At 65.6% G+C, this 57,419-nt stretch carries 53 protein-coding genes and 2 pseudogenes (1 of these 55 running past the window's edge); 28 read left to right on the forward strand and 27 right to left on the reverse strand.

The annotated features are described in order from the left end of the window. Positions 1-278: flavin reductase family protein (locus tag KDB67_RS01025; RefSeq protein ID WP_291011276.1), on the forward strand; the 278-nt coding region annotated here is incomplete at its 5' end. A gap of 92 nt (positions 279-370) precedes the next feature. Here KDB67_RS01025 and KDB67_RS01030 read toward each other — a convergent pair. Beyond that, positions 371-1,264, reverse strand: a complete 894-nt coding sequence (locus KDB67_RS01030; RefSeq protein WP_291011279.1) for an alpha/beta hydrolase — start codon at positions 1,262-1,264, stop codon at positions 371-373. Positions 1,265-1,468: 204 nt separating this feature from the next. Between KDB67_RS01030 and KDB67_RS01035 the strand changes: the two genes are divergently transcribed. Then, positions 1,469-2,320 (forward strand): sugar phosphate isomerase/epimerase family protein, encoded by an 852-nt coding sequence (locus tag KDB67_RS01035; protein WP_291011281.1) that lies wholly within the window; start codon positions 1,469-1,471, stop codon positions 2,318-2,320. 256 nt (positions 2,321-2,576) lie between these two features. Here KDB67_RS01035 and KDB67_RS01040 read toward each other — a convergent pair whose 3' ends face one another. Beyond that, positions 2,577-3,953: a chloride channel protein gene (locus KDB67_RS01040; RefSeq protein WP_291011283.1), complete on the reverse strand. Its 1,377-nt coding sequence runs from the start codon at positions 3,951-3,953 to the stop codon at positions 2,577-2,579. A gap of 92 nt (positions 3,954-4,045) precedes the next feature. On the opposite strand from KDB67_RS01040, the gene KDB67_RS01045 reads away from it, so the two are divergent. Further along, positions 4,046-4,618, forward strand: coding sequence for a hypothetical protein (locus KDB67_RS01045; RefSeq protein WP_291011285.1), 573 nt, complete (start codon positions 4,046-4,048; stop codon positions 4,616-4,618). Between the two features lie 6 nt (positions 4,619-4,624). Here the strand turns inward: KDB67_RS01045 and KDB67_RS01050 are convergent, their stop codons facing one another. The 3 genes and pseudogenes from KDB67_RS01050 to KDB67_RS01060 form a co-directional block, all read right to left on the reverse strand. Further along, on the reverse strand, positions 4,625-4,825 hold the full coding sequence (locus KDB67_RS01050; RefSeq protein ID WP_291011287.1) for a hypothetical protein: 201 nt from the start codon (positions 4,823-4,825) through the stop codon (positions 4,625-4,627). Positions 4,826-4,856: 31 nt separating this feature from the next. After that, the gene (locus tag KDB67_RS01055; RefSeq protein WP_291011289.1) at positions 4,857-6,326 is read right to left on the reverse strand and encodes an NAD(P)/FAD-dependent oxidoreductase; all 1,470 of its coding nucleotides are present in this window, start codon (positions 6,324-6,326) and stop codon (positions 4,857-4,859) included. A gap of 48 nt (positions 6,327-6,374) precedes the next feature. Further along, positions 6,375-6,602, reverse strand: a pseudogene (locus tag KDB67_RS01060) (fatty acid--CoA ligase); the annotation flags it as partial. Positions 6,603-6,633: 31 nt separating this feature from the next. Here KDB67_RS01060 and KDB67_RS01065 point away from each other — a divergent pair. Continuing rightward, a pseudogene (locus KDB67_RS01065) lies at positions 6,634-6,750 on the forward strand (hypothetical protein); the annotation flags it as partial. Positions 6,751-6,770: 20 nt separating this feature from the next. Here the strand turns inward: KDB67_RS01065 and KDB67_RS01070 are convergent. Beyond that, the gene (locus tag KDB67_RS01070) at positions 6,771-7,823 is read right to left on the reverse strand and encodes an LLM class flavin-dependent oxidoreductase (RefSeq protein ID WP_291011291.1); all 1,053 of its coding nucleotides are present in this window, start codon (positions 7,821-7,823) and stop codon (positions 6,771-6,773) included. Between the two features lie 155 nt (positions 7,824-7,978). On the opposite strand from KDB67_RS01070, the gene KDB67_RS01075 reads away from it, so the two are divergent. From KDB67_RS01075 to KDB67_RS01120, 10 genes are all read left to right on the forward strand, one after another. Then, entirely contained in the window at positions 7,979-9,574 is a 1,596-nt protein-coding gene (locus KDB67_RS01075; protein WP_291011293.1) for a long-chain-fatty-acid--CoA ligase, read from the forward strand. 46 nt (positions 9,575-9,620) lie between these two features. Beyond that, on the forward strand, positions 9,621-10,463 hold the full coding sequence (locus KDB67_RS01080) for an alpha/beta hydrolase (protein WP_291011295.1): 843 nt from the start codon (positions 9,621-9,623) through the stop codon (positions 10,461-10,463). Then, positions 10,460-11,191 carry an SDR family oxidoreductase gene (locus KDB67_RS01085; RefSeq protein ID WP_291011297.1) on the forward strand — a complete coding sequence of 244 codons (732 nt, stop codon included), beginning with the start codon at positions 10,460-10,462 and terminating at the stop codon, positions 11,189-11,191. Before KDB67_RS01080 ends, KDB67_RS01085 begins: the two co-directional genes overlap by 4 nt. 276 nt (positions 11,192-11,467) lie before the next feature. Further along, positions 11,468-12,559: an LLM class flavin-dependent oxidoreductase gene (locus tag KDB67_RS01090; RefSeq protein WP_291011299.1), complete on the forward strand. Its 1,092-nt coding sequence runs from the start codon at positions 11,468-11,470 to the stop codon at positions 12,557-12,559. Positions 12,560-12,670: 111 nt separating this feature from the next. Then, the gene (locus KDB67_RS01095; RefSeq protein WP_291011302.1) at positions 12,671-13,942 is read left to right on the forward strand and encodes a bifunctional 3,4-dihydroxy-2-butanone-4-phosphate synthase/GTP cyclohydrolase II; all 1,272 of its coding nucleotides are present in this window, start codon (positions 12,671-12,673) and stop codon (positions 13,940-13,942) included. An 86-nt stretch (positions 13,943-14,028) separates the two neighbouring features. After that, positions 14,029-15,867, forward strand: coding sequence for a GAF domain-containing protein (locus KDB67_RS01100; RefSeq protein ID WP_291011304.1), 1,839 nt, complete (start codon positions 14,029-14,031; stop codon positions 15,865-15,867). 81 nt (positions 15,868-15,948) lie between these two features. Then, positions 15,949-17,022, forward strand: coding sequence for a phosphotransferase family protein (locus tag KDB67_RS01105; protein ID WP_291011306.1), 1,074 nt, complete (start codon positions 15,949-15,951; stop codon positions 17,020-17,022). 55 nt (positions 17,023-17,077) lie between these two features. Beyond that, complete coding sequence (locus tag KDB67_RS01110) at positions 17,078-18,364, forward strand: acyl-CoA dehydrogenase family protein (protein WP_291011308.1); 1,287 nt, start codon at positions 17,078-17,080, stop codon at positions 18,362-18,364. Between the two features lie 32 nt (positions 18,365-18,396). After that, a complete protein-coding gene (locus tag KDB67_RS01115) occupies positions 18,397-19,149 on the forward strand; it encodes an SDR family NAD(P)-dependent oxidoreductase (protein ID WP_291011310.1) in 753 nt (250 codons plus the stop codon). Between the two features lie 136 nt (positions 19,150-19,285). Then, positions 19,286-20,803, forward strand: coding sequence for an NAD(P)/FAD-dependent oxidoreductase (locus KDB67_RS01120; RefSeq protein ID WP_291011312.1), 1,518 nt, complete (start codon positions 19,286-19,288; stop codon positions 20,801-20,803). Positions 20,804-20,896: 93 nt separating this feature from the next. Here the strand turns inward: KDB67_RS01120 and KDB67_RS01125 are convergent, their stop codons facing one another. Continuing rightward, a complete protein-coding gene (locus KDB67_RS01125; RefSeq protein WP_291011314.1) occupies positions 20,897-22,042 on the reverse strand; it encodes a phosphotransferase in 1,146 nt (381 codons plus the stop codon). A gap of 73 nt (positions 22,043-22,115) precedes the next feature. On the opposite strand from KDB67_RS01125, the gene KDB67_RS01130 reads away from it, so the two are divergent. Beyond that, positions 22,116-22,547: a MarR family winged helix-turn-helix transcriptional regulator gene (locus KDB67_RS01130; protein WP_291011316.1), complete on the forward strand. Its 432-nt coding sequence runs from the start codon at positions 22,116-22,118 to the stop codon at positions 22,545-22,547. Positions 22,548-22,578: 31 nt separating this feature from the next. Here KDB67_RS01130 and KDB67_RS01135 read toward each other — a convergent pair whose 3' ends face one another. Continuing rightward, complete coding sequence (locus tag KDB67_RS01135) at positions 22,579-23,901, reverse strand: NAD(P)/FAD-dependent oxidoreductase (protein ID WP_291011318.1); 1,323 nt, start codon at positions 23,899-23,901, stop codon at positions 22,579-22,581. 112 nt (positions 23,902-24,013) lie between these two features. Here KDB67_RS01135 and KDB67_RS01140 point away from each other — a divergent pair, with 112 nt between their 5' ends. Beyond that, positions 24,014-24,292: a YciI family protein gene (locus KDB67_RS01140; RefSeq protein WP_291011321.1), complete on the forward strand. Its 279-nt coding sequence runs from the start codon at positions 24,014-24,016 to the stop codon at positions 24,290-24,292. 55 nt (positions 24,293-24,347) lie between these two features. Here the strand turns inward: KDB67_RS01140 and KDB67_RS01145 are convergent, their stop codons facing one another. Next, positions 24,348-25,184 carry an alpha/beta hydrolase gene (locus KDB67_RS01145; protein ID WP_291011323.1) on the reverse strand — a complete coding sequence of 279 codons (837 nt, stop codon included), beginning with the start codon at positions 25,182-25,184 and terminating at the stop codon, positions 24,348-24,350. A gap of 102 nt (positions 25,185-25,286) precedes the next feature. Here KDB67_RS01145 and KDB67_RS01150 point away from each other — a divergent pair, with 102 nt between their 5' ends. After that, positions 25,287-25,919, forward strand: a complete 633-nt coding sequence (locus KDB67_RS01150) for a helix-turn-helix domain-containing protein (protein ID WP_291011325.1) — start codon at positions 25,287-25,289, stop codon at positions 25,917-25,919. 69 nt (positions 25,920-25,988) lie between these two features. Here KDB67_RS01150 and hypE read toward each other — a convergent pair whose 3' ends face one another. The 11 genes from hypE to KDB67_RS01205 all read right to left on the reverse strand — a co-directional run bounded on the left by hypE (position 25,989) and on the right by KDB67_RS01205 (position 38,731). Continuing rightward, a complete protein-coding gene (gene hypE / locus KDB67_RS01155; protein WP_291011327.1) occupies positions 25,989-27,074 on the reverse strand; it encodes a hydrogenase expression/formation protein HypE in 1,086 nt (361 codons plus the stop codon). After that, positions 27,071-28,174: a hydrogenase formation protein HypD gene (gene hypD / locus KDB67_RS01160; protein ID WP_291011329.1), complete on the reverse strand. Its 1,104-nt coding sequence runs from the start codon at positions 28,172-28,174 to the stop codon at positions 27,071-27,073. Before hypD ends, hypE begins: the two co-directional genes overlap by 4 nt. Continuing rightward, complete coding sequence (locus KDB67_RS01165; protein ID WP_291011331.1) at positions 28,171-28,500, reverse strand: HypC/HybG/HupF family hydrogenase formation chaperone; 330 nt, start codon at positions 28,498-28,500, stop codon at positions 28,171-28,173. Before KDB67_RS01165 ends, hypD begins: the two co-directional genes overlap by 4 nt. Before the next feature lie 28 nt (positions 28,501-28,528). Further along, complete coding sequence (gene hypF, locus KDB67_RS01170) at positions 28,529-30,892, reverse strand: carbamoyltransferase HypF (RefSeq protein WP_291011333.1); 2,364 nt, start codon at positions 30,890-30,892, stop codon at positions 28,529-28,531. After that, positions 30,889-32,085 carry an NHL repeat-containing protein gene (locus tag KDB67_RS01175; RefSeq protein ID WP_291011335.1) on the reverse strand — a complete coding sequence of 399 codons (1,197 nt, stop codon included), beginning with the start codon at positions 32,083-32,085 and terminating at the stop codon, positions 30,889-30,891. The genes hypF and KDB67_RS01175 overlap by 4 nt, the downstream gene beginning before the upstream one ends. 1 nt (position 32,086) lies before the next feature. Next, complete coding sequence (locus KDB67_RS01180; RefSeq protein ID WP_291011337.1) at positions 32,087-33,007, reverse strand: NifU family protein; 921 nt, start codon at positions 33,005-33,007, stop codon at positions 32,087-32,089. Continuing rightward, entirely contained in the window at positions 33,004-34,482 is a 1,479-nt protein-coding gene (locus tag KDB67_RS01185; protein WP_291011339.1) for a hypothetical protein, read from the reverse strand. Before KDB67_RS01185 ends, KDB67_RS01180 begins: the two co-directional genes overlap by 4 nt. Next, positions 34,479-35,378, reverse strand: a complete 900-nt coding sequence (locus KDB67_RS01190; protein WP_291011341.1) for a hydrogenase maturation protease — start codon at positions 35,376-35,378, stop codon at positions 34,479-34,481. Before KDB67_RS01190 ends, KDB67_RS01185 begins: the two co-directional genes overlap by 4 nt. A gap of 10 nt (positions 35,379-35,388) precedes the next feature. After that, positions 35,389-37,017, reverse strand: coding sequence for a nickel-dependent hydrogenase large subunit (locus tag KDB67_RS01195; RefSeq protein WP_291011344.1), 1,629 nt, complete (start codon positions 37,015-37,017; stop codon positions 35,389-35,391). Between the two features lie 79 nt (positions 37,018-37,096). Continuing rightward, entirely contained in the window at positions 37,097-38,068 is a 972-nt protein-coding gene (locus tag KDB67_RS01200) for a hydrogenase (protein ID WP_291011346.1), read from the reverse strand. Positions 38,069-38,101: 33 nt separating this feature from the next. Beyond that, entirely contained in the window at positions 38,102-38,731 is a 630-nt protein-coding gene (locus tag KDB67_RS01205; protein ID WP_291011348.1) for a DUF1641 domain-containing protein, read from the reverse strand. A gap of 177 nt (positions 38,732-38,908) precedes the next feature. On the opposite strand from KDB67_RS01205, the gene KDB67_RS01210 reads away from it, so the two are divergent. The 6 genes from KDB67_RS01210 (at position 38,909) to KDB67_RS01235 (ending at position 44,716) form a co-directional block, all read left to right on the forward strand. Further along, entirely contained in the window at positions 38,909-39,988 is a 1,080-nt protein-coding gene (locus tag KDB67_RS01210; RefSeq protein ID WP_291011350.1) for an AraC family transcriptional regulator, read from the forward strand. 6 nt (positions 39,989-39,994) lie between these two features. Then, on the forward strand, positions 39,995-40,408 hold the full coding sequence (locus KDB67_RS01215; RefSeq protein WP_291011352.1) for a hydrogenase maturation nickel metallochaperone HypA: 414 nt from the start codon (positions 39,995-39,997) through the stop codon (positions 40,406-40,408). Continuing rightward, a complete protein-coding gene (gene hypB / locus KDB67_RS01220) occupies positions 40,386-41,165 on the forward strand; it encodes a hydrogenase nickel incorporation protein HypB (protein ID WP_291011354.1) in 780 nt (259 codons plus the stop codon). Before KDB67_RS01215 ends, hypB begins: the two co-directional genes overlap by 23 nt. Then, positions 41,165-42,007, forward strand: a complete 843-nt coding sequence (locus tag KDB67_RS01225) for a hypothetical protein (protein WP_291011356.1) — start codon at positions 41,165-41,167, stop codon at positions 42,005-42,007. Before hypB ends, KDB67_RS01225 begins: the two co-directional genes overlap by 1 nt. A gap of 61 nt (positions 42,008-42,068) precedes the next feature. Continuing rightward, positions 42,069-43,808 (forward strand): acyl-CoA dehydrogenase family protein, encoded by a 1,740-nt coding sequence (locus KDB67_RS01230; RefSeq protein WP_291011359.1) that lies wholly within the window; start codon positions 42,069-42,071, stop codon positions 43,806-43,808. A gap of 209 nt (positions 43,809-44,017) precedes the next feature. Beyond that, positions 44,018-44,716, forward strand: coding sequence for an LpqN/LpqT family lipoprotein (locus KDB67_RS01235; RefSeq protein WP_291011362.1), 699 nt, complete (start codon positions 44,018-44,020; stop codon positions 44,714-44,716). A 92-nt stretch (positions 44,717-44,808) separates the two neighbouring features. Here the strand turns inward: KDB67_RS01235 and KDB67_RS01240 are convergent, their stop codons facing one another. Further along, positions 44,809-46,041, reverse strand: coding sequence for a helix-turn-helix domain-containing protein (locus tag KDB67_RS01240; protein WP_291011364.1), 1,233 nt, complete (start codon positions 46,039-46,041; stop codon positions 44,809-44,811). 156 nt (positions 46,042-46,197) lie between these two features. Between KDB67_RS01240 and KDB67_RS01245 the strand changes: the two genes are divergently transcribed. The 3 genes from KDB67_RS01245 to KDB67_RS01255 are packed head-to-tail and all read left to right on the forward strand — an operon-like array spanning position 46,198 to position 50,900. Next, positions 46,198-47,649, forward strand: coding sequence for an AMP-binding protein (locus KDB67_RS01245; protein WP_291011366.1), 1,452 nt, complete (start codon positions 46,198-46,200; stop codon positions 47,647-47,649). A gap of 52 nt (positions 47,650-47,701) precedes the next feature. Next, positions 47,702-49,474 (forward strand): DUF3556 domain-containing protein, encoded by a 1,773-nt coding sequence (locus tag KDB67_RS01250; protein ID WP_291011368.1) that lies wholly within the window; start codon positions 47,702-47,704, stop codon positions 49,472-49,474. Positions 49,475-49,484: 10 nt separating this feature from the next. Continuing rightward, complete coding sequence (locus KDB67_RS01255) at positions 49,485-50,900, forward strand: NAD(P)/FAD-dependent oxidoreductase (RefSeq protein WP_291011370.1); 1,416 nt, start codon at positions 49,485-49,487, stop codon at positions 50,898-50,900. A 51-nt stretch (positions 50,901-50,951) separates the two neighbouring features. On the opposite strand, the gene KDB67_RS01260 is transcribed toward KDB67_RS01255, so the two are convergent. Both KDB67_RS01260 and KDB67_RS01265 read right to left on the reverse strand, forming a co-directional pair. After that, entirely contained in the window at positions 50,952-51,470 is a 519-nt protein-coding gene (locus KDB67_RS01260) for a hypothetical protein (protein WP_291011372.1), read from the reverse strand. A 32-nt stretch (positions 51,471-51,502) separates the two neighbouring features. Continuing rightward, positions 51,503-52,924 (reverse strand): ADP-ribosylglycohydrolase family protein, encoded by a 1,422-nt coding sequence (locus tag KDB67_RS01265; protein ID WP_291011374.1) that lies wholly within the window; start codon positions 52,922-52,924, stop codon positions 51,503-51,505. Positions 52,925-52,998: 74 nt separating this feature from the next. On the opposite strand from KDB67_RS01265, the gene KDB67_RS01270 reads away from it, so the two are divergent. Further along, complete coding sequence (locus KDB67_RS01270; RefSeq protein ID WP_291011376.1) at positions 52,999-53,688, forward strand: NUDIX hydrolase; 690 nt, start codon at positions 52,999-53,001, stop codon at positions 53,686-53,688. Between the two features lie 10 nt (positions 53,689-53,698). On the opposite strand, the gene KDB67_RS01275 is transcribed toward KDB67_RS01270, so the two are convergent. The 4 genes from KDB67_RS01275 to KDB67_RS01290 all read right to left on the reverse strand — a co-directional run bounded on the left by KDB67_RS01275 (position 53,699) and on the right by KDB67_RS01290 (position 56,941). Further along, the gene (locus KDB67_RS01275; RefSeq protein WP_291011378.1) at positions 53,699-54,142 is read right to left on the reverse strand and encodes a globin; all 444 of its coding nucleotides are present in this window, start codon (positions 54,140-54,142) and stop codon (positions 53,699-53,701) included. Between the two features lie 187 nt (positions 54,143-54,329). Then, positions 54,330-55,541, reverse strand: coding sequence for a hypothetical protein (locus tag KDB67_RS01280; RefSeq protein WP_324384667.1), 1,212 nt, complete (start codon positions 55,539-55,541; stop codon positions 54,330-54,332). 200 nt (positions 55,542-55,741) lie between these two features. Further along, positions 55,742-56,485 carry a hypothetical protein gene (locus tag KDB67_RS01285; RefSeq protein ID WP_291011380.1) on the reverse strand — a complete coding sequence of 248 codons (744 nt, stop codon included), beginning with the start codon at positions 56,483-56,485 and terminating at the stop codon, positions 55,742-55,744. Positions 56,486-56,773: 288 nt separating this feature from the next. After that, positions 56,774-56,941 carry a hypothetical protein gene (locus KDB67_RS01290; RefSeq protein ID WP_291011381.1) on the reverse strand — a complete coding sequence of 56 codons (168 nt, stop codon included), beginning with the start codon at positions 56,939-56,941 and terminating at the stop codon, positions 56,774-56,776. A 262-nt stretch (positions 56,942-57,203) separates the two neighbouring features. Between KDB67_RS01290 and KDB67_RS01295 the strand changes: the two genes are divergently transcribed. Continuing rightward, positions 57,204-57,419, forward strand: the 5' end (the start) of a protein-coding gene (locus KDB67_RS01295) for a DUF222 domain-containing protein (protein ID WP_291011383.1). It continues 1,578 nt past the right edge of the window; only the first 216 of its 1,794 coding nucleotides appear in the window; the start codon lies at positions 57,204-57,206; the stop codon falls past the right edge of the window.

A 57,419-nucleotide genomic window follows, 5' to 3' on the forward strand; every position in this document is an offset into this window, starting at 1 on the left:
AGGAACACGTCGGCCGCCTTGTCGCCGGACGTAAACAGAACAAGCTCGACGACGTCGACTGGCGGCCGGGAAGCGGAGGCGCCCCGATCATCGCCGGCTGCGTCGCCACCATCGAATGCGAGCTCGATCGCATCCTCGACGGCGGTGACCACGAGATCGTCATCGGGCACGCCCACACCCTCACCGCCGACGACCCGGGCGAGCCGCTGGTCTTCCTGCGGGGCGGCTACGGCCACTTCCGCCCGGGACTCGATGATCGGGCAGCGAACAGTTCGTAGCCGCCGGGAACCGTGTACTGCCGCCTCAACCGGGAGACTGCTGAAAAGGTCGGGGCCTCGTCCAGAACGAGGCCCCGACCTTTTCAGTCGCCCTATCCCGAGGCGCCCTCGCTCTTGTCGAGGAAGGGCTGGAGCAGGTCCATGAACTCTTGCGGGCGCTCTTCGGGGACCCAGTGTCCGCACTCGGGGATGACCACCGAGGTCACATCGTCGGCGACCGCCCGCATGGACGAGCCCGCCAGCTCACCGCAGCTCTGGGCACCACCGATGGCGAGGACGGGAATGGTGAGCTTCTCCTTGGCGAACTCCCGGTTGTCAGCGCCGTCCTGGTAGAAGGCGCGGTAGAGTTCGAGGCCGAGACCACCGGGCCGGGCGTAGGACGCGGCATAGACGTCGATGTCCTCGTCGGTGATGCCGCCGACGTTGTAGATCCGGCCGTAATACATGTAGCGCAAGTATTCTCGCTCACGCCCACGGATCAGCATCTCCGCGACATGGTCGGCGGAGTGGAACGAGATGTGCCACTCCCGGAGTTCTTCGCGGTGGTCCATGAATTTCTCGATGCCACCGTCGCCGGCGACACCCATCAGTGCCATGTCCGTGAAGGTGATGCTCTTGGTGTTGTCGCGGAACTGTGCGGCATAGGCGTACGCGACGGCCGCTCCGTGGTCGTGGCCGACGATGTGCACCGGCCCGAGGTCGAGCGCGGTGACGAGTTCGTGGATGTCTGCGGCCACGGTCTTCTTGTCGTAGCCGGTGAGTGGCTTTTGCCGTACGCCGGAGTCACCGAGTCCGCGCAGGTCGGGAGCGATCACGGTGTACCGCTCGGCCAGCTCGTCCATCACCTTGCGCCACATGTACCAGGTCGATCCCCAGCCGTGCAGCAGGACCAGCGGCGGTCCCTCGCCGCCCTTCACATAGTGGTACTGGACCTCGGTCAGGTTGATCATGTGGTGGGAGAACTTCGGATCGAGTTCGAATGGCATGGCGCCTCTTCTCGCTAGTGGCGGAACAGATTTCATCTGCACTCCCATTAAATGATAGTGACAATCAGCTAATGGGTTCATGAATCATGGACCGGCCATTGATCCATGTCAAGGGTCTTGCACCACCTACGGTTCTGCTCTACCGTTTGGGAGAGACTCTCAGTCAGTAGAGCTAGCTATCAATCAGTGATATATGGAGGACCAATGAATGCGCTGGTGACCGACCGGATCCTGGCCAACCTGTCGATCCGCACCGCCGAGTCCTTCCGGGAACGGGTCGAGGCTGCAGCGGCGGCCGGATTCGACGCGATCGGCCTGGGTTTGGCGCAATATCGCGAGCACAAGGCCGAAGGTATGGCTCCGCGGGAGATGGTCGCGATCCTCGACGACAACGGCATCGCGCTCACCGAGATCGAGGTTCTCGTCGGATTCGCCGTCGGCGGCCGGGCGGGGGGTTCGGAGCGCTACCCGTTCCTGAAGTATGCGACGCCCGAGGACGAGCTCGAGTTCTTCGAAATGGCAACTACTTTCGGTGTTCGTCACATGCAGACCATCGGTACGTTCGACAGTCCGCTGGAGCCGGACGCCGCCGAACGCTTTGCCGGCCTGTGTGACCGCGCCGCCGAGCACGGCCTGCTGGTCGCCCTCGAATTCGTCCCGGAGAGCAGCGTTCCGGACGCCTCGGTGGCGGCCCGGATCATCCGTGACGCCGACCGTCCAAACGGCGGCGTCTGCCTCGACGCCTGGCACCACTTCCGCGGCGCCAATGATGAGGCGCTGCTGCGTGAACTGCCCGCCGATAAGGTCTTCCTGCTGCAACTCTGTGACGGGACGATGGTCCCCGAGGACGACGACTTCCTCAATGACACCCTGCACAATCGCCGGGTGCCGGGGCAGGGCGAGTTCGACCTGCCGGCGCTGTTCCGGGTGGTCGGCGAGATGGGCGTGTCCGCACCCGCGTCGCTTGAGGTGATTTCGGACGAGCTCGACGCACTCGGTGCCTTCGGCGCGGCCAAAGCGCTGGGTGGCTGCCTGGAGCACTATCGCATCGACTGAGTCCGGCCCGGAACCTGACTGTGCGCGAGACCCCCACGAACATTGCTGTCGGTTCCGGAATCCAGAACTGACAGCAAGATGTGCCTGAGGGTACCTTGTCGCGGGGACCAGGTGTGACGGGCCAGCACGGTAGTTGCCTGCGGCAGGCGGTGCCGGCCGCACCGTGAATCTGGCATCCGAGGACCCTGCGAAGGTTTTCGTCAGGGCGACGACGTTCAGCTGGTCTTCCGCAGTGGTCGCAGCCGGTATCGACCGGTCAGTGTTTCCCGGTTGACGGGGATGCGGCTGAAGGGGGTTCGGATGTCACGGCGCGGTGCAGGACGTACCTGTCGAGCAGGTAGCTCACGGGAATCGCCGCGCCCACCGCACACAGCACTGTGGCTGCGCAGGTCAGTCGCCCCGAAAGCGGACCACCGACGGTGAGGACCATCGCGCACGCGGTGAGCGGAAGCCGGTAGCCACCGGCCACTCCTCCCGCAGCACCCGCGGATGCGGCGAGATCGGGAGAGACGCCGAGCCCCGGTGCGAGTGCGCGCCCGCAGAGGTCACCGATGGACAGCAGCGGAACGAAGAGTCCGCCACATCCCCCGGCCATCACCGCCGCGGTGGTCGCGCAGGCCCGGAGTATCGCCACGAGCAGCAGCACGCCGCCGGAGACCTGCGCCGACTCGGCCCAGGTGATGGCGCCGGCCCCCGGTCCGATGGCCGCCGCGGGGGTGGCGATCATGCTGACGGCGAGCAGGCAACCGAGCAGCGCAGCACTGCCGACCAGCAGTTTGGTGACCAACCCGGCCTGCCAGCCGCGGGCCTGGTAGATCGCGGCCCCGGTCACCGAGGACACCGCTCCCGCGACGACCCCCACGAGGATCGCGGCCACCAGGGCCTGCCACAGGCTGTTCGGAGGTGTCATGGGGACGATCAGCCTGATCAGGTCGAGCTTCAGCAGAGTGTTGATCGCCCAGCCCGCGAGCGCGCCACAGGTGGCCGCCAGCATTCGCGGCAACGAGATCGGTGCCCGACTGCGCCGGCCGAGTTCGAGGATGAACACCAATCCCACCAGGGGCAATCCCATGAGTACCGCGACCCCGGCCGCGCCGCCGCCGACACCGGCCGGGCGGGCCAGTCTGCGTAACCACGCGTGCCGGGCACCGCTGCCGGTCGCCGATCCTGCGGCGACGCCGAGGTGGGCGGCCGGGGATTCGGTGCCCATCGGCGCGCCGAGTCCGACGGTCGAGATGATCGCCAGCGCCCGGATCGGCGCCAGCCGCGACGGAAAGTCCTCTTCGTGTCCCGCCGTGCGCACTACGTCGGAAGTCAGGTCGGCGCGCACCGCGTTGGCCGGGAATCGCAGCCATGCGCTGAATCGCCGGGGAGGTGCGCCGGCACCGTCGACCCGTTGTGCGGCCCGCCCGTCGGCGACGAGGTTCAGCAGCAACACCGCTCCGACGACCCCGAGAAACGGGGCCGTCAGCATCACCCAGGAATCCTGGTCCGTGATCCAGGCGAGGATCGCCTTGATTGTGCTGGTGACCGCGACGACCAGCACCGACGCGACCAATCCGCCGAGTATCCCACCGGCAACGGCCTCGGCGGCGACTCGCGCATACGCCGGTCGCCCGGCACGACTGTCCATCGGCTGAGCGTAATGGCGGACTCCACCATGTGAGTTGATAAACACCGCTTCAACCGATGATTCCACTGCCGTTTCGTAGCTAGCATTCGTGAATGGACATCCACATCCGGCAGGACATCAGGGCCGATCTCACCGGGCGATGGAACGAACCGCACCGGCACCATCACAATCGGCGACATCTGGACGAGGTGCTCGCCGCACTCGGCACGTTGCGGGAGGCCGGCGTCGAGTTCGATGTACGTCCGGTGGTGCTGGCCGCGTGGTTTCATGACGCCGTCTACGAGCCCTTCAGCGCGACCAACGAGGAGGACTCCGCCGACCTGGCACGTGACCTCCTCGCCGACGACCCCGACCGGGACGAGGTGGCTCGCCTCGTTGAGCTGACGAAGACGCACGAGCCCGATACCGATGACCGCAACGGTGTCGCGCTATCCGATGCCGACTTCGCCGTCCTGGGTGCCGACGCCGATCGTTACGACGAGTACGCGGGGAACATCCGGGCCGAGTTCAGTCAGGTACCGGCCGAGATCTTCCGTACCAAACGGCGTGAGTTGCTCGTCGAGTTTCTTGACCGCCCAGCTATTTTCGTGTCCGAACCGGCACACGAGCGCTGGGAGACGATGGCGCGGGCGAATATTGCGCGCGAGATCGACGAATTGCGTTAGTACCGATCATGATTCGCTGTCGGTGCGGTCACCGACGTAACGCAGCAGTGCCGGGTCCGAGGAGACCAGACGGTCGACCTCTTCGCCGCCGTCGCACCGGTACAGCCCGACGATCAGGGTGTCGCCCCGGCGCCCACCTACGCGCCACACACCCCCGACATCACTCCACCGCCGCAACACCTCGACAGGATCACCCGGACTCTCCACCCCCAGATCGTATGCCTGGACGCGGGAACGCTCAGGCGAACACCATCGCCTCGGCCACGTCGTAGCGGCGGGCGTCTATGGCGTCGGTGATGGCGTTGTGGCGGACCTGCCAGGGGGCGGTGTCGGCGGACTTGGGCAGGCGGGAACCGGACCGGCGCAGATAGCCGGAGTCGAGTTCGAGCAGTCCGTGCGGCGTCGGTGTGGCGCCGTCGAGGGTGGGGTAGGCGCGCGTGTAACCGTGCTCGCGCATGTGCGCGATCAGGTCGGCGACAGCCTTGCTGGTCAGATCCACCCGCAGTGTCCACGAGGCGTTCGTGTAGCCCACCGACCACGCGAAGTTCGGGACGTCGTTGAGCATGTAGCCGCGGTAGGCGTACCTCTCACCCGGCTCGACGATCTCGCCGTCGATGCTCAGGTCGATGCCGCCGAACGCGATCAGTTCCAGACCGGTGGCGGTGACGACGATGTCGGCGTCCAGTTTCCGCCCCGAGGTGAGGGCGATGCCGGTCGGGGTGAACGTGTCGATGGTGTCGGTGACGACCTCGGCCGATCCGTCGGCGACCGTCTTGTAGAAGTCGGCGGCGGGGATGATGCAGAGCCGCTGATCCCACGGCTGGTAGGCGGGTTTGAAGTGGGTGTCCACCGGGTAACCGGCAGGCAGGTTGCGTTTGGCGATCCACCGCAGGAGCCGGCGCGAGGCCTTCGGGAAGCCCCGGCAGAACAGGAAGATGCCCAGCGTGATCAGCATGTTCCGGTAGCGGGTGATGTCGTGCGACCACTGGCTGGGCAACGCCTTCTGCAACAGGGTGGTCATCGGATCCCGCCACGGGTACGGGAACAGGTAGGTGGGCGAGCGCTGCAGCATCGTCACGTGCCCGGCGGTCGGCGCCATCGACGGGATGAGGGTGATCGCGGTGGCGCCGCTGCCGATCACCACCACCACCTTCTTGCCGGCGTAGTCGAGGTCGGCCGGCCAGAACTGCGGGTGCACCAGCGTTCCGGTGTAGTCGTCGACGCCGGGGAACTCTGGCAGGTAGCCGGTGTCGTAGCGGTAGTAGCCGGTGCAGCCGTAGAGGAACCGCGCCTGATAGGTGGCCGGTTCACCGTCGGTGCGGACGTCGACGGTCCACAGGTCGGTGGTGGTGTCGAAGTTCGCGGCCAGCACCTCGGTACCGAACCGGATGTGGGGCATGATGCCGAAGTCGCGGGCCGAGTCCTCCAGGTACTGACGGATCTCGTGTCCTTCGGCGATCAGCCGGTCACCCTTCCACGGATTCCACGGGAAGCTGAGCGTGAAGATGTCCGAGTCGCTGCGGACACCCGGATAGGTGAACAGGTCCCAGGTGCCGCCGATCCGTTCCCGGTTTTCCAGGATCACATAGTTCAGGCCGGGGTTCTTCTCGCGCAGACGGTACGCGGCGTCGATGCCGGACAGCCCGGCACCGACGATCAGGACGTCAAAGATTTCGGCATCAGAGGCTTGCACACCAGAGATTTCCATGGTGCGTCATTGTGTCCCAGTCGGCCCCGAAATGCACTCCGCATACCTGATGTCCGGGTGTTCGTGCAGGACGTTCTCCAGATCGACCGAGGAGATCCATTCGCCGCCGGACTTGATGATGTCCTTGGCGCGGTCGGTGAGTCGCACGAAGCCTTGGTCGTCGAGGGTGCCCAAGTCGCCGGTGCGGAGCCAGCCGTTGTCGAACTTGTCCGCGCCCTCACCGCCGAGATAACTGCCGGCGACCCACGGGCCGCGCAGTTCGAACTCGCCGATGGACGCACCGTCGTCGGATTGCTTCAATAATTGTGTCGACGACGAAGGTTTCGTCTACGTCGTCGACCGGGTCAAGGACATGATCATCTCCGGCGGCGAGAACATCTACTGCGCCGAGGTGGAGAATGTCCTGGCCCAACCACCCGACATTATCGGCCACATCCGCCCCGGTTATCGGACCGCACTGATCGCCTCGGCGGGAACACCGGCGCCGGACAGGCGTTCGCGCACGGCCGGTGCGACCTGTTCGGCGAGCAATTCGATCCGGGCACTGCCGCTGTCCACGGTCTCGCCGGGGAGCTGGGCCCAGAAGTGCACGTCCTTGATCTGCGGTGTGCGATGAACCAATTCGGTGATCTCGTCGACGGCGGTCCCGACGTCCCAGAGGGTGTAGGAACCGGCTTCGATCAGCTGGCCCGGATCGGTGAACTGGGGAACGTCGCCGAACGCGCCCATCTCGATGTACTTGTTGATCTGGTACAGGGCGTGCCGGCCGATCCGGGCCCATTCGCGTTCCGGGTCGTCGGCGATGATCGCCCACTGGCCTGCGAAGATCCGGCCCGCATCCCGCGGCTTGCCGACCCGTTCGAGCGCGGCCAGATACTCCTCGTGATGAGCGTTCTGTGTACTGAGGAAACCGTCGCCGATACGCGCGGCACGTTCGATCGCCGGTGGCGCCATGGCACCGACGAGCAGGTCGGGAACCGTCTCGGGAACGGGGGTGATCGGTAGTGCCGGTTTGCGCAGGCGTTTGCCTTCGAAGGGTTCTGCGGAGCCGGTCCAGCACCGGCGGATGATCTCGACGCCTTCTTCAAGGAGGCTGGGGCGGTTGATGATCCGGCGATCGAAGGCCTCGAACTCCGGCTTCCAATATCCCTGGCCGACGCCGAGCGCGAATCGGCCGCCGGTCATCAGTGACAGCGTCGTGGAATCTTCGGCCAGGCGCAGCGGATTGTGCAGCGGCGAGACGATCAGGTTGGTGCCGATCTTCATCGTGGTGGTGCGGGTACCGATCGCCGAGCACAGGACCATCGGCGACGGTGTGTAGCCATCCTCCATGAAGTGGTGTTCGGTCAGCCACACCGAATCGATCCCGATCGACTCGGCCCAGGTGATCTGGTCGAGCGCCTCGCGGTAGAAATCACCGAAACCCCGGGCGGATCCGGTGGACGCGGGATTGCGGAAGTCGTACCAAAGCCCGAAGTTCAGGTCCGGTGTGTGCATTGTTCCTCCTATGACGGCTCACAATCGGTGCCCCGAACTATGCGTCGGGGGTGTGGCGAAGCCAAGGGCGCCGGTCCGGATCGTTTGGAGATTGCCACAAGCCGCGAAGTCGGCAGCTCTACCGACCCGGCCGCGATGAGAGTGAGTGTGATCGAGTGAGCACAGTGCAGAACCACCGGCTGGTCATCACCGATTTTCTGGCCCGCGCCCGAGATATGTTCGGGGACAAGCAGGTCATCGACCATGTCGACGGCACCGAGACGCTGCGGTACGACTACCGGACGTACGCCGATCGGGTGGCTCGGCTGGCTTCGGCGCTTGTCGCGGCCGGTGTGCGGCCGGGTGATCGGGTTGGAACGCTTGCCTGGAATCATCACCGGCACCTGGAGCTGTACCTGGCGGTCCCACTGGCCGGGGCGGTTCTGCACACCATCAACCTTCGGCTCGAACCCGACGAGATCGACTACATCGTCGACCACGCCGACGACACGATGATCTTTGCCGACCCGTCGCTGGAACACCTGCTGGCCGCCGTGAAGCGCCGCCGGCCGTCGATGCCGATCCAGCTCATCGACGACGGTTACGAAAACCTCATCGCCACCCACGAACCACTCGTCGAGCCGGTTCCGCGTGCCGAAACCGATTTGGCGGCACTGTGTTACACCTCCGGCACCACCGGGGCGCCCAAGGGCGTCGGCTATGCCCACCGATCGCTGTACCTGCACACGATGGTCGCGGGCCTGGCCGACGGACACGCGGTCAGCGAACGCGACAGGGCGCTCGTGGTGGTGCCGATGTTCCACGCCAACGCCTGGGGAGTTCCCTTCGCCGCCTTGATGACCGGGGCCGACCTGGTGCTGCCCGGCCCGCATCCCACCCCCGCCGCCATCGCGACTCTCATCGACCGGCACCGCATCACCTACACCGGCATGGTGCCCACCGTCGCCGCTGACCTGGTCGCGCACGCCCGCAGCAGCGGACTGGATCTGTCGTCCCTGCGGGCCCTCGTTCTGGGTGGCTCACCGCCGCCGGCCGAACTCATCCGCGCTCTCGACGCGCTCGGCGTCCCGGTGTTCCAGGGCTGGGGGATGACCGAGATCTCGCCGATGGCGACGTTCGCCCGCCCACCGGCAGCCGCCGACGACGACCTCGACTCGCGTATCAGGTACATCCGGAAACAGGGCAGGTTGCTGCCCGGATTGCAGTGGCGGCTCCTCGCCGACGACGGCACCGACGCCCCGCACGACGGTATGACCAGCGGCGAGGTCCTCATCCGCGGCCCGTGGGTGGCCACTGAATACTTCCGCGATCCCCACCCCGAGGCATTCGTGGACGGTTGGCTCCGCACCGGTGACATCGGTGTGATCGACGACCACGGATACTTGGAAATAGTGGACCGCGCAAAGGATCTCATCAAGTCCGGGGGAGAATGGATCAGCTCCGTCGCCCTGGAGAGCGCTCTTCTGTCCAGCCCCGGTGTGGTCGACGCCGCGGTCGTGGCCGCACCTCACCCCCGCTGGCAGGAACGTCCGGTGGCCTACCTGGTGGGTGACGGTATCGATCTCGACAAGGTACGCGCCCACCTCACCGGCAGCGTCCCGCGCTGGTGGATGCCTGAGCGTTTCGTCATTGTCGACGCGCTGCCCCGCACCAGCGTCGGCAAGCTCGACAAACGGTCCCTGCGCGGCAGGGCCGTCGAGGACCTCGCCGATGACACCGCCTTGTCGGATCCTCCAACGAGCCGCTCGTGAGCTGGTTCTCGCGTCGCCGGCCCCTTCCTAGGGTGACACACAGGGTGTGAAACAACAGACGTCCGCCATTACCGCGATGAAGGAGTTTTCCATGTATCTCGCCACCGAACAGGACCGCAGCATCTATTTCGAGCACCATGCGGGTGAGGGCAGGCCGGTCGTGCTCGTCCACGGCTGGGGTGCGTGTACACGTTGCTGGGACACCACCGCGCCCGCGTTGTCGGCCGCAGGCCACGAGGTGGTCAGCCTGGACCTGCGCGCCTGTGGACGCTCCGACAAGGACTTCGACGACGTCTCGATCGACGCGCTCGCCGGCGACGTGGTCAAGCTGGTCGACCACCTGGGTCTGGACCGGCCGGTGATCAACGGCTGGTCGCTCGGTGGCGGCGTGGCCACCGCGGCCGTTGCCGCACTCGGCGATCGGGCGGGCGGTCTGGTGCTGACCGGCGGGGCGTCACCGCGGTACACCGTTGCCGACGGCTGGGACCACGGCGGCACAGTGGAGGGTGTCGCCGAGGTTCTCGCCGCCGCTGCCGCCAATCGCGCGGACACCTTCCGGGGCGTTGCCGCCGCGGTCTGCGCGAAGGCGCCCTCCGATGACACCCTCAACTGGATCTGGGGCATGTTCATGGAGATGGGACCTCGTGGCGACGAATCTCTGCGTGACCTGTCCCACATGGACCTGCGTACCGAACTGGCCGCCATCGATGTCCCGATCCTGTCCCTGCACGGCACCGAGGACGCATTCGTACCGCTGAGTGGTGCACAGGCGGCGGTGGACCTGGCCAAGAGCGCCACCCTCGTCGAGTTCCCCGGTGTCGGTCACGCTCCGTTCCTGGAGGACCGTGACCGATACCTCTCCGAGCTGACGGGATTCCTGCGGGCATGAGCACACAACCGAAAACCTGGATCATCACCGGCGGCTCCCGCGGGATCGGTCGGGCCGTGGTCGAGCGGGTGATCGCCCGTGGTGATCGTGTGGTGTCGCTCTCACGCGGTGTCAGTAGTCTCGAGTTCAGCCGGCCCCGTCAGGTCATGGAGATCAAAACCGATGTCACCGAAGGTGATTCGGTTGCTCGCGCGATCCGGGCCGTCGCCGAGGAATACGGCTCCGTATACGCCTTGGTGAATGTGGCCGGGGTGCACCGGGGTGGGCGGGTCACCGACCTGAGCCGCGTGGATTGGGATTTGGTGTTGCGCACAAATCTCACCGGCGCTTTCGAGACCTCGCGCGCGACGGTACCGATCCTCGAACCCGGCGGTGCGATCGTCAATGTGGGTGCGGTGGTGGGTTTTCGCGGATTTCCCGGCGACGTCGCCTATGGTTCGGCCAAGGCGGGTCTGTCAGGAATGACGCAGGTGCTCGCTGCCGAACTCGCCCCGCGGAACATCCGCGTAAACCTGGTCGTACCCGGTTTCGTGGATACCGACATGACCTCGACCCTCTCGGGCCGGGCACGGGAGAAGATCATCGCGTCGATCCCGGCCGGCCGGATCGGCGAGGCCTCCGAGATCGCGCAGGTCATCGTCGATGTCGCCGGTGCCACTTACATGTACGGCGCCACCGTGCCCGTCGACGGTGGGCTGCTCAACTCGTTCATCGGTCCGGGCCGCTGAATCGCTTGTGGCAACCTCCAACAGCGGTCGGGTGAGTCAGGTGACCTGGAACATATCAACCCATACCGTCGATGGTATCGACCCGAAGACAGTACAGGAGTTCCCAATGGCAACAACAAATATCGAATCCTACTCTCGAACAACAGAACACGGCGAGACGATCAAAGAGTATCTCGACACCGAACACACCCGCGCGATCTTCCTGGGCTGAGACCGGCAACTATCCGAACAATCACCACCACAACAACTCTCGGACCGAGAGGTAAGGAGATAACCATGGACATGGGCGTCCTTCTGGTTTTCCAGAACTATCACGAGAATGTCACCGACGAGGAGGTCTTCACTCATGACCTCAAGCTCGGGATCCTGGCCGAGGAGGCCGGATTCGACTCGGTCTGGTCGGCCGAACATCACTTCGATGATTACTCGATGTGCCCCGACAACTTCGCCATCCTCAGTTACCTCGCCGGGAAGACCTCCCGGGTGAAGCTGGGCATCGGTGCGGCGATCCTGCCGTGGAACAGTCCGCTGCGAGTGGTCGAAAAGGCCATCATGCTCGACCAGATCTCCGGTGGCCGTACCCTTCTCGGACTGGGACGCGGCCTGGCCAAGATGGAATACGAGACCTTCGGTATCCCGATGGAAGAGGCCCGCGACCGCTTCAACGAGGCCGCACCGATGGTGATGTCCGGTGTGCAGTCGGGCATCGTCGAGGGCGACGGCCCGATGTATCCGCAGAAGCGCGCGGTCTGCCGTCCCGCACCCAGTGCGGGTGTGAGCTGGGAGGGAAGGCTCTTCGGCGCCGCGATGTCGCCGGACACCGTCCCGATCATCGCCCAGATGGGGCTACAGATGATGACGTTCATGCAGTTCCCCTTCGAGAAGCATGCCGAGATCATCAACACCTGGAAGCAGCACTTCCGGGATGCGCACCATACTGAGCCCGGACCGCCGGTCATCCAGGACTTCGTGATCTGTCACGAGGACGAGGAAGAGGCCCGCCGCCTGGCCTATGCGCACATCAACCGGTACTTTCTGTCGGTCATCAAGCATTACGACTTCGCCGGCAAGCACTGGCGCGAGACCAAGGGCTACGAGACCTACCAGGCCGGGGCCGACATGATCCGGGAGGCCGGCATGGAAGCGGCCGCCGACGCCTATGTCGAGGCCAACATCTACGGCACCCCGCAGCAGATCATCGAGAAGTACGCCTACCGCCACGAGATGATCGGCGACTTCCTCCCGAACGCCGCATTCTCCTTCGGTGGCCTGCCGCTGGCCGAGGCGGAGAAGAGCCTGAAACTGTTCGGCGAGAAGGTGATCCCGGAAGTACACAAGATGACGGACAAGGTGCCCGCCGAGGTCTGATCGCCCGGCAGGCACGAAAGGCCGGAGATCGATCGGGGTGCCGGCCGTCGGCACCCCGATCGTCAACCGGCGACACCGTCGAAACCCCCCACCGGACACGAAGAAGGCGACATGAGCGAGAACACCACAACGATGACAGTGCCGTACGTTCAGGCCGTCGACGACGCGGTGGCGGCCATTGCCGCCGGCGGCTTCGCCGTCGTCATCGACGATGCCGACCGCGAGAACGAGGGCGACCTCATCGGCGCGGCCGGCCTGATGGACAGCGAACAGCTGGCGTTCATGGTCCGCCACACCACCGGCATCATCTGTGCCCCGATGACCGCCGACCGTGCGGCAGCGCTCGACCTGCCGCAGATGGTCGAGCACAACACCGACAGCCACGGCACCGCGTTCACCGTCACTGTCGACCACCGCGACGTGAGCACCGGGGTGTCGGCCGTCGACCGCACACTGACCCTGCGTGCGCTGGCCGATCCGTCGACCAGGCGGGCCGACCTGCGCCGACCGGGCCATGTGTTTCCGCTGCGTGCCCGCGAGGGCGGTGTGCTCACCCGCGCCGGACACACCGAGGCGGCCGTCGACCTGGTGCGGCTCGCCGGAGCCGGTGAGGTGGGCGTGATCAGTGAGATAGTCGCCGACGACGGATCGATGCGCAGCGGCCGGGATCTCCTTGATTGGGCCGGTGCACATGGTCTTCCGGTGCTGCGGATCGCCGATCTCATGCGCTATCGAGGTACCTCCGAATCAGTGGTCCAGCGAGTTGCCGAGGCAAGCATGCCTACCGAGTTCGGGCATTTCGACGCCGTTGTCTACCGGAGCGGCGTCGACGGCATCGAACACCTCGCGCTGGTCCTCGGTGATGTGGCAGCCGCCGGGCGCGGCCGTGACGGTGCCCTGGTGCGGGTGCACAGCGAATGCCTCACTGGCGACATCATCGGATCGTTGCGCTGCGACTGCGGCTATCAGCTCGAACAGGCGTTGCGTGCGGTCGCCGATGAAGGCTGCGGCGTAGTGGTCTACCTCCGTGGGCACGAGGGCCGCGGCATCGGGCTGGCCCACAAGATCCGTGCCTACGCCCTGCAAGAAGACGGGCTGGACACCGTCGACGCCAACACCGCCCTCGGGCAGCCGGTCGATTCGCGCAGCTACGGCGTTGGGGCGGCGATCCTCGCCGATCTGGGTGTCCGGCGGTTGCGGCTGATCACCAACAACCCGGCGAAGTTCGGCGGTCTTGACGGCTACGAACTCGACATCGTCGGACGGGTGGGACTGCCGTCGAAGGTCACGCCGTACAACGTGCGGTATCTGCGCACCAAGCGCGACCGGATGGGGCACCTTCTCGCCGACGATCCGGAGATCAGCCCGGCGTGCGAGGGTTGACATACCGCGCATGTGGCGAATGTGATGGTTGACGTACCTGCTCGGGGACCGACGAGAGGATGGCGCACAGTGAACGCCGGTCAACGATGACCGCCACAGTGCCGGGCACGGCAGAACCGGCTGACGACCCCGCACCCACCAGGGAACGCGAGGTGATCAGCGCTTTCGCCGAGATCACCCGGGAAGCGATCACCGACACCCGCCTGGAAGACCTGCTCACCCTGGTCGGGCGACAGCTGTGCCAACTGCTGGGCGTGACCCGATGCTCTGTCTACCTGCGCCACGGCAGCGGCCGCTACCGCGGGGCGGCCGGGTATTGCCAGGACGCCGGCAACATCACCGAGGACGTCCGGCGCCAGGAATCGGGCTTCGACGGTGACCGGTTCAGCCAGGAAGTCATCACTACCCGGGGTCCGGTCGTGTTGCACGACGCCCTCAACGATCCACGCCCGCACCACCGCACCATGACGCGCTGGGATGTGCGGGCGATGCTGGGGGTTCCGCTGGTCTTCGACGACGAGGTGATCGGACTCATCTTCGTCGACTGCCGCGGCCGCGAACACGATTTCACCCCCGGCGACATCGAGGTGGCGATGCTGTTCGCCCGGTTGTCGGCACTGTTCATCAGCCAGGCCATGCTCAACAACCGGCTGCGCCGGCAGGCCGCCGAGATCGCCCGTAAGAACGCCGCCCTGGCCTTCCTGGAGGATGTGCACGCCAAACTCACCGGAGCTGTACTGGAAGGCGCCGACCTGCGCCGGGTGGTGCGTCTGCTCAGCGACCTCTCGGCCAAGCCTGTGGTTCTCTACAACGACGACTTCGACGTGCTCGCATGGGCGGCGCCCGCGGCGCTCAAGCTCACCGAAGCCCCGGTCATCAGCGCCAAGGTCCGCGCCACCGCCTCGGTCCGGGACACCCTGGCCGCACTCGCCGCAGGCAAGCCCTCGGCGGTGGTTCCGGCGCAATTGGCGGTCGGCCTGGGACGGCGGCATCTCATGTGCCGCATGATGATCGAGGGCAAACCCGCCGGATTCCTCGGGATCGTGGAGGTGGGCCGCACCCTGGAGGCCATCGACGCGAATATCGCCGAGCGAGGCGCGAATGTGCTTGCCCTGCAGATTCTCTCCGAGCAACGACAGATCGAGAGCGAGGGACAGGCCCGCGACGACTACCTCTCCGATCTCCTGCGCAAGGGCCGCGACCAGGAGCATCTGGTGCGCCGCGGACCGCAGTTCGGGATCGATCTGTCCCAGCCGCACGCACTGGTGCGGCTGACATTGCACGAGAACCATCCCGCCCTCACCGCGTCGGCGATTCAGGCGCTGGTGACGCGAACCTTTGCGGCGGTCATGGGGATCTCGCCACCGCCCGCGGTGCGGCTGCCGGGAACGGTCGTCGTCATGGTCCGCCTCGGGAAGGACGACCCGGCCGCGCTGGCGGACCTGCGTACCGACGTCATCGAGGTCACCCACCGGCTCGACGGCACACTGAGTCTGGGCGCCACCATCATCTCCGGAATCTGCCGCAACCCTGCCGACTTCGCCCACGCCCACCGCGAGCTGCGCGAAATGGGTTCGGTGGCAAAGTCGTTCGATTGGCAGGAACGGGCACTACTGCTCGACGACCTGGGCATCTTCCGGGTGGTGGTGAGCAGCGGCCACGTGCGGGAGGCGGTGCACTTCGCACATTCCCACGTCGAGGCGGTGCGCAAGGCCGACGACGGTACCTTGCTCCGGACCTGGCGGGCGTTCGTCGGGGCCGACGGCAAGGTGCAGGCCACCGCGCACGCCCTGCAGGTGCACGAGAACACGATCCGGTACCGCCTCGGCAGGATCCGGGAGATCTGTCATACCGACCCCACCTCGCTGGACAGTCTGCTGTCGGCCCGCCTCGCCTTCCAGGTCCTCGAACTCGCCGGCGAGTAGGGCCACGGCACTTGTGGTTTCCTCCAAGGGCCACGGTCCGGAGGGGTTCTGAAGATCTGGAGCCCGGCATACGTTGACCTCATGTCACCGCAGCCGGCCAGCGCTCCCGATACCCCAGTCGGCACCGCCCCGATCGAGACCGGCGCACTCGGGGATTGGATGGACGGCCAGGACCTTCCGGGCGGCGCGATCACCGGGCTGCGGCCGATCGGCGGGGGCACCCAGAACATCATGGTGCGGTTCGAGCGTGGCGGTGTGTCCTATGTCCTCCGGCGCGGCCCCCGCCACCTGCGGCCGAACACCACGACGGTGATCACCCGCGAGATGACGTTGCTCAGCGCCCTTTCCGGAACAACGGTCCCGCACCCGAGGTTCGTCGCCGGGACCGACGACGAGTCGGTTCTGGGTGCCGTGTTCTATCTGATGGAGCCGGTGGACGGCTTCAATGCCGCCGAACAACTCGACGCACCGACCGCCGCCACCGCCGAAGGGCGCACCCGGATGGGATACGGACTCGTCGACGCGCTCGCCGAACTCGGCGCCGTCGACCACACCCGGATCGGTCTGGGGGACTTCGGTAGACCGGAAGGCTTTCTGCAACGCCAGGTTCCGCGCTGGCTCGCCGAGTTCGACCGCTACCGCGGCACCGCCGGCTACCCGGGACCCGAATTCGGAGAGCTCGACCGCGTCGCCGACTGGCTCGAGCGGTATCGGCCCACGGACTCGCGGCCCGGCATTCTGCACGGCGACTACCACATCGCGAACGTCATGTACCGATACGACAGTCCGGTGGTCGCCGCCATCGTCGACTGGGAGATGGCCACCATCGGTGATCCGCTACTGGATCTCGGTGTGCTGTCAGCGATCTGGCCGACGGAACCAGGTGGTGCGGAACTGTACGAGAGCGCGCTCGGTGCCACCGGCGACCTTCCTCGACGGGCTGCGATGATCGACCGCTACGCCGCGGCCAGCGAGCGTGACTTGTCGGCACTCGACTGGTATACGGTGCTGGCCTGCTTCAAGCTCGGCATCATCCTCGAAGGCACCTATGCGCGCTCGTGTGCGGGCAAGGCGCCGCGCGCGGTGGGCGAACGCCTGCGCCGGTACGCCAACGGGCTGTTCGATCGCGCCGATCGTGTCATCGCGGGCGAGTGAATACTGCGCCGCATCAATAGATTTCGCACCGAGCTGAACGGAGTTATCGACAACTATGAGCTGGGACTTCTCCACCGAACCGGAATTCCAGAAGAAGCTTGACTGGGCACGCGATTTCATGCGCGCCGAGGTCATGCCACTGGAAACCCTCGAACTGGACTGGCCGACACTGCTGCGGGTCATCGAGCCGCTCAAGAAACAGGTCAAAGAACAGGAACTGTGGGCCGCCCATCTTGACCCCGACCTCGGCGGCCAGGGCTACGGCCAGGTGAAAATGGGTCTGTTGCAGGAGATTCTGGGTGCCAGTCCGCTCGGCACGCTGGTCTTCGGCTGCCAGGCACCCGATTCGGGTAACGCCGAGATCCTGGCCGCCGTCGGCACACCGGAACAGAAGCGGAAGTGGCTGGAGCCCTTGCTGTCCGGACAGATGTACTCATCGTTCGCGCTGACCGAGCCGGACAATGCCGGCGCCGACCCCACCAACCTGACCACGACTGCCGTCCGGGACGGTGACGAGTGGATCCTCAACGGCGACAAGTGGTTCATCTCCAACGCCGCCACCGCCGACTTCATCATCGTGGTCGCGGTGACCGACCCGGACGCCGATCGGCATCGCCGGGCATCGCAGTTCATCGTCCCCATCGATGCTCCGGGCCTGACGGTGGTGCGCGACATCGCATCGGTGGAGAATCCGAAACCGCGACCGCACAGTTACGGCTCGCACTGCGAGGTCACCCTGCGCGATGTCCGGCTGGGTTCGGATGCGATGCTCGGCGGCCGTGGCGACGGATTCGTGGTCGCGCAGATCCGGTTGGGGCCGGGCCGGATTCACCACTGCATGCGCTGGATCGGACAGGCAACCCGTGCCTTCGACATGATGTGCGAGCGGGCCACCTATCGCAGCGCCCACGGGTCGCTACTCGCCGACAAGCAGACCATCCGGAACTTCATCGCCGACTCGGCCGCCGAGATCCAGGCGCTGCGACTGATGACCCTGCATGCCGCCTGGCGTATCGACAACGAGGGCACCCGCGAAGCCCGCAAGGACATCGCACTCATCAAGTTCTTCGGTGCCCGCATGCTGCACGAGGTGATCGACAGGTCGCTGCAGGTGCACGGTTCGCTGGGCTACAGCTCCGATCTGCCACTGGAGTCGATGTACCGCGCCGCACGCGCGGCCCGGCTCTACGACGGACCGGACGAGGTCCACCGCGACACCGTCGCCCGCCAATACCTGAAGGCGTACGCACCGCCACCCGGAAACGTTCCCACCGAGCACATCCCGTCCCGCCGGACGCAGGCGCTGGAACGTTTCGCCGACCTTCTCGCCGATCAGCCGTAACCCCTGAAAGCCCCTCAATAGTTAGGAACCCCATGTCACTCAAGGACAAAGTCATCATCGTCACCGGTGCCCACCAGGGCATCGGCCAGGCCACCGCGGTCCGGCTGGCCTCAGAAGGCGCCACGGTCGTCGGCGCCGACCTGCTCGACTGCAAGGAAACCCTCGGCATCATCGCCGATGCGGGTGGCACCGTGGAGGCCGTACAGCTCGATGTCCGGCAGTCGGGCTCCTGGGCGGAGGTGGTCGCCGGTGTCATCGACCGTCACGGTCGGGTCGACTGCCTGGCCAATGTCGCCGGCGTGGTGAACATGATCAGCGAGGACAGCGTCGTCGGCCTCACCGAGGAGGCCTGGGACAACGTGGTGGGCACCGACCTCAAGGGCGTCTGGCTCGGCATGCGGGCGGTGATCCCCACCATGATCGCCAACGGCGGTGGCCGCATCGTCAACATCTCATCGATGGCGGCACTGCGCGGCCTGCCGAACCTTGCCTCGTACTCCGCGGCCAAGGGCGGAGTTATCGGTCTCACCAGACAGGCCGCGTTCGAGTACGGCCCGCAGAACATCCTCATCAACGCGATCGCCCCGGGCACGATCGACACCCCGATCCTCGCTGATATCACCGACGAGATGCGGCAGGCGAATGCCAACGCCCATATCGTGCGGAGACTCGGCCTGCCGAGCGAGATCGCCTCGATGGTCGCCTATCTCATGCGTGAGGGCGACTTCCTCACCGGCGAGATCTACCCCGTCGACGGGGGGTGGTCGGCCAAGGGCAACTTCTGACAGTGCGGCGCGCGCGGTGACCCGTTGAATCAGATGGCGTGTGCCGGCCGCACCAGTTCCTCTCAGGGCTTATGGTTTCATGACCTTCACCTACCTACCGCACGACGATCATCACCGGACACAGTGAGGTTCATACATGACCGAGGCTCCCCGCGCCGTCGATGACTCCGGCCCCGACCACGACGCGATCATCGTCGGCGCCGGTTTCGGTGGCATGGGGGCCGCCATCGCGCTCAAGCGACTCGGCCTCGACGATCTCGCGATCCTCGAACGTGAGGACGACCTCGGCGGTACCTGGCACGTCAATCACTATCCGGGCCTGGCCGTCGACATCGCGTCGGTGACCTACTCGTATTCGTTCGAACCGAACCCGTACTGGTCGCGGCTGTTCGCGCCCGGCGCCGAACTCAAGCGGTATGCCGAGCATGTGGCCGACAAATACGATCTGCGCCGCCACATGCGGTTCAACACCGTCGTCGAGCGCGCGGAGTGGGACGACGACGGCCGGTTCTGGACGGTGTTCACCGCCGGCGGTCAGCGCATCACCGGGCGTTATCTGCTCACGGCGACCGGATTCCTGTCCCAGCCGCACATCCCCGACTTCGAGGGCATCGAGACGTTCGCGGGCAAGATCATCCACACCACCGACTGGGAGGACGGCTACGACTTCGCCGGAAAGCGTGCCGCGGTGATCGGCACCGGCGCCACGGCAGTGCAGCTTATCCCGGAGATCGCCAAGCGGTCCGACGCGCTGACCGTGTTCCAGCGCACCCCGATCTGGGTGGTTCCGAAGGTCGATCTTCCGATCCCCGGGCCGGTGCAGAGTCTGTTCGCGAAGGTGCCGGTCACCCAGAAGGCGGCCCGGCTGGCCAACTCCTCACTGCTGGAATTGCTGATGGTGCTGGGTGTGCTGCGTTTCAAACAGGCCAAACCCGGCAACAAGGGGGCCGCGCTGCTGGCGAAAGCCCATCTGCGCGTTCAGGTCCGCGACCGAGGTACCCGCGAGGCGCTCACCCCGACATACGATTTCGGCTGCAAACGGCCGACATTCTCCAACTCCTATTTCACGGCGTTCAACAAGCCGAATGTGACACTGGAGACCTCAAGCATCGTCCGGTTCGAACCCGACGGCATAGTCACCGCCGACGGCGCGAAGACCGTCGTCGACACACTGGTCCTGGCAACCGGTTTCAACCTGTGGGAGGTGAACTTCCCGGCGTTCCAGATCGTCGGTCGCGACGGTCGGGATCTGGGAAAGTGGTGGCGCGACGGTCGTTTTCAGGCGTACGAGGGCGTAACGATGCCGAAGTTCCCCAATCTACTGTCTCTCAACAGCCCCTACTCGTACAGCGGATTGTCCTACTTCACCACCATCGAATCGCAGATGCGTCATATCTCCAGGCTTTTCGGCGAGATGGATCGCACGGGTACGGATACGTTCGAGGTCACCGAGGACGCCAACGAGCGTTTCCTGAATCGGGTCACCGACAACCTGCGCTCGTCGGTCTTCTACGCCGGCGATTGCTCGGGTTCCCGCAGCTACTACTTCAACCAGCACGGCGAGGCCACCCTCCTGCGCCCGAACTCCACCCCCGCCACCCTCCACGAGATGTCCACCTTCCCCCTCGCCGACTACACCTACCGCTCGGCGTGACCAGCATTCCCGCGCAACAGATTTCGTCCCGCGTGGCCAATATCGTGATAACTGATAAGCGGGACGAAGTTCGCGAAGCGGGACCGACCATGCTCAGGTGAGCGATGCCGCAAGATCGATCATGACGCGTGAAAGACGAAACCTATCGGTCATCAGGGCGAGCAGTTCGGGCGTCGCTGGTGCGTCCAGCAGTTCAAAGGGGATGGCACACAGGGCCGAGCGGACTGCCATGCCACCGATAAAACCGGTGTGGACGTCCAGCTTGTCGTGGTTGTACCCCTCGGCGCCGAGCCCGACGCAGTAGGCCGATTCGATCAGGGGCACCAGTCGGGGAATCGAGCCGGGGTCGTGACGTCCCGAGTGGGCCAGCCCGACGAGCAACTGACCGAGGTCGAAACCTATCGGTAAGGGAGTGCCGAAACCCCAGTCGATCACCACTCGTTCGGCGGGGTTACCGTCCGGGATGAGCAGATTCTCCGGGCTGGCATCGCCGTGTGCGAAAGTCTGTGGCAGCGCGTCGAGTTGATCGAGCAGATCCGGCACTCGTTCGGCGAGGGCAAGCATGTCACCGCGAAGGCCCGGGTCGTGCGCCGCACCGGCGAGCAGTGGCGAATCCCAGACGGCGCTATCGGCGATAGCGGATACCGAACCGATCATCACCCGGGTTTCGACGTAGTACCGCAGCGCGCCACCTCGATCGGTACGCAGACACACGGCGGGGAGCCGCGAATTACACTGCGCACCCGCACGTCGCCGGGCTGCCAGGCGGCCCAGTAGATAGGCGGACTGGCTGAAATCGGCAGTGCCCCAGGGCTTCATCGATGTCGAAATGTATTCCCACCAAAGCGCGATGTGATCGTCGTCGAATCTGCGCACATGGTGCAGCGTGGGGGTGCGCATGCCGTCGGGGAGTACGTCGCCGATGCCGGACTCGTACATGTCGAGTTCAAAATGCCATGGAAGGTACGCCATCAGAGCGGCCCGATGTTCTTCGGGCACCTGGCGTATGTCCGGTGACAGGCGTGGATGCCGGAGCAGTTTGACGAAGAACGACGTCCTGTTGCGCGTGCCGTGTTCGACATCCACCAGCCACAGGCCGGCCGTGGGCAGAGAACCGAACCGGTAGGGGAATGGCGTGACGGTCACGTCGGTGATCGCGCCGCAGTCACCCTCGGCGGACGTCACGGTATCCCGGAGCTCGGTCTCGGATAATCGTGCGCATTCGAACAGATCGGTCATCGCGGTCTCCGTGGAGTCTATCGTCAATTGGTAAGGTAACCTTAGTGATAGATAGTAAGGTAACCTTAGTGATATGCACAAGGGCGACGAACTGCCGTATCACATGTTCCGGCTGGTCGAGGGGGTTCGCCGGCGCCTCGTCCGTGAACTCCAGGCACGCCTTGAGCCGCCGTATCCGCGTGGTAGTCATATGCGTTTGCTCGGCATGATCCCGGTCGACGGCATGAGGATCACCGACCTCGCCGCTCTGTCGGCGATGACCAAACAATCGCTGGGCGAGCTCGTGACAGCCATGGAGGCTCATGGCCTGGTGGAGAGTCGACGGCTCGACACCGACCGTCGGGTGCGGCTGGTGGTGCCGACGAAAGCGGGGCTGGCGACCGCCGCGACGATGGCCGGCCACCTCGCCGCCATCGAGGATCAGTGGCGCAACGAGGTCGGCGCCCGCCGGTACGACTCGATGAAAGCGGTCCTCGATGAACTCGGTCGCGATGAGTTCGGTTGACCGGACCGATCTGCGACCCGGGGCGCTCGGGCTACGACCACAAGGCGGCGATGTCCATGTCGCCGGCGATGTTCTGTGCCGCGCGGTGCCCGGAGAGCAGGGCGGCGGTGACCGTGGCCGGGTCGTCGGTCCACGTGGCCTCCCCGGCCAGATGCAGCACCCCGCCGATGGGGGTCGCCAGCACGTCGTGATCGGCGGTGGTCGAGCCGGGCATCATGTAGGCGTATGAGCCGCGGGCGAACGGGTCATCACGCCAGTGGGTGACGACGATCGACTCGGGATCGACTGCATCGCCATAGATCTCGCGCAGCGACGACATCACCGATGCCGACACATCGGCGTCGGACCAGCCCCGGATGGCCTGCGCGCACGGCCCGGCGGCGAATGTCAGCAACGTCGGTTCGCCGTGCAGTCGGGTCAGATCGTAGAACGAATGCCACCACACCCCTGCCGGTCCCTGCCTACGGACGGCGTACACGTCGTCGGCCCAGAACTTACGGGGGAAACGCAGGAAGATCTTCTCGAAGTTGTTCATTGTCAACCGATTCAACGCGCAGGAGACGGGTTCGGGCAGCGCGGGCGTGAAAGAGATCGACCCGGACCGCAACACTCCGACGGGAACCGTCACCACCACCGTCGGCGCATGAAACTCCTTGTCGGCCAACGACACGGTCGCACCCGACGGATCCCAGTCGACCCCCGTGACGACATGCCCGAGCCGTATGTCGGTACCGTCCGCGAGGTGGGTCACCAGTTGGTCGTACCCGTCCGGGAAAACCACTTCATCGCCGACGGTTTCGTCGTCGTCGAGGCCGTGTGCGTCGAGATCGTCGATCCACACCCCGTACTGCTCCTCGGTCCGGTGCCGCAGGAACTCCCGTACCCGCTCGACACGTCGCGATTCCCAGTCGATCGCCGCCAATACGGCCTCGACGACCTGCCCGTACGTGGTTCCGGAAGCCACCGAAGCGATTGTGTCCGTGATCATCTCGTCGACAACACGCAGATCGTCGACGAACGCGGCGACCTCGTCGTCGGAAAGCCGACGGCCGTCCGGGCCGTAGTACGCGGTCGGCCGGCTGTACGGCTGAAAACTCCCGACACTGAATTCGGCTGTCCGCATACCGAATCCGCACACGGCATCGTACAGCGGAGCGTCGTCGATGCCGTGGATCCACGATGCCCCCAGATCGGTGATCCGGCCACCGGAACGTTCGGTGACGACCCGCCCGCCGATCCGGTCACGGGCCTCGAGCACGACGACGCGCCGGCCCTGGATCTGCAGCAGCCGCGCCGCCGCCAGGCCCGCGACCCCGGCGCCGACGACCACAACGTCGAACTCTTCGTCACCCATCGACACAGGATGCCCGACCACCGGCAAGCAGGTGGGCAAATCAGGGCCCTCGCCGACGTGACAGTCGCTCAACTACGCTCGTGGAAACCCGAGCCGACACACAGGAGCGACCATGCCGATCTTCGCCGTCCACTACGACTACGCCCCCGACAAGGCGGCCGTCCGCGACGAACATCGCCCGCTGCACCGCAAGTGGCTCGGGGAGGAGCACGAGGCGGGGAACGTCCTGACATGCGGTCCGTATCCCGACGGGACCGGCGCACTGATCCTGCTCCGGGCCCACGACCTGGCCGCCGCCGAGGTCTTCCTCGCCAACGATCCGTTCCATGCGCACAGCGCGATCGCCGCGGTACGCGTGACCGAATGGGTCCAGGTGTACGGACCGTTCTGAGCCCAGGCGGAACTGCCGATCTGCGAGTTCCGCGTCTGGGCCGAGACTCGGGAAACTATCGGTGATCTTGTCCCTCATCGATACGGTTCCAGAAGGCGCTGATCTTCTGAGCCGTTTCCGCCGGCTGCTCCAGAGCCGGGATCACCCGTGCCGCAAGCACCGTGGTGGCCACTGCGCCGGTCATGGTGTCGACGACCGCTTGTGCCTGGTCCAGACTCCATTCTCCACGGTCCTCGGTCGCGATGAACAGGGTCGGGCAGGTGATGGCCCGTGCCGCCCACGCGAGATCCGTCCGGTTGAGGATCGCGGTGTCGATGGCGGTGATCATGTGCTTGCCCGATGCGGCGAGCGCATCACGCAGGACGGCGACGGCTTCGGGATCGGTGGCCCGGGTATGTTCGGTGAGTATTCCGTCCTCGATGGCCGATCGGACCGGACCCCGCGGACCGATTAGTCGATAGAGCGGCTTGAGGAGCCGAATCTTTTGTCGCAGTGAATCATCTATGGGGAACGTGGGCGCGCTGATCGCGACGAGAGATCTGATCGCCGCGGCGCGGGTCGCCGCCAGGTGCATCCCCACATGTCCACCCCAGGCATTGCCCAGCCAGTCCACGCGATCAACGCCGTACCGCGAGCACACTTCGTCCACGACGACGGATGCGGCATCCGCGCATGCCGCGATATCGGCTGCCCGGTCGAGCGGATCACTGCGGCCGCAGCTCGGGGCGTCGACGAGGATCAGTGTGCGCCGGGTGCTCAGCGTCGGTACGACGCGTTCCCATGAGTGGGAATCGACGAACATGCTGTGCCACAGCACTGCGGGCGGTCCGGCGCCGACAACTGTTGCGCGCAGGACGCCGAGGTCGGTCGCGACCGAGAGGTCTGTGGTCATGGGGCTCTCCTGAGATCGGCCGGACAAATTGGAATTACTCTGTGTAATCCGATTTATTTACAATTACACACTGTCAACCCAATATTGTCTACACTTCGTGTCGTGACACGCCCCTACAACTCCGCCGTCCGCGCCGAGAACGCCGCACGCAATCGGGCTCGCGTCATCGAGGTGGCAACCCGGCTGTTCTCCGATCAGGGCTGGGTGACGACGACGATGGCCGACGTCGCCAAAGCCGCAGACCTGACCAGGCAAACCCTCTACCAGCAGTTTCCCAACAAGCTGGCGCTGCTCGACGGGTGTATCGACATCGCGCTCTCGGACGGGCGGTCCGTTCCCGTCCGGGACCTGCCCGACTATCGTCTGATGGGCTCGGGCGCACCCGACGAGCGACTCGCCGCAGCCGCACGGTGGCTGTGCGGGGCGCACCAGCGCTCGGCCGTCATCCAGCACGTCCTCGACCAGGCCGCGGTCACCGACGGTGAAGCCGCCGCACGACTACGCGAACGGGAGCACAACCGCCGCGACGAGGTCCGCTGGGCGCTGGGCCTGGTCACCGGAACCGCGCCCGACGACAGGCTGGTCGACGAGGTGTGGTTGCTCGCATCACGCCGGCAATGGTTGATCCTGGTCGTCGACCGTGCCTGGACACCCGCCGAGTGGACCGATTGGTTCATCGCCCACACCCGGGCGGCACTGACCCGATCCCAACCGTGGCGTTTCCCGCGTTCATAACTTCGTCCCGCTTATCGGATATCGCGACATCCGATAAGCGGGACGAAGTTTGCGTCGCGGGAGGTCGGGTCAGCAGATGCGGGGGAGTTGTTCGCCGATCGGTGGGGTGAGGACTCGGGTGGCGCCCAGGCCGGTACGTAACGTCACCACCTGGGGGTGGTCGGTCGTGCACTGACCGATGATGCAGGCTTGTCTGCCGAGCGGGTGCCTGCGCATTGCCGCGAGCACCCGGTCGGCGTCGTCGGCGGGCACGATCGCGAGCAGTTTGCCCTCGTTGGCCACCTCCAGCGGATCCAGGCCCAACAGCCCGCACGCGTCCCGGACCTCCTCGGGTATCGGGAGCGCCCGGTCGAGTAGGCCGATGCCGATGTCGGCGGCGCGGGCGAGTTCATTGATCGTCGCGGAGACGCCACCGCGGGTGGGGTCGCGCAGGACGTGGATATCGGCACCGGTGGCGATCATCTCGGCCACCAGCTCGTGCAGCGGCGCGGTGTCGCTGCGGACGGGGGTGTCGAAGTCGATGCCGTCGCGCACACTCATCACCGCGACGCCGTGCTCCCCGATCGCACCGCTGATGAGCACGACGTCGCCGGGGCGCGCGCGATCGGGCCGGATGTCGACGCCGTCGGGCACCACGCCCACCCCGGTGGTGTTGATGTATACGCCGTCGCCGCTGTGGTGATCGACGACCTTGGTGTCGCCCGTGACCAGGTGTACCCCGGCGCGTTCGGCCGCTTTGCCGAGCGCGGTCGCCACCGCGCCGACGTCGGCCATCGGTGTGCCTTCGGCCAGGATGAACGCCGTCGACAGGTAGAGCGGCCGGGCGCCGACCATGGCGAGATCGTTGACCGTGCCGTTGACGGCCAGATCGCCGATACTGCCGCCGGGAAAGAACATCGGCTTCACCACGAACGTGTCGGTCGATATCGCGAGCCGGCCGTTCGGGCGGGGCAGCACCGCCGCGTCGCCGAGGCCGGCATCCGCGGCACCCCCGAATGCGGGCAGGAAGAGTTGTTCGATCAGGTCCGCCGACATCGTGCCGCCGCCACCGTGTCCGAGGACGACGGTGGGTTGATTGCGCAGCGGCAGGGGGCAGGCCCAGCCCTCGAAGTCGAGATCGTTGGTTGGTTGCTCGTTTATGGGTTGCTCGTTCATGGTGCCGCCACGAGGTCGAGCCGCCGGAACGCGTGGTAGGCCGCGCAGGCGCCTTCGGTCGAGACCATCGTCGCACCGAGTGGGGTCCGCGGGGTGCATTCGCGGCCGAACGCCGGACATTCGTGCGGTTTGATCAATCCCTGCAGGACCTCGCCGGAGTGGCACAGCGAGGATTCCTCGGTGTGGATGTCGTCGACCGAAAAGCGTTGCTCGGCATCGTAGTCGGCGAATGCTTCCGACAGTCGCCAGCCGCTGCCGGGGATCATCCCGATGCCCCGCCACACTCGGTCGGTGACTTCGAAGACTTCCTCGAGCATGGCTTTCGCCGCGGTATTGCCCCCCTCGGTGACTGCGCGCGGATAGGCGTTCTCCACTTCGTGTGTGCCCGCCTCCAATTGCCTGATGGTGCGGCGGATTCCTTCCAGGATGTCAAGGGCCTCGAATCCGGTGACGACGATCGGAACGCGGTACTTCTGTGCCAGCGCCGGATATTCGCCGGTTCCCATCACGCTGCACACATGCCCGGCCGCGAGGAATGCCTGCACGCGGCAGTCGGGTGATTCCATGATGGCCGCGATGGCCGGCGGCACCAGGACATGTGAGACCAGCAGCGAGAAGTTGGTGATTCCTTGCGCCCGAGCCTGATACACGGTCATCGCATTGGCCGGTGCCGTTGTCTCGAAGCCGATGCCGAAAAAGACGACCTGCCGGTCGGGGTTGTCGCGGGCGATGGTCAGCGCGTCCAGCGGTGAGTACACCACCCGGATGTCGCCGCCGGTGCTCTTGATCGAGAACAGATCCTGTGAGCTGCCCGGTACCCGGAGCATGTCGCCGAACGAACAGAAGATCACATCCGGCCGCGCGGCGATCGCCAGTGCCCTGTCGATCGTCTCCAGCGGGGTGACGCAGACGGGGCATCCCGGGCCGTGGATCATCTCCACACCGTCGGGCAGTAGCTGGTCGATGCCGTTGCGGATGATCGAATGTGTCTGTCCGCCACACACTTCCATCATCGCCCAGGGACGGGTGGTCGCCGCGTGGATGTCGTCGAGCAATCGGGCGGCCAGGTCCGGATCGCGGAATTCATCGAGGTATTTCATCGTGATGTCTCCTTCGGTGCCTGTGCGGTACCGCCCGATTGCGGCAGTGGTCGTCCGCTCTGCTCGGCTGCTAGGGCGAAGCCGTCGCCGAACTCCTCGTCGAGGATGCCGAGTTCGCGGAACTGCTCGATGGTGTCGACGGCGGACTGCTCGTCGAGTCGCTGAATGGCGAAACCGACGTGAACGATGACGTATTCACCGATCGCGATGTCGGGCAGATATGCCAGACATACTTTCTTGCGCACGCCGCCGAAGCTGACGTCGGCCATGACGGTGCCGTCCTCCTCTCGGATGGACTCGACCCGGCCTGGTACGGCAAGGCACATTGCTTCCCCTACCTTTCTGGTTGCGATGTCACCGGGGCTGGCGGTGACCGCTGTTGGATGATGCGCCGCTTCTGCGGGCAAGAGTGGCGGCGCCGATCACCGCTTGGCCCAACGCGATCCCGCCGTCGTTGGGAGGTACTTGGTGGTGGGTGAGCACCCGGTGGGTGGCGCCGAGGCGTTGGCGCAGCAGAGCGGTCAGCAACCGGTTTCCGAACACGCCGCCGGTGAGGCCGACGGCGGACGGGTGATGGCGTTGAGCCAGGACGGCAACGAGCTCGGCGAGGCCGGCGGCAAGCGCATCGTGGAACGACCGGGCCAGCACCTCCGCCGGCACCCCCGCACGTACCGCGTCGGCGAGGTCGGCGACGAGAGGTCCGGGGTCGAGCACGACCGGTCCTGGCGAGCCTCGCAGTGGAAACCGCAGGGGCACAACAGTATCGCTGTGCCGGGCCGCGACCTCGAGTTCGACGGCGGCCTGCGCCTCGTAGGTGATCCGGTGACGGATCCCCACCAGAGCGGCGACCGCATCGAAAAGCCTTCCGGCACTCGATGTCCGGGCCCAGCCGACCCGAGCCGGGGCGGCGGCGGTGAGCAACCTGCGTTCGGCATCGGAGAGTTCCTCCGCGACAGGGGTGCCGGCGAGATCGACGCCATGGGCCAGGAGCAGCGCCGCCGCGACCCGCACCGGGTTGCGGACACCGGCGTCACCGCCGGGCAGCGGCACGTCGCCGAGATGACCAAGTCGGGTGGCGCTCGTGCCACCGTCGCCCAGCAGCAGCGCCTCGCACCCCCAGATACCGGCGTCGCAGCCGTATCCGGTGCCGTCGAGGACGAGTCCGAGAATCGGCTCCTCGAGTGCGCCGGACTCGGCTGCGAGCGATGCCAGGTGGGCGTGGTGGTGCTGCACCTCCAGCAGCGGCACGCCGAGGCCGTCGGCCAGCCTCCCCGCCCAGGCCCGGGAGGCATACCGCGGGTGCCGGTCGGCGACGACCAACTCCGGCGATCGGCGGTGAAAGCGCAGCATCTGGTCGGTTGCGGTCTTATGTGCGAGGTGACTTTCCCAGCTGCCGAGGTCGCCGATATGCCCGGAGAGAAACACCTGACCGTCGCGGGCGAGTGCGGCGGTGTTCTTGATCTCGGCTCCGGCGGCCAGCACGGCCGGTGCCGGGTCGGCCGTCATACCGGGCACCGCGATCGGTAGTGGCGCGTACCCACGTGAGCGGCGGATCGGAACCGGGCCCTGCGGGGTCCAGGCCAGCACCGAATCCTCGCACGGCACCGCGATCACGCGGTCATGGCACAGGAACGCCGCCGCGATGGCTCCCAACCGGTTCCGGGCATCGGTGTCGTCGACGCAGATCGGGGCGCCGGACACGTTACCCGAGGTGACCACCAGCGGGCGTCCGGATCCGGTCAACAGGTGGTGAACGGGGGTGTAGGGCAATACAATTCCGAGCTCGTCGAGCCCGGGGGCCACGAGTTCGCTGACAGTCGAACCGGATACCTTGGGCAACAACAGGATCGGATGCTCTGGACCACTCAGAACCGAGGCGGCCGGCTCGGGCAGTTCGACCAGTTCCGCCGCGGCCGCGAGATCGCAGACCATGACGGCGAACGGCTGATCGGGGCGCTGCTTGCGCCGGCGCAACTCGCCCACCGCAGCATCGGAACCGGCGTCACAGACCAGGTGATAGCCGCCCAGTCCTTTGACCGCGACCACCTCACCGGCCTCGATCAGGGCACGGATCCGGGCGATGCTCGATTCGGCTCCCGAGGCGACCGTCCGCCCGTCGGGTGTGACGACGCTCAGCGTGGGACCGCACCGGTGACAGGCTATGGGCTGGGCGTGAAAGCGTCGGCCGGCCGGATCGGCGTATTCAGCAGCACACTCCGGACACATCGGAAAGCCGGCCATCGTGGTGGTGTGCCGGTCGTACGGGAGATCGAGCGTGATGGTCAGACGCGGACCGCAATCGGTGCACGAGATGAACGGGTGACGATACCTGCGATCGGCGGGATCGAACATCTCCTGCAGGCATGCGGCGCAGGTCGCGGCATCCGGCGGCACCATGGTCCGCGGACCGGTGCCGGGAGTGCTTGCGGTGATGGCGAACCCGGCATCGCCACGCGGTTCGGTGCGGGTGGCGGTGACCGACGTGATCCGGGCGAGCGGGGGAGCGTCGTCGACGATCCGCCGGATGAACGCCTCGACGCGTTCGGGTTCACCTTCGATCTCGATGATCACCGCGGTGCTGTCGTTGCGGCAATCGCCGGCCAGACCCAGATCGGCGGCCAGGCGGGCGACATGCGGCCGGAACCCGACCCCCTGCACGATGCCGTGGATGAGCAGCGCCTGCCGGATGGCGGGGCGCCGGTCGGTGGGCGTGCTCATGATCGTTCCCACAGCACGACCCGGTTGTTGCCGGAATCGGCGACGGCGAGCAGGTCACCGCGCCAGTCGAGACCGTACGGCCAGCAGAGCGTATCCGCGGCAACCTGATCCCACCGATTCTCACCGTTGCCGACCAGATTCGGTTGTGCCAGTGCGAGATACGGCGACAACTTGTCCGCGTGTGCGCAATCATGCTGGAGCAGTACACGATTGTTGGCGGTATCGGCGATCGCCAGTTCGGTTCCAGTGCCCGTTGCCGACGAGGCGATGGCGTACGGAAAGCGCAGGCGGCCGACCTGCGGCACATATGGAAATTCGGTTCCGGTCGTGAAATCCGGCTGCCCGAGAACGGTATCGGCGGGGCGGTCCGCAATCGGGTGGGTGTCCCACCGCAGGATCCGATGATTGCCGGCATCGGCGATCAGCACGCCACCGGTGCCGGTCGCGGCGAACGCATGCGGCCAGCGAAACGAATCGGCGGCCACATCGCCGCCCCGGTTCTCTTCGCGCGCACCCGCATCGGGCTGTCCGAGGACGACGTCGGCGGCCTGGCCCGGTTCGGGTACTCCGCCATGCCAGATGAGCACTCGACGATTGCCGGTGTCGGCGACATAGAAGTGCCCGTCGATCAGGGCGATGCCGAACGGCCAGTAGAACGTCGATGCAGTGGGATCATGTCCGCTGTTCGGCTCGACGGACGTCGAATCCGGTTGGCCGATCACGTAATCGGGTGGGGTTGCGGTCCGCGTCGGCATCCGATCCCAGACCAGTAACCGATGGTGCCAGGCGTCGGCCACGATGAGCCGGTCCCCGTCGAGCACGACCCCGGTGGGCAGGTGCATACCGTTCGCCGGACCACGACCACCGGCAGCCGGGCCTTCGGTATGCGGATCAGGTTGTCCCAGAATCACATCAGCCGGTTCACCATCGCCGCACGGGACTGCGTTCCAGATCATCACCCGGTGGTTTCCGCTGTCGGCCACCACCAGCCGATCATCGCCCAGCACGACCCCACGCGGCGCGTACAACCACGACTCGGTCGGTTGCGCCGGCGGCAGCAGCAGCCCACCGGGAGCCGGAGCACCGACGACGCAACGCGGCACCCACCCCGGATAGGACAGCCCCGAACAACGGTCGAGCTGTGGCGGTTCCACGAGCGGGGCGCTGTTCGGGGAGATGACGGTGACACGCATGTCAGCCACCCGGCCTGACCCAGGCGTGGCCGCCGACGATCTTCAGCGGCACCGAGCTGAGCTGGGCACCCGGCAGCGAGGTGCATTCGCCGCTGGTGGCGTCGTAACAGAACCCGTGCCAGGGACAGATGATCGTGCCCTCGTCCGCGTCGACCACGGCATCATCGAGGGGTAACCCTTGGTGGGCACAGGCATTGACGTATGCGGCCAGGCTCCCGGCCGCATTCACCAGCACCAGCTCGTGTGCCTGGGTGTCAGGCGTGCGGACCGACACCGCACGCAGCTCACCCACCGGCACGTCGGCAACACGCAACGTCCGCGACCAGCCGGCGGCCGCGAGATCACCGGACTCGTCGGACCCGGTGGCCGCACCGGCGGATGCAGGACTGCTCAGCGAGCTCAGCGGAATGAACGTCGGTGCGGGCTCATTGGGCAGTACCTGCACGGAGGTGATACCGGGAATCCCTGCGGTGAGCGCTGATTCAACGGTGTCCCGCATGGTGACCGCCGCCATCGAGCAGCCGTTGCAGGCGCCGGTCAGCCGGACATAGACGACCGACCCGTCGATGTGGGACAGTTCGACGTCGCCGCCGTGCCCCTGCAGCCCGGGCCGCAGCCGATCCACGATCTGACGTGCCAGCACTTGCGGCGACGGCCGGATCAGCCCGTGCATGGCGAACAGCATCCGCACCGTCGGGTCGTCGACGAGGCCGAACAGCAGTTCCTTGCCGCGAGGGTCGGCGCGCAGGGTCGTGATGATCGTCGTGAGTCCCTGTTTGTGCAGGCCCTCGAGCGCACCGACGGCGTCGTCGAAAACGGTTCGGGCGGCGGGGTCGAGATCGTCGGCGCGGGCGATGGCGCGGTCCAGTTGCCCGGCAAGGACCTCCAGATCGGTGCTCTCGCGTTCGAGCTGGTCGGTCATGCCGGACTCCCGTCGCGAGGCAGCACTGTCACCTTAGCCCTGCGCTGTGCGTCCCGGGGCGGAGCCGCCGGTACCCGTGCGGGGGACTCTGTCGGGGCCGCGTGCACTCCCATTCCAGAGGTGCGCCCGGCGGTGTCGGCACCGGGCATCCGGGCGTACTGCGCGGACGCCCGCGCCATCTCGGCGTCGAACCCGGCCTGATCGGGATCGGCCACCCTGCTCCGGGCGATCGCATCCAATACCTCGCGGACCGCGCGGATGGCCTCCCCGTCGAAGTCTTCCTCAAAGATGCTGCGCGCCTCGATGAGTCGTGCGTGGGCGGCGTCGAGATACCCGAGGTGGGCCAGTGCGTTGCCCTGGTTGGCCAGGACCCGGGCTCGCGCGGCCGGGTTGCTGTTACGCACACCGGACCGCAGGATCTCCTCGTAGAGATCCACTGCTTCCAGGAGGTTCTCCTTTCGATGTGTGGATGGCGCGTACACCAACGAATTGGCCAGGTTGAGCGTCGCCATCGACCACGGTCCGGGGTGGTCCTGGGGTGTGAACACCCGGCGCGCGGCACGCAGTGACTGGGTCGCGATACCTATCCGCAACTGGCTGGTGGCCTCGACCATAGGGCTGGCCAGATAGGCTGTCGCCAAATCCAATTGCAGCGACGCCCAGACATAGGGCGCACTGTCCTGGGAGACCAGCGAAAGACCGTCGAGATAGTGGTTCATCGCCTCGGTGAGCGGCGCACCGGCCATGGAGAGCTGTTCGTGCATGACGCCGCCGAGGCGGCCGTGCAATTCTGCCCGCACCGCGGGCAGATCGGTGTCGGCCAATTCTACGAGCGCGGATTCAAGCTCGGCGCAGGCGGTTTCGGTATCACCACCGGTATCGAGCAGAACACCGGCCGCATTGCCCAGGACGACGGCAGCAAGGACCGGACTGTCGAAGGTGACCAGGGCGGACGCCTGGTGCAACAGTCGGTAGGCGCATGCGGGATCGCTTTCGAGCTGCGCCGACGCGGCGGCGGTCAGCAACAGGGCACGCAACTCGGGCGGACACCCCGGATGATCGGCCGGAGGAATATGGACGAGACCGACGATATAGCAGACAGCGTCGACCAGCGGCCGCCACGGCTCGGGGAGCCCGGCCCGCACAGTGGCGGCGTTCTCCAGGTCCGGCGACAGTGCCCAGCGGTTGTAGCGATCGATCGGATTCCTGGTGTCATGCTGCCGGGCAACGACTTCCGATGCCAAGCCCTCACCTACGGGGTCGGCGTAGGCGCGACGCACCTCGTCCAGGCCGGCCGGCCAGTTGCTGGGTAGGCGGCCGGAGACGAGTGCGGCGCGGACCGCGTCCTCATCGCCGGTTCGTGCCGGAATCAGCAGGAGCCCCGCCGGGAAACCGAAGATTCCCAGCGGTTGCGGGCTGGTGACCACCGGACCCGCGATCTCCGACGGAGCGGCGCGCTGTTCGGTGGTCGTCATCGCGCCACTTCCCCGATGCGCGGGTGCCGATCGGCACCCGGATCAAGCACGATGCGGGCGAGCCCGGCGGCGTCATCCCAGGACAGGGCGTAGGTGCCCGCCCGGTCGGCGAAGCCGAGTACCTCGTGGATCAGAACGGTCCTATCACCGGACGGATTTCGTTGCCGCAGAACCAGTCCGCCATGAGTGATGCCGTGCAGCGGTATCAGCTCCAGAACATCGGACCGTTCGTCGGGAGGTCCCCCGGCCACCAGCCGGGCAACCAGCACGTCGGCAGGAAACCATCGCCTCGCCACATCGTGGTCAAGATGAAGGTATCCGTCGGCGGTCAGGGTGACGGTGGGCGTATCCGCCGGCATCGTCGGCGCATTCCAGAACTCCTCCCCGATCAGCCCGGCCAAGCGGTGCATCGTGGCCTCGACGACGGGTGTCAACGGCTCACCCGGGGTGCAACCACCCACCTCGATGAGAAACACGGTGACGTCGGTGGGGCGTTGGGGTCCGAGCAGCCAATCCGCCAGCGAGAGAGCATGATCCCAGCGGAAGTTATGGCTGTGTACGCCTTCGGCCGGCGGCAGGTCGACCAGCGCGTCGGCCGGCACGCGGTACAGGGTGCCCGGCTCGGCACCGGTCGCCGCGGCGTCGACGAGCACGACCCGTGCGGCCCCGCGCATGGCGAATGCGACGTCCATGCCGGCGGTGCCGCCGTCGATGAGCCGCACCGAATCCGGCACGCCCTGCGAGTAGAGCGTCCGCACCAGGATGGGGCCGACGGCGTCGTCACCGCGCAGGATGTTCCCGCACCCGATCACCAGCACTTCGCAGGCCGGTGGCGAGAACCCGTCATCGAGCAATTGGTAAGGAGCAGAAGGACTGTCGGATTCGCGAGTACGCATATCAGCGACCTCAGACCATCCCGTTGACCACGAACCGCGACAATTCGCGACCCGACTTCCCGTCGTAGGCATGCACGGTGCACACCAGACACGAGTCGAATGATCGTGCGACATGGCCGAGTTCGACCGGGTCCTGCATATCTGTGATGGGCGTGCCGACCAACGCCTGCTCGATCGGTCCGAGGACGCCGTCGCCGTCGCGTGGGCCGATGTTCCACGCGGTGGGAGTGACCACCTGATAATTCTCGATCTTGCCCTTGTCGAGCACGATCCAATCCGAGAGCGCACCGCGCGCGGCCTCGGTCGAGCCGAATCCCTTGCCGGACTCGGGTTCTACCGGTTTGGTGTAGAACGACCCGCTCAGGTCCAGGCGGGACATCCAGTCCATCACCCACGTGTAGTACTTCGGCGCCTCGTGCATGCGGGCCATCTGCCGGACGAACACACTCGGTCCCAGTTTGTCGAGCATGTCGACGAACAGCGGATCGGAATCCTGATGCCCCAACGGGTCCGGTGCGCCGGCGGCGACCCGGCGGGCCAGTGGTCCGGCCTCCAGCGGCGTACGGCCCAGGGTCGGGATGTCGTAGCGGGGCGACTTGGCCCACGAATACTTGCCGTCCTTGCGCGTGGCGATCGGATCCACCGGAATGGTCTCTCCGTCCCACGGATGCAGAGGCCGATCACCCCGGAAGAAGGAATGCGCGACGTCCTCGGTCACGCGCAGGTGGTCGAAGGTGCTCCACGCACCGTCCGCGTAGACACCGGACCGCCCGATCAGCGCGTCGTTGCGGGCGTCGATGGTGGGATTCTCGTACATCGTCGGCTCGAAATACGTTCCGGTGCTGATGTATCGGCCGACACCGGCGCCGTACTTGTCCAATCCGATGTCGAGTGCGTACCGGATGAAGAAGCCGCAGTCGGAGTCGTGCTGGGACTCGTTCTCGTACACCCAGGCGAGCATGTCCTCCCAGGTCTTGATCTCCAGCCAGCGCTCGATCGGGCATCCGAGCCATTCGGCCTCGAGCCAGTTGTCCTTCCAGTGGTTGAGAATCGCGGTGCCGCGGGTGACGTCGGCGAGGTTGGGGGCACTCATCACGCCACCGGGAACCATGAACGAACTGTGTGGCCACTGGCCGCCGAAGATCGCATAGACCTCGACGGGCTTGCCGGACAACACAACACCCTTCTGGTACGAGGTACCCACATAGGGTGCGAATCGCCGTACGGCCTCGTCGTACATCGATGACGACGCGTAATTCTTGTTCACCAGGTCGATGGCGAAAAGGGCGTAGAAGTAGCGCGGAATCGATTGCAGCGTCTCGCATGCCTGCGCGATATTGCGTACCAGGGTCGCATTCTGCGGAACGTGTGTCGACCACGCGGTGTCGAGTGCGTAACAGGCTTTGTACAGGTGCGAGCCGCCACAGATTCCGCAGATGCGGGGAGTGACGATGAGACCTGCCTGCGGGTCTTTGCCGCGCAGGATGATCTCGAATCCGCGGAACATCGCGGCCTCGGTGTGGGCGGAGGTCACGACGCCGTCGTCGATGGTGACGCGGACGTCGAGATCTCCTTCGACTCGGCCGAGAGGCGAGACGAAGAGGTCTACAGAACTGATGGGATCATCCACCGTAGTCATTACTATGCTTCCTTAACCTTGGGCTGTAGGTCGGAAAGATTTAGAGCTGAACGTTATTGACCGCTCAGATGGTGCTCGTTCAGACGACGAACATGTCCTCCTTCGACCATTGCGGGGCGGCGATCCGCGCGGCGGCGGCGTGCGCCATGTAGGTGATGTGATCGGCCCCCTCCGGGACCTCCTTGGGGATGGCTCCGGACACCTTCTGCGTCTTGAAGACGGTGTCCTTGGCCAGATCGAAGAAGGGGAACTCGGGTTCGGTACAGCCCAGACACGGCATTCCCGCACGTGTCTTGGACGATTGGCGGTTCCACAGGATCCGGTTGCACGGGGAGTGCGTCATCGGACCGCGGCAACCGAACTCGTAGAACAGGCAGCCGGTGCGGGTGCCCTCGCCGAAGGTCAGGGTCGACTGCTTGTACTCGAAGAACTGCACCCGGGTACACCCGGTTTGCGTGAATGTCTTGAAGAACGTCTGCGGCCGGTGCAAGTCGTCGAGGGCGATGTCGCCGGCCCGGCCGGTGGCCAGTGCGACGAGGATCTGGGTGATCCAATCGGGGTGCGCCGGGCATCCGGGAATGTTGATGACGGGAAGCCCGGACTTGCTGCGCCAGTGGGGGCCCAGGAATCCGCCGCGTTCGCGCTTGTGGAACTGCAGTCCGGTCGAATCGCTGGGATTCGGTGCGGCAGCAGGGATTCCACCCCAGCACGCACAGTCGCCGATCGCGACGACGATCGACGCGGCCGCGGACAACTCGGTGACCCATTCGAGCATCGGGCGGCCGGCGAACATATCCATCGAACCGGAGCCGTCCGGCCCGCGGATCACGGTGCCTTCGAGTACGAAGATGTCCAACGGCCGTGCGCCGGTGGCGCAGTCGGTGAATATCCTGGTGGCGTTGTCGCCGAGTTCCATACCCAGCGACGGATGCCACAACAATTCGAGACCGAAGTCGACGATGAGGTCGACGACGTTCGGTTCCTCGGCGTTGAGAAAGCTCATGGTGTTTCCTGAGCAGGCTCCGGCCTGGAACCACAGCACGGATGACATGTGATGGCCGTCCCTTCCTGTCGGTAATGCTTGTTACTTCGATTCGGTCAGTCGCTCGCCGACTGCCTTGGCAATGGTGACGGCATAGCTCAGCGTGAGTTGAACATCTTTGTCGCGCAACGCCTTCATCGCCGAGACGAAGCCGCGAACACGCACCGGACGCCGGTGGAACCGTTCCACACCCTGCGCCGCGCCACCGACGACGGCATCGAGGTCGTCGAGCGCGCCGGCGGTGAAGCCGGGCTGATTCGACAGCCGCTCGACGATGCCGGAGTCTGCCACGGCGACCATCGCCGGTGTGATCTTCGGGAGCACCGCGCACAGGGCCACCACCGACTGCGCGAGCGCCGCGGGGTCGAGGCGCTGGTCGCCGGCCGTGCCGTCGGTCGCGCCCCGTAGTTCGGCGATGCCCCGTAGTTCGGCGATGCCCCGGAGTTCGGCGATGCCACTGAGTACCGAGTCGCCGATCACCTCGCTTCGGGAAATAAGCTGGTCAAGGCCGGTGACAAGGACGGCGAGCAGGTCGGCGTGATCGAGCAGTGTGAGAAGTGAGCCGACGACTGCCGGATCCTTCAACCGTTCGGCGAGTTGTTCCTCGGGAGTCAGGGGTACGTGAATCCCGAACCCGAACGGACTGTCGACGGCAGTTGTGACGACAGGCACGATGGACCTCCTTGGGTGGGCTGCACCACAGTAGATGGCACGTTCGACCGTAGAGAACCGTCGTCGGCTGTGCTATCGAGATCCCGCATCCACTATCCAAATTGCGCATTTTTCTTGCACCGTGTGCGCTAACGGGTTGATAGTGGGTTGCGGGACCTGGGACAGACCGGAGGTGGCATGTCGACCGAAGCGGCTGATGTCACCAGCCACCTGTCACGATTGAGCTTCCTCGATGCCGCGCGTACCCGGGCGCCCGTCCGGCGCCGGATCCGTTCTCGCGGGGTGCCCAACGCATTGCAGGGTCACCTGGTCGCGCAGTCCGATATGCCCGGTGAGGCAACGAAATTCATCTCGATGCTGCTCGGCAGGACGACGATCAGCGTCGACACGGGGCACGCGGACGGCTTTCATGCGACACTGCACGGCATCCAGACACACGATGTGGCGATGGCCCATCTCGACCTCGCCGCGCCGTGCACATTGGACGTGGCGCAGTCGGCCGAAGCGTTTACCGTGCACATGACGACGGTGGGACAGGCTGCCGTGAGTATCGGCGAGGTCCGGCACGCCATCACGCCGTTTTTCGCACTGGTGGTATCGCCGGGGATGCGCTACCAGTTGCATCTGGAGCTGGACTCCCCGCAGCTGATCATCCGCGTCGAACGGGCCGCCATGGAGCAGCAGCTCTCGCGCATGCTGGGACGGGCGCTGGCGGCCCCCATCGTGTTCGAACCGATCGGTGATCTCACTGTCGATGCCGCGGTCCGGTGGCACGGTGCCATCCAGATCCTCTCCAGCGAGGTGCTCTCACCCGGATCGCTGCTGCGGCGGGGCACCGGTACCGAAGCCCTCGGCGAACTTCTCATCTCCACCCTGCTCTACATCCAGAAGCACAACTATTCGAGCGGACTGCACCGTCCCGCAGCGTCCGGCCGACCGGCCGTCCGGCGCTCCGTCGACTACATCGCCGAACATCTCGCCGAACGGATCACGTTGGAGGCTCTCAGCGACTACGCCGGAATGAGCGTCCGGACGATTCAGAGCGGATTCCAGCAGGATCTGGGCACCACCCCGGTCGCCTACATTCGTGAACAGCGGCTGCTCAAGGTGCGCGCCGATCTCCAGCGCGCGGTACCCGGTGACGGTCTGACGGTGACGGAATCGGCTGAACGGTGGGGTTTTTCGCACTTGGGCAATTTCTCGATCCTTTACCGGAAACGATTCGGTGAATCGCCGTCGACAACTCTCAAGAGGTGACCGCAGGTGCACGAATTGTCTCTGTGCCACGCCGTGATGGGCGTCGTCGATCGTGCGCGCGGCGATCGCACGGTGTCACGGGTGCAACTGCGGGTGGGACAGTTGCGGCAGGTCGTTCCCGAAACCCTCTTGTACTGTTGGGATTTGGTCACCGAAAACACCCCGATGGCGGGCGCGGTCCTGGACATCGACCATGTGCGGGTCCGGTTGCATTGCACGGACTGCGGGGCGGACACCGTCATCGAGAAATCACTCATTCTGCTGTGTGACAGCTGCCGATCACCTACGGTGCAGGTGCGTGAAGGTGAGGAATTCCTGGTCACCACAGTACATTTCGCAACACCGACCGCTCCCCTCTCAGCCCCCGCCGAGGAAAACGATCCCGAGGAGAACAGTTATGGGCCGATTCCATCGACATGACGACGGCACCGTCCACCAGCACGAACATGAACACGAGCACGACTCCGCGGTGGCCACCGATCTCGGTGACCATACCGGCTATGAGACCGGCGCCGACCGGATCGACGTCCTGGAGCGGATCTTCGACGAGAACGATCGCGCGGCAGCGGCCAACCGCGCCGCCTTCGACGCGCAGAACGTCACCTGCGTCAACCTGATGTCTGCACCAGGTGCGGGCAAAACCGCTCTGCTACAGCGCAGTCTGGGCGAGCTGCGTGATCGTGGTGTACGCACCGGTGTCATCGAGGGAGACATCGAGACCAGTATCGACGCCGACCGCCTGGCCGGACTCGGGGCGCAGATCTCGCTGCTGAACACCGGCAACGGATTCGGCGGGGAATGCCATCTCGACGCACCGATGGTGGCGCGGGCATTGACCGGTCTGCGGCTCGCCGACCTGGACCTGCTGCTGGTGGAGAACGTCGGAAACCTGGTGTGCCCGGCCGAATTCGATGTGGGTGCGCACTCGTCGGCGATGGTGTACGCGGTGACCGAGGGGGAGGAGAAACCGCTCAAGTATCCGGTGATGTTCCGCGCCGTGGATCTGGTGGTCGTCAACAAGATCGACCTGCTGCCGTATCTCGACTTCGATATCGACCTGTTCGAGGCGAACCTGGACACCGTGAACCCCACCGCCCGGACGATTCGTGTCAGTACGAAAACCGGAGTGGGACTGCCGGATTGGCTTGACTGGGTGACGGCCCCGGAGCGCCGCTGATGCTGCCGCGGATCGACCACCGCGACGACCGGATCGGCTTCTGGTGGTGTTCCCCCGACGGGGTCCGGACACCGTTGGCCGAGCTGATCGCACTACCGGGTGCCGAGCCGGACCGCTGGCTGCCCACCCATCTGGAGGCGTTCGACGACGTGCTGATCGACATCGCCGAAAGGTTCGGGCAGATCCTGGGTGGTGGCCGTCGGCCGACCGGCGACGAATACGACGTACTCGCGCAGGCCTACGCGGTCATCGACCACACAACCGTCGAGTACGTCGACGCGCTGCACGCCGCGGACATGCGGCCGGATATCCGCGCCGGCGAGATCCTGGGTACGGCGGCGCTGATGGGTATCCGGCTGCGGGAGGTCATCGGGCTGTGCGGGCCCGCCCCGTTCGATGGCTCGCTGGACACGCCATCACCCGGCGTGGTCAGCGGACACGCGGGGCTGCACTGGGTCGACGACCATCCCTGGCGAGGAGCCCGCTGGCTGATCGTGACCGAAGACGGCCGTCGTCTTCCCGCCGCGCTCGCGATGTTGCTGAACGACAGTTCTGGCGTCGACAAACAGTCCTGCATCGACGAGCATCGCGCGGCGCTGGAGCGGGTCACCGACGCGGCCACCGATCCGGCAGCGGCACCCGAGGTCGCTGGGGGCGCCCTCGACTGGCTGATCTTCGACTGGGTGATGGCGCACCGCGACGGGCCCGACAGCGCAGCGGTGGTGATCCCCTCCGGTCGCCGGGCCGATGCCGCGGCCCTCGTCGCGGGGATCTCGCGTTCGGTCCGGGTACGCGCCCGCTACGATCCGGCGCTGGCCGATCTGCGGACACCGACCGGCTGACCGTGCCTGAGGGCTGTGCAACCCGTACGCAGTGCCCGACGACGCTGCTAGGTTGGCTCCCATGCCAGAGATCGCCAAGTCAGTCAATGACCTGTTTCTGAACCCCCGTACCTACGATCCGTCTCATTTCGACGCCGAGACGGCCCACCTGCTGCGCGCGACCATCGATTACTTCGAGGGCGTCGGCAAGACCGAACTGCTGCGCCGCGACCACAACGCGGTGTGGGTCACCGACTACCTCGACTTCGTCAAGCGGGAGAAGCTCTTCTCCACCTTCCTGACCAGGGCCGATTACGCCGACGGCGACGACAACCGGCGCTGGGACACCTCCCGTAACGCTGCACTCAGCGAGATCTTCGGCTTCTACGGCCTGGCGTACTGGTACGCCGAGCAGGTCACCATCCTGGGCCTCGGGCCGATCTGGATGAGCGACAACGACGAGGCCAAGAAGAAGGCGGCCCAGCAGCTCGCCGACGGTGGCGTGATGGCCTTCGGCCTGTCCGAACGGGCCCACGGCGCCGACGTGTACAGCACCGACATGCTGCTCACCCCCAACGAAGACGGTGGCTTCACCGCAAACGGCACCAAGTACTACATCGGCAACGGCAACGTCGCCGGGATGGTGTCGGTATTCGGCCGGCGCACCGACATCGACGGCCCCGAGGGCTATGTCTTCTTCGTCGCCGACAGTCAGCGCCCCGACTACCACCTCATCGACAACGTCACCCACGGCCAGATGTACGTGAGCACGTTCGCGCTGGAGAACTATGCCGTCACCGAAGCCGACATCCTGCACACCGGCCCGCAGGCCTTCGCCGCCGCACTCAACACCGTCAACATCGGCAAGTTCAACCTGTGCAGCGGTTCGGTGGGCATGGTGGAGCATTCGTTCTACGAGGCGATCACCCACGCGCACAACAGGATTCTGTACGGCAACCCGGTCACCGACTTCTCCCACGTACGGGGCAATTTCGTGGAGGCGTTCGCCCGGATCGCGGCGATGAAACTGTTCAGCAACCGCGCCATCGACTATTTCCGCAGCGCGAGCCTGGAGGACCGTCGCTACTTGCTGTTCAATCCGATGACCAAATCGAAGGTCACCTCGGAGGGTGAAAAGGTGATGACGCTGCTGCTCGACGTCGTCGCGGCCAAGGGCTACGAGAAGTACACCTACTTCCACCAGGCCAACCACTACGTCGGGTGGTTGCCACGCCTGGAGGGAACGGTGCACGTCAACGTGTCCCAGATCCTAAAGTTCATGCCCAACTACTTCTTCAACCCCACCGAGTACCCCGAGATCGGCACTCGCCTCGATGCGGCCGACGACTCGTTCTTCTGGGCGCAGGGCCCCGTCGGCGGCACCGGCAAGATCCAGTTCGCCGACTGGACCAAGCCGTACGAGGAGTTCACCAACCTGCCGAACGTCGCGGTGTTCTACGAGCAGGCCAAGGCGCTCAAGGAACTGCTCGTGACCGCCGGTCCGTCGGCCGACCAGCAGAAGGATCTCGACTTCCTGCTGACCATCGGCCACCTGTTCTCACTGGTCGTCTACGGCCAGCTCATCCTCGAACAGGCCAAGCTCCTCGATCTCGATCCCGCACTGGTCGACCAGATCTTCGTGACGACGATCCGCGACTTCTCGGCGTACGCCGTCACCCTGCACGGCGCAACGGCCGCCACGCAGGCGCAGCAGCAGTGGGCCCTGGGTGCCGTCCGCGCCCCCCACGTCGACGACGAGCGCTTCGCCCAGGTCTGGGACATGGTCGTCTCCTTCGACGGCGCCTACGAGATGCCCGCCTGACGTTTTCCGAAAAGTTCCTGGAGATATGGCGTCTCTCAGGGGCATATCGCCCTTGAGAGACGCCATATCGGAAGTTTCTCGTACCCGCTGTTGTGCTCCCGGCACAAATCTGAGCGTTGAGTTAGTCCGGCCTGGGAGTTCCCGTCGGATTCCGACGTGAGCAGGTGGCTTGTCGCTGTAAGGTTCCCGACTGTACAGAAGGAGCATCCATGAGCAGCTTGGCAACCATCGTCCGGACCGGTGTCGTCGCCGTTGCCGTCGCCTCAGTGCTGGCGGCGTGCGGCGACTCCGGGGACTCGGCGTCCGGGGAATCGACGGCGAGTGCCACGAGTGTGGTCGCGTCGAGCAACTCCGCCCCGGTCACGCCCGCTTCCGTCGAACCGGCCTCGGCTCCGAAGACCATCCAGGAGTACATCAGCGCCAACAAGATCGCCGAGTTGGTCATCCGGCGCGGTGACCCCGGCCCGGTGGTGGATCTTCCGGTACCCGACGGGTGGAAGGTTCAGAACGATCTGGATGCCGCACCGTACGGGGCGATCGTCTACTCGAAGACCGAGGTGCCGAGCAATCCTCCGCGGATCCTGGCGCTGATGTCGAAGCTGACCGGTGATGTCGACAGGGACAAGCTGCTCGAGCTCGCGCCCGGCGAACTGCACCAGCTCGACGGCTGGAGCGGACCTGCTGACGGCACCCGCGGCACCCTCGGTGGGTTCGACTCGGTGCAGATCGCCGGCACCTACGTCAAGGACGGTAGCAATGGTGTGATCGGGCAGAAGACGGTGATCATCCCGGGCAAGGACGGGTCCACGTACGTTCTGCAGCTCAATGCCTATGCCGACGCTTCCGAGCAGGGAATTCTCGGTGCGGCGACAGAGCAGGTGGACAAGAAGACGAAGATCACCGTGTGACGGCGATATTCTTCGGTCACCTATAGCACCTATAGCCATGTCGGCTCGGGTTCTGACGTATGTAAGTCGAACGTATGGAAGTCGAACGTATGTCAGTCGGGGGAACCGGCCGACGTCGCATCGAGCACGAGCAGTGCGGCCTCGACGTCCAGCCTGTCGTCGCCGATCGGCCGGCCACGGCGTTCGATGGCCCGCCCGACCCGGTACTTGACCGAATTCGGGTGCAGCAGAAGCTCTTCGGCGGTGGCCTTGTAACTGCCCCCCGTGCGGAGGAACACCCGCAGCGTTGCCCGCATCCGTGCGTCGGGTTCGGTGTCCGAGGCCAGCGGACCGAGTACAGTCTCGGCCCAGTCGTGGGCGGCCTGCCGGTCGGTGCCCACAAGGGCGGTCAGCATCATCCCCGGATCGGCGGCATCCACCACCGAATGGTCACCGGCCACCCGACGCAGAGCAATCGCCTCCCGATGCGACCGGCGGAACCCGGACAGGCCGGATTGGACGGTGCCGAACGTGAATCGTGGGCCGTCGGCCCGGGCGGCCAGACGCGCCGCGGCCTCCCGGATGCGCGGCACCATCGCGTAGTCGGTGATCGGCAGCCATCCCCACGCCGCGTGGTGGTCGGCCGCGACGAGCAGTGGTCCGTCGACGACGGAGGCGAAATCGCGGATCAGCACAGCGGGCAGGTTGGTGGAAATGGAGACGCTTTCCTCGGGATACCAGGCCGTCAACGCCATGTGGACCCCGCGCAGCCGGTACCCGATCTCGACGCCGGTGGCATCCTGATCGACGTCGTCGTCGTCGGCGAGGAGTTCGCGGATGCGGACGGTCCGGGCGCCCGACCGGCCCTGTACCCACCGGTCGCGCTCCAACTCGTACGTGTCGATCACCTGCTCGGTGACCGCGTCGACCTGCGTGAGTGACCACAGGGTGATCCAGTCGTGCGCCAGGAGTTTGACCTCAGTGCTCGCAGATGTGGCACGCAGACCGGTCAGTATCGCCGGCAACATCACGCCCTGTCCGAGCCGGTAAGCGCGGACCAGCGCGGTGACCCGGAGGCCCCGCTGCGCCAGCCATCGGGTGTATTCCTTTGCGGCGGAGGGTAGTTCGACACTATCGGGGGAGATTCCCTCGGTGAGGGCCTCGAGGACGCTGTCGATGTTGGCCCGCACGCTCGACGTCAGGGGGTCCTGGCTTCTGCTGCCGTTCAATTCGGGTAGTTCCGCCACGATCCGGGCCGTCACCTCGGCTGCCATTGCCGCGGGATCCAGTGACGTCGCGGCCAGCAGCACGACCGCCTTCACCGTCGCTTCGTCGGCAAGATCCATTTCCACAGAGTAGATCCTCGCCGAATCGTGACCCCGGGACTTCGTCTTCGGGGGACGAAATAGATACGGGTTCTTTGTTTCCCGAAGACTATGTGAGCCATATCACATAGCCGTAGGGTTGTTCCTTGCCGAACCAGTTCTGACCAAGGAGCCAAGGTGACTTTCGCATCTCTGCCCGATCAACGCGCTGAGGCGGCGCCGCACGCACCCGCCCTGGCTGACGACACGCTCGACCTGGACAACACCGCGTTCGCCGATGCGGTCCGGCGCGCCACGGCAACCCTGCGTGCCGCCGGCGTGGGACACGGTGACGTCGTAGCAATCAAACTGCCCAATACGGCGGTGCTGGTGGTGGGTATGTTCGCGGCCTGGCGCCTGGGTGCCGCCGCCACCCCGATCAACCCGAGTCTCACCGCCGCCGAGGTTGAGTACCAGATCACCGACGCCGCCGCTACGGTCCTCATCAGTTCCGATGGTGCTGAGGCGAGTGTTCCTCTGCTGGACGCCGACAGCCTCACCGCGGCCGAGCCCGACGGCGCGGACCCGGCGGCCCAGCCGTCGGATGTGGCGCTCCTGATCTACACATCGGGCACCACCGGGCGCCCCAAGGGTGTGGTGCTCGATCACGCCAATCTGGTCAGCATGGTCGAGATGAACGCGTCGAACACCGACATCAGCGAGTCCGACCACAGCCTGCTCATCCTGCCGCTGTTCCATGTGAACGCGATCATCGTGAGCGTCCTCGGTCCGCTCGCCAACGGCGGCTGTGTGACGATCGCCGGCAGATTCGATCCAAGGACCTTCTTTGATCGCCTCGAATCCACTGGGGCGACGTACTTTTCGGCAGTCCCCACCATCTACACGATGCTGCTGGGATTGCCGCCGGAGGTGCAACCGGACACCTCGAAGGTCCGGTTCGCGGTGTGCGGTGCGGCGCCGGCCAGCGTCGAACTGCTGGAGGGCTTCGAGAAGCGTTACGGTTTCCCGCTGGTCGAGGGCTACGGCTTGTCCGAATGCACGTGCGCGGCCACCTGCAACCCGATCGACGGTGTCCGCAAGGTCGGTTCGGTCGGTCCGGCGCTGCCCGGAGTGGAGATCAAGATCGTCGATCGCGAGGGACAGTCGTGCCCGGTGGGAGAACCTGGCGAGGTCCTGCTGCGCGGCGCAAATATCATGCGCGGCTACCTGAATCGGCCGGAGGAGAACGAGAAGACCCTCATCGACGGCGGCTGGCTGCGTACTGGCGATGTCGGATATCTCGACGAGGACGGCTACCTGTTCCTGGTGGACCGGGCCAAGGACATGATCATCCGGGGCGGCGAGAACATCTACCCCAAGGAGATCGAAACCGTGGTCTACGGTGTGCAGGGGGTCGCCGAGGCGGCGGTGATCGGCCGCCCGGACGAGAAATACGGCGAGGTCCCGGTGCTGTACGTCTCCACCCATCCCGGCGTCGAATTGGGCCCCGAGGCCATCACCGAGCACCTGCGCACGCAGCTCGCGAGATACAAGCAGCCCGTCGACATCATCATCACCGACACCCTGCCGAAGAACCCCGTGGGCAAGCTGGACAAGCCCACTCTGCGTCGTATCGATCAGTCCGCCTGAACCCGGTCCGCTTGAACTCTCAGTTCTTTCACACTCGTAAGGACGAATTGTCATGGGATTCACCAAACCCGATCTACCCGAAGTAGTTCCCGAGGAATACCTGGCGCTGCCGCTGCAGGAGCGGCTGGCGATCTCGACACACCGCTGGGTCGATTACGGCTTCGGCACGGCGAAGATCTTCTTTCTCATCTACGCGATAAAGCTGGTGTTCTTCTACGCCCTTCCGGGTATCATCATCACCACCGCCACCTCCGGTCTGCATTTCTGGGAGGTGGACACCTGGTGGGATCAGCCGATCATCTACCAGAAGTTGATCATCTGGACGATGTTCCTGGAGTCGCTGAACCTGGCCGGTGCCTGGGGGCCGCTGACCAACAAGTTCAAGCCGTGGACCGGCGGGTTCCGGTTCTGGTCCCGTACCGGCACCATCAGGCTGCGGCCGTGGACCTGGGTGCCCGGGACCGCGGGCACCACCCGAACCCCGCTCGACGTCGGCATGTACTTCCTGTTCCTCATCTCGCTGGTGGTGGCGCTGGTTGCCCCTGGCGGGGAGTTGGAAGATTCCGCACCGCATCGGCTGATCGATCCGAAGCTGCTGATCGCGCCGCTCGTGCTTATCTGTCTGATCGGATTCCGGGACAAGGTGGTGTTCCTGGCCTCTCGCGCCGAACAGTACGTACCGGCCCTGCTGATCTTCGCGATCCTGCCCTACGCGTCGTTCGCGACGATGATCGTCGCCGGGAAACTGCTCATCGTCGTCGTGTGGGTGGGCGCGGGTCTGTCGAAGGTCGGCCTGCATTTTGTCAATGTCATTCCGGTGATGGTGTCCAACAGTCCGATGCTGCCGTGGAAATCCTTGCGGCGTGCGAACTATCGCAATTACCCCAACGACCTGCGGCCGTCGAAACTGGCCCGGTTCATGGCCGATATCCTCGGCGCGATCGGTGAGATCGCGGTGCCGATCCTGCTGTTGTTCTCGGTGAACCGCACACTCACCGTCGTCGGCGTGGTGTTCATGATCTGCTACCACCTGTTCATCATTTCCACCTTCCCGCTGGCCGTGCCGCTGGAATGGAATCTGCTGTTCATCTACATCTCGATCATCCTGTTCGTGGGATTCCCCGCAGGTGACGGGTACTCGGTGGTGGACATGAATCCGCCGTGGTTGATCCTGGTCATCTTCGCGATGCTGATCTTCTTCCCGGTGCTCGGCAACATCCGCCCCGACAAGGTGTCTTTCCTGCCCTCGCTGCGCCAGTACGCCGGCAACTGGGCTGTGGGGCTGTGGGCGTTTGCGCCCGGTGCCGAGGACAAGCTCAATCGGTTGACCAAACGCCCGATCCCGCCGCTCATCGATCAGCTGGAGGCGATCGACGTTCCACGGGAATGGGGTGAGGTGATCGGTGATTTCGGGTTGAGCTGGCGCGCTATGCACAGTCAGGGCCGGGGCGTATATTCGACGATGATGCGCTTCGTTCAGGACATCGATCTGCGCAGAATCCGCGAAGGTGAGGTTATGTCGGGTATCTGCACCGGTTTCAACTTCGGCGACGGTCACCTGCACGACGAGAACATGATTGCCGCGGTCCAGGAACAGGTGCGTTTCGATCCGGGCGATGTGATGATCGTGTGGGCCGAGTCGCAGCCGATCACCCGGTTCGAGCAGGACTTCAAGATCATCGACCCGGCCGTGGGTGTGCTCGCGAAAGGCACTTGGAGCGTGCGTGATTGCGTGAACGCGCAGCCGTGGCTCCCTGACGGCCCGATCCCACTGAACATCACGTGGACGTCGGACCCGAAGCGCTTCCCCCTGGGTGTTTCGTGATGAGAGTCTCGTGAGCACAGCCACGATCGTGGGCGGCGGGCCCAACGGGCTCGCCGCCGCGATCACCCTGGCCCGCGGAGGCATGGAGGTCACGCTGCTGGAGGCCGGCGACACCGTCGGCGGCGGACTGAGGTCCTTCGAGGCGATCGTGCCCGGGCTGGTACACGATCATTGCGCGGCCATCCATCCGATGGCGGTCGGGTCACCATTCCTGGCCACTCTGGACTGCGAACGGCTCGGATTGCACTGGCGTTCAGCCGAACTCGACTGTGTACACCCGCTCGACGACGGCAGCGCCGGAGTGCTCCATCGCAGTGTCGCCGACACCGCTGCCGGCATGGGAGCCGACGGCGGTGTGTGGCGGGCACTGTTCGACCGCCCGGTCCGGAAGTTCGACGTCCTCGGACCGGCGGTGTTGGACTCGCTCGTCAAGGTGCCGCGGCACCCGTTCGAACTGGCCCGGTTCGGTATGCCGACCGTGCTGCCGGGGTCGGTACTGGCCCGGTTCTTCCGCACTCCTCAGGCGAGGGCGTTGTGGGGCGGTATCGCCGCGCACACCTTCCGGCCGCTGAACCAACCGCTGACGTCGGCGATCGGGCTCGGCATCACCACCGCCGGACATCGGTTCGGTTGGCAGGTGGCCGAGGGCGGATCGGGACGGATCGCCGACGTGATGGAGCGGACGCTGCTCGAACTCGGTGGGCGGATCGAGACCGGGGTTCGCGTCTCGTCGTTCGCGGATCTGCCATCGGCGGATGTGACGATGTTCGATCTGGACCCGCGGGCGGTGGCTGCGATCTGCGCTGACCGGCTACCGAACCGGGTGCTGCGTGAGCTGCGCCGGTTCCGGCACGGACCGGGTGCCTTCAAGGTGGATTTCGCTGTCCGCGAGGGTATTCCGTGGACCAACCCGGATGCCCGGCGCTCCGGAACCGTCCACCTGGGTGGTGACTTCGCCGAGGTCGCCGCCACCGAACGGACGATCCAGCAAGGTCGGATGCCCGAGCGGCCGTTCGTGCTGGTCGGGCAGCAGTACCTGGCCGATCCCGGCCGCAGCGTCGGGGACGTGCACCCGGTATGGGCCTACGCCCATGTCCCCAACGGTTACCGGGGCGACGCCACCGAGGCGATCATCGGTCAGATCGAACGTTTCGCGCCGGGCTTCCGCGACCGCATCGTCGGCAAGGAAGTCTGCTCCACAACCGAGATGCCCAGCTACAACAGTAATTACGTCGGTGGCGACATCAACACCGGATCGAAGGACGCCGTGCAACTGGTCCTCGGCCCCCGACTGTCGGTGCACCCCTACGATCTAGGCGTCCCTGGTGTGTATATCTGCTCGGCTGCCACCCCACCCGGCCCGGGAGGCCACGGCATGTGCGGCTTCCATGCCGCCGAACGTGCCCTACGCAAGCTACCCAACTAATCGGAATCCTGGTGCTCGTATATGGCACCAGGATTCCGATTTGTTCTGTGGTCAAGCCACTTTCGCGCCGGTGCGGTAGGCGAGGTCGTCACGGTTGGCCGACATCGCCGCGAAGAACACGTCGACGAGATTGGTGAGGTGGCGCGGGGCGAACGGTATCGCGACCATATCGATCTCCTGCCAGATATTTCTGTTGACCAGCGACCACTTGACGAAAGTGCTGCGCCGGTTGAGGATTCCGATCTCCACTTCACTCGCGCGCCGCGAGTACACCCCGTGCGCGACCCTCGCCATGATGGTGACGGCAGGCTGGTTGGTGTGCACGCGAACCCACACGACCTGGCCCATGTGCGAGAGCACGAAGTCGTCATCGTCGTCGGTCTCGGGCATCTCGCCGAACTTTTCCCGCAGGGCCTCGCCGACCCAGCCCAGCAGCTCGGCCCGGTCCTCGGCGACCCGCACCAATGCCGCCGACGTGGTGGTGTCGGTGCGCTCGGTGGCATTGAACTCGCGCCACAGGTCGTGGGAGCCTTCGGATGACCGCTTGTCGCGGTCCTGAATGTTGTCCATGTCTCCTCCTTCGGGAGTGGGTGATTCGTCAGTTATCGCTGTGCGGCGATCCGACCGAGTGCCTCGTCGAATGCCGAGTTGGGGTTCACCCGAGGCAGTACGCCACGCACCGCGGAGGTGGCCTCGGCCAGGCCGACGCCCCGCTCCAGCGCGTATGCGATGCCGACGGTCGGGGTCCGGCGGTGTGCGGCGACGCAATGAACCAGCACAACCTGTCCCTCATCCCGCAGTGCAGCAACAGTTTTCGCTGCATCATCCAGAATGAAATCGAGATTCGGATTCTCCGACCGGAGTTCCGAGTCCATCAACCAGTAGCAGATGTGCTCGACTCCGGCCGGAGGGACCTGCTCGGTGCCCACTCGGCACAGGCTGATCACCGCCGTGACCTCTGCGGGCAGCTTGTCGAGTGCGTCCAGGTCGCCGAGCAACACACCGTCGTCGTAGGGGTGTTCCACGAGTACGCCGGTCGTGCCCCCATCCGTCATCCGCGACGCATTCGGCCACACACCGGGTTTCGGACCGCCGGAGGTCGCCTGAATGGCGGCGTGCACGAGATCCTCACCGCGCTTGCCCGGGTAACCGTGCAGGATGCGGCGCCACTTCGCAGGGATCGCCGACGCGCCCCACTTCGCACCGATCAGCGCGCCGGCGATCGCCGCGACGGTGTCGGTGTCGTCGCCTATTCGGATCGCGGTGCTCAGCGTCTCGGCGAAGCCGTCGGAGTGAACGATCGCCGACCAGGCCGCCTGCAGTGCGCTGACCACCCATCCGTTCGGATTGAATCGTTTCGGGTCGGAGGTCTCGGCCTCGTCGATCCGCTCGGTCCAGTAGGCGACGGCGTCGTCGTCGAGGTAGCGCAGGCCGCCGCGCAGATCCAGCTCACCGTCGATGACGGTGCGGCGGATCGACAGCGACCACAGCACGCATGCTTCCTGTGCCCGCGGATCGAAATGCGTCAGCGCGCTGATCTTGCGAGCGGCGTCGGCGACCGCGTCGGGATTGCCGAGGAACGGCAGCGCGACGGCAGCGGTGCGCATCAGCGATCCGTTACCGGCGGTGCGCCCGGTCTGCTCGTGAAAGCCCGCGGCGGCCGCGGTCAGTTCGACCGCTGTCGGATCGGCGCCGGCCCGGCCCAGCACGTTGCTGGTCTGGATGCCGATGTCGGCGGGGCGGGATTCGTACCACGTACGGAAGTTGCGCCCGATCGCGGTCAGTGCGGCGTCGGACCGCAGGTCCTGGCCGGTCGCGGCGACGTCCAGGATGCACCACGCCATCGTGGTGTCGTCGGTCCATTCGCCCGGGGCGAAGTTGCCCAGGCCGCCGCCGATCATCTGCGGACCGTCGGTGCCGACGCGTGCCGATCCGAATTCGTAGCCTGCACCCAGTGCGTCGCCGACGGCGGAACCGAGGACCGCGCCACATGCGCGGTCTGTCTGTGCTGAATTCAGCTTCATGCCGAACTCCTTCTCTTTAGCGCTTCAAAATCTCTAAAGAGAAGTTAGCACGCGAAGTGCGCTAATGTAAAGCCATGGCTGTGAGCGAACTCGAAAACTACCCCCGACCTGGGGTTACGGTTGATCTGGCGATCCTGACGGTGTGCCGGGCACCGTACGATCCCGCGCTGCACGTACTCATCCAGGACCGGACCAACCCTGACGGCCGCGCACTCCCTGGCGGTTTCATGCGCGAACGCACGACCGTCGCGCAGACCGTCGACGACGTGTTCGGCCGCAAGGTTGGCATCCGGCCGCAGCGACAGACCCATCCGCGACTGCTGCGGCTGTTCGACGATCCGGCCCGCGACAACCGCACCTGGGTGATCTCCGCCGCCCACTCCGTATCGATGTGCGAGACCGACCTGGCGTCTGCGACAGGCACCCTGGTACCCGTCGACGCCGACGGCCGGATCATGAGGGAGGACCCGCTGCTGTTCGACCACAACGAGATCGTCGCCGCCGCGGTCATGGGCCTGCGTGAACGCTACGAGTTCCGGCACCGCTATGCCGACACCCTCCCCGACCCCGACGGCTTCCTCCCCGAACCGTTCACCCTGCATCAGCTCCGCAGAGTCCACGAGGCCGTCGTCGGAACCCGCGTCCACAAGGACAATTTCAACCGCCGCATGAAACCGTTCCTGGAACCCGTCCTCCAAGACGGCCGCCCGCTCCTCTCCGAGGGTGACCGAGGCCGCCCCGCCGCCCTCTACCGCCGAGCGTGACGTCCCCGCGCTACGCGGGAGTGGGTTGCGGCCGGTAACCTTCGGCCTCGGCGATCTGGTCGTCCATGACGGGTCTCATCCGGTCGATGAGAGCGCACCAGCCATCGTGCATCTCCGAGGTCCACCGGTCGCCGAGCCCGTCACCGATGGTGTCCCGGATCATGTCGAACATGTCGAACATCATCTCGCGTCCGACTCCCCACGCCACGTGGTCGGCGATCCAGTGGGTGGTGTATTCGATCGGGGTCGTGTGGTCCGCCACGTCGGAAAGCAGCATGAGAACCGACGACATCATCCGCGATTCCATGTACTTGTCGAAGGCGAACATCTCTTCACCTTCGGGGTACTTGACGAAGAACCGCTCGTAGATCATCGGCGTGGGGTCGCCGACGAATTCGTCATACAGTTCGAGGGACCGGAGCACGGCCGCGTCACCGGTGTCGGGCTGCTCCATCGCAAACCTCCCACTCGATCCGATGTCCGATAGCCGCATGCTTCCACCCGCACCCACCGCGGGCAATACCCTCACCACCGAACGTGACCTTGGTCCCGCCCCCTTCCCGCGTCCAGAACTTCGTCCCGCGAATCCGATATCGTGACAACCAATTCGCGGGACGAAATCTGCGACGCGGGAACGTCCGTTACCGGACGGCGTAGGCCGGGAAGACGACGAGCGAGCCGTCGGCTTTTTGGGCAATCTCGATCGCGACGTCGCTGCGGGACTGGGTGGAAGGCATCCGGTCGGGGAGCTCGCGCAGTCGTGCAGTGGTGTTCAAGAGCTTGTCGATGTCTCCGGCTCCGATGGTGAAATCCATGATTCCGTGTGATCGATCGAGCCTCAGCGTCGAAAGTCGTTGTAGGAACTCCGAATGGTCACCGACCAGTTGGTTGAGGCTGCGCTGGTCGGACTTCAGTGCGTCGACGAAGTTCTCGAATGGGTTGTCCTCGTCGTGTTGCGCATGTTCGACGGCCTGCAGAACGAGCACGCGATGTTTGAGTGCGATGGCCAGGTCAGCCAATTCGAGGTACGCGTAGAACTCACTGTCCGGGTCGTCGATGCCGGGGATCGCTTCACGTAGTTTGGCGAGTTCGACTTTCGGTCCTTCGGGCAGTTGGCCGAGCGCGGTGAGCCACTCGCGTAAACGGCTGTCGGCCAGACTGATTCCCTTGTCGATGACATGCACCGCGGTGTCGAGTCCGAGGGAGTGGCCCACGCGACCGCGATCCAGCAGGACCGCCGTCGCCTTCTCGATCGCGGGCACACACGCATTCAGATCCGTGCGTTCACTGTCCAGGTTGGCCTTGTCGAGCTTCTTGAGGAGTGTTTCGAGCCGGGCGATGGCCTCCTGACGTTGGCGTTCGGCGTGGGCACTGATACCGACTGCGACAGCCATCAGGACCAGCGGAGCGGCGACGGTCAGCACTCCCGCACCGGCAACGGCGGTTCCTGCCGTCGCCGCCGAACCGCCGACGGCGCCCATCGCCGCCGACTTACCGGCGACGACGGGCACGAACTTTGCCTGCGCCGCAATGCCCGTTTTTCCCACCAGTGCGCTGTGGATGCCGCCACCCGCCGCCTTCATCGATGTGATGACACCACTGCCGACCGATGCCGCAACCTTGTCCGGAACGACCATCCGGTACAGGGTCTCGCCGGAAGCCGCTACCCGTGCCTTCGGGGTGTTCGACACCAACTGCGCGAGATGCTTCGCCAACGGACTCGCGCTTTCCAGTGGAATCCCACGCTTCTCGTCGAGGTTCTTGGGCGACGGATGGGCTTCGAGTGTGGCAATGGGCGACGAGGCGAAGGTGGCCAGCGCACTCCGCAGCTGGTCGAGCTTGTCCGGCGTCATCTGCTCACCGCGGGCCAGATCGGGGCTTCGGCTTCCTGCGTGGCCAGCGTCCAGACCGGCACGACGGCCTGCGTCGTGTTTCTCGTGTAGTCCACAGCCACGTGCGCCGCTCCGCGGCTTTCAGGGCGAAACCCTCGACCGGTTCGCATTGCGGAAGATCCTAGCGCGAGACTCCGACAATTCGCCCGGCCGGTGCGCAGCTATCCGGCTGCGGTAAGGCGCGCTGTCAGCGATCCGAGGTTGGGCAGGTATACCTGCGCCCAGGCGTGGGATTCGACGGCGGTGTCGCGCAGCGCGTCGGCGTGATGGTGGTCGGCGACGGCGGATGCGGCGGAATCCAGGTCGTCGATGGTGTTGACACGGTCGAGCCAGTCCTGTCTGTCGGCCCGCCGCTGCACCTCCGTGACGATCGCCCGGTACGCGTCGAGCGCTTCGAGTCGCGCGAGCAGGGCGTCGATCCGTTCGTCGAGGATGCGGGACTTCTCGATGTAGACGCCGACGATCTCCGCGTCGAGCGCCCGCTGGGCGATCGGTGCCGGTCCGAGTAGTTTGTCTTGTTCGGCGAGGGTTTTCGCGGCTTCGGTCAGGTAGGTGATCTCGGCGGTCAGGTCGACCCGGACGCTGTGCAGGTCGAAGAAGTCGCGTCCCCATACGGGCGTGCGGTGGATGCTGTCGGCGACGTGAGCGGCGGTGACGGCGATACGGCCGGCCTGTTTGCGGGACATGACTTCCAGGGCCTTGCGTTCGTCGTCGCCCAGTCGGTAGTTGCGGTTGAGGCGCTCCCGGGCGATCTCGGGGGTTTCGTGATGTTCGGGTGCGTCGACGAACGGCAACCAGCTCAGCCCGACCGCACGGGCACGCAAGGTGAAATCCCGACCCAGCCAAATATCGGCGACCATGATGGCGAAACCGCCGTATTCGCCCTCACCTGGCCGCCGGGCCATTGGCAACATTGACTGCCGGGTGATCTTGTCACACAACGCGTTAAGCCGATCCCTGTGGTTGCGACGATCCGTCGCCAACTGCTGCAGCGGTGTCGGGGGAGGTTTCCGGAATATTCGGTGGGTCCCCGCAGCCGGAGATCCGGACCTACGGCGTACACCTCGCGCGACAGCCAAGCTCACCAACACCACACCGGCCATCACGACCAGCACCAATTCGGACATGGCGGAAGTCAACCACGGTGGTACGACATGGGCCGGTACCGGCACCTGCGCCCAATGTGTACCGATTCACGTACTCCTGTCCGAGGTCGGTTGATCGCCGCGAGCATGGACTACGTGGGATTCGCCGATCGCCGGCGGGGAATGTTCGAGTTGATGTTCCGGCACGACCAGCTCGACGGTGCGGGCGCCGGCCGATTTCGGTTCGGCGTTGAGGAGTTGCTTGGACGCGGACACCCCGGCTCGTCCGGCGTGTCGCGGGCAACTCGCTGCGCGGGAACAACTTGTCGAACATATCGACGGAAGGACTGGTATTCGATTACCTGTTCTAGTAATCTGATGAGTATCAGGCAATCGTGGCCGGGAGGGGTTGCCCGGCCACGATGAGTACCGCAATCGGTGATCGCAGAACGGGGGATGAGAAATGACCGAACCGAATTCGGGCTCGGCAGTCGTCGACCCGCATGGTCTTGATCGGTGGAATCAACTGAGTCACAGTATGTCTGAGTTTCTTGAATTCGCCGAAGGTTGCGTCGACGCCGAGCGGGTCACGAAGTTGATGACGGCTGTGGGTTCGGTGCGGGCGGTTGAATCGTTCACCGCGTGGGCGCAGTACGCGGCGATCGCCGCGTTGCACACCGAGCTGGTGGCGACTGAACCCGCCGACTACCGGATGCTGGATGCGCATGCCCAACTCGGCGCGCGTATCGCGATG

This window comes from Gordonia sp. (in: high G+C Gram-positive bacteria) (assembly GCF_020438995.1).
Lineage (GTDB): Bacteria > Actinomycetota > Actinomycetes > Mycobacteriales > Mycobacteriaceae > Gordonia.

What these genes read in the sequence shown, in the direction of transcription:
- KDB67_RS01145 (WP_291011323.1), bottom strand. Translation starts at nt 25,184, where the DNA reads ATGACCACAGACCTCTCGGTCGCGACCGACCTCGGCGTCCTGCGCGCA.
- hypF (WP_291011333.1), bottom strand. Translation starts at nt 30,892, where the DNA reads ATGAGCACGCCCACCGACCGGCGCCCCGCCATCCGGCAGGCGCTGCTC.
- KDB67_RS01045 (WP_291011285.1), top strand. Translation starts at nt 4,046, where the DNA reads ATGGACATCCACATCCGGCAGGACATCAGGGCCGATCTCACCGGGCGA.
- KDB67_RS01265 (WP_291011374.1), bottom strand. Translation starts at nt 52,924, where the DNA reads ATGAAGCTGAATTCAGCACAGACAGACCGCGCATGTGGCGCGGTCCTC.
- KDB67_RS01055 (WP_291011289.1), bottom strand. Translation starts at nt 6,326, where the DNA reads ATGGAAATCTCTGGTGTGCAAGCCTCTGATGCCGAAATCTTTGACGTC.
- KDB67_RS01140 (WP_291011321.1), top strand. Translation starts at nt 24,014, where the DNA reads ATGCCGATCTTCGCCGTCCACTACGACTACGCCCCCGACAAGGCGGCC.
- KDB67_RS01210 (WP_291011350.1), top strand. Translation starts at nt 38,909, where the DNA reads ATGTCGACCGAAGCGGCTGATGTCACCAGCCACCTGTCACGATTGAGC.
- KDB67_RS01165 (WP_291011331.1), bottom strand. Translation starts at nt 28,500, where the DNA reads ATGTGCCTTGCCGTACCAGGCCGGGTCGAGTCCATCCGAGAGGAGGAC.
- KDB67_RS01225 (WP_291011356.1), top strand. Translation starts at nt 41,165, where the DNA reads ATGCTGCCGCGGATCGACCACCGCGACGACCGGATCGGCTTCTGGTGG.
- KDB67_RS01110 (WP_291011308.1), top strand. Translation starts at nt 17,078, where the DNA reads ATGAGCTGGGACTTCTCCACCGAACCGGAATTCCAGAAGAAGCTTGAC.
- KDB67_RS01230 (WP_291011359.1), top strand. Translation starts at nt 42,069, where the DNA reads ATGCCAGAGATCGCCAAGTCAGTCAATGACCTGTTTCTGAACCCCCGT.
- KDB67_RS01035 (WP_291011281.1), top strand. Translation starts at nt 1,469, where the DNA reads ATGAATGCGCTGGTGACCGACCGGATCCTGGCCAACCTGTCGATCCGC.
- KDB67_RS01135 (WP_291011318.1), bottom strand. Translation starts at nt 23,901, where the DNA reads ATGGGTGACGAAGAGTTCGACGTTGTGGTCGTCGGCGCCGGGGTCGCG.
- KDB67_RS01090 (WP_291011299.1), top strand. Translation starts at nt 11,468, where the DNA reads ATGGACATGGGCGTCCTTCTGGTTTTCCAGAACTATCACGAGAATGTC.
- KDB67_RS01030 (WP_291011279.1), bottom strand. Translation starts at nt 1,264, where the DNA reads ATGCCATTCGAACTCGATCCGAAGTTCTCCCACCACATGATCAACCTG.
- KDB67_RS01130 (WP_291011316.1), top strand. Translation starts at nt 22,116, where the DNA reads ATGCACAAGGGCGACGAACTGCCGTATCACATGTTCCGGCTGGTCGAG.
- KDB67_RS01100 (WP_291011304.1), top strand. Translation starts at nt 14,029, where the DNA reads ATGACCGCCACAGTGCCGGGCACGGCAGAACCGGCTGACGACCCCGCA.
- KDB67_RS01200 (WP_291011346.1), bottom strand. Translation starts at nt 38,068, where the DNA reads ATGTCATCCGTGCTGTGGTTCCAGGCCGGAGCCTGCTCAGGAAACACC.
- KDB67_RS01270 (WP_291011376.1), top strand. Translation starts at nt 52,999, where the DNA reads ATGGCTGTGAGCGAACTCGAAAACTACCCCCGACCTGGGGTTACGGTT.
- KDB67_RS01095 (WP_291011302.1), top strand. Translation starts at nt 12,671, where the DNA reads ATGAGCGAGAACACCACAACGATGACAGTGCCGTACGTTCAGGCCGTC.
- hypB (WP_291011354.1), top strand. Translation starts at nt 40,386, where the DNA reads ATGGGCCGATTCCATCGACATGACGACGGCACCGTCCACCAGCACGAA.
- hypD (WP_291011329.1), bottom strand. Translation starts at nt 28,174, where the DNA reads ATGAAATACCTCGATGAATTCCGCGATCCGGACCTGGCCGCCCGATTG.
- KDB67_RS01190 (WP_291011341.1), bottom strand. Translation starts at nt 35,378, where the DNA reads ATGCGTACTCGCGAATCCGACAGTCCTTCTGCTCCTTACCAATTGCTC.
- KDB67_RS01280 (WP_324384667.1), bottom strand. Translation starts at nt 55,541, where the DNA reads ATGACGCCGGACAAGCTCGACCAGCTGCGGAGTGCGCTGGCCACCTTC.
- KDB67_RS01275 (WP_291011378.1), bottom strand. Translation starts at nt 54,142, where the DNA reads ATGGAGCAGCCCGACACCGGTGACGCGGCCGTGCTCCGGTCCCTCGAA.
- KDB67_RS01105 (WP_291011306.1), top strand. Translation starts at nt 15,949, where the DNA reads ATGTCACCGCAGCCGGCCAGCGCTCCCGATACCCCAGTCGGCACCGCC.
- KDB67_RS01260 (WP_291011372.1), bottom strand. Translation starts at nt 51,470, where the DNA reads ATGGACAACATTCAGGACCGCGACAAGCGGTCATCCGAAGGCTCCCAC.
- KDB67_RS01180 (WP_291011337.1), bottom strand. Translation starts at nt 33,007, where the DNA reads ATGACCGACCAGCTCGAACGCGAGAGCACCGATCTGGAGGTCCTTGCC.
- KDB67_RS01125 (WP_291011314.1), bottom strand. Translation starts at nt 22,042, where the DNA reads ATGACCGATCTGTTCGAATGCGCACGATTATCCGAGACCGAGCTCCGG.
- KDB67_RS01085 (WP_291011297.1), top strand. Translation starts at nt 10,460, where the DNA reads ATGAGCACACAACCGAAAACCTGGATCATCACCGGCGGCTCCCGCGGG.
- KDB67_RS01185 (WP_291011339.1), bottom strand. Translation starts at nt 34,482, where the DNA reads ATGACGACCACCGAACAGCGCGCCGCTCCGTCGGAGATCGCGGGTCCG.
- KDB67_RS01120 (WP_291011312.1), top strand. Translation starts at nt 19,286, where the DNA reads ATGACCGAGGCTCCCCGCGCCGTCGATGACTCCGGCCCCGACCACGAC.
- KDB67_RS01195 (WP_291011344.1), bottom strand. Translation starts at nt 37,017, where the DNA reads ATGACTACGGTGGATGATCCCATCAGTTCTGTAGACCTCTTCGTCTCG.
- KDB67_RS01285 (WP_291011380.1), bottom strand. Translation starts at nt 56,485, where the DNA reads ATGGCCCGGCGGCCAGGTGAGGGCGAATACGGCGGTTTCGCCATCATG.
- KDB67_RS01250 (WP_291011368.1), top strand. Translation starts at nt 47,702, where the DNA reads ATGGGATTCACCAAACCCGATCTACCCGAAGTAGTTCCCGAGGAATAC.
- KDB67_RS01240 (WP_291011364.1), bottom strand. Translation starts at nt 46,041, where the DNA reads ATGGATCTTGCCGACGAAGCGACGGTGAAGGCGGTCGTGCTGCTGGCC.
- KDB67_RS01115 (WP_291011310.1), top strand. Translation starts at nt 18,397, where the DNA reads ATGTCACTCAAGGACAAAGTCATCATCGTCACCGGTGCCCACCAGGGC.
- KDB67_RS01175 (WP_291011335.1), bottom strand. Translation starts at nt 32,085, where the DNA reads ATGCGTGTCACCGTCATCTCCCCGAACAGCGCCCCGCTCGTGGAACCG.
- KDB67_RS01235 (WP_291011362.1), top strand. Translation starts at nt 44,018, where the DNA reads ATGAGCAGCTTGGCAACCATCGTCCGGACCGGTGTCGTCGCCGTTGCC.
- hypE (WP_291011327.1), bottom strand. Translation starts at nt 27,074, where the DNA reads ATGAACGAGCAACCCATAAACGAGCAACCAACCAACGATCTCGACTTC.
- KDB67_RS01070 (WP_291011291.1), bottom strand. Translation starts at nt 7,823, where the DNA reads ATGCACACACCGGACCTGAACTTCGGGCTTTGGTACGACTTCCGCAAT.
- KDB67_RS01040 (WP_291011283.1), bottom strand. Translation starts at nt 3,953, where the DNA reads ATGGACAGTCGTGCCGGGCGACCGGCGTATGCGCGAGTCGCCGCCGAG.